Below are 47,018 nucleotides of genomic sequence, written 5' to 3' on the forward strand. Positions count from 1 at the left end.
CAGGAACACGAAGCCGGTGGCGATCCGCAGGACGGCCAGGGCACGGGCGGCGGTGGTGGTCAGCATCGGGCCCGGCGACGCGGCGTGTTCCAGCGCGGTGGTCGGGGTCTTGGCGGCGTGGGTGCTCATGGCTACCTCCGGGGACTTCTTCGTTGACATCCATACCCTCGCTGCTGGGGTGGGGTCGGCACCCGGGCCGGAACACCCCACTTCGACGGGACCAACGTCCCGTTCGTGCCACGGTCCTATGACCAACGGCCCTACCGGCCGGCCACCGGCTCGACGTTCCATGAGGGCATGGCCACGACCTCGGTGCGGTATCAGATCAAACGGTGGATGTACGACGGTGGGCGACCGAATTGGCTGGCCCGCGCGATGAACCACGTCTCGGCCCTGCAGTTCTCGACGGGCGTGCTGGCGCCGCGGACCTGGGTGACGCTCGAAGTGCCGGGGCGCCGCACGGGAAAGGTCGTCTCGGTTCCGATCGTGGTTGTCGAACTCGACGACGCGCGCTACCTGGTTTCGATGCTCGGCCGATCGGCCAACTGGGTGCGCAACGCGAGTGCCGCTGGGGGTTTCGTGGTGCTCCGTCGTCGCCGGCGCGAGCAGGTGCGGCTCGTGGAGGTCGACGTGGACCGTCGCGCGCCGATCCTGCGTCGCTATCTTCAGCTCGCCCCGGGAGCCAGGCCGCATTTCCCGATCGACCGCCACGCGCCCCTCGCAGAGTTCGAGGCTATCGCTGTCGACTTCCCGGTGTTCCGGATCGTCGACGCGGACCGGCCCTGAAGGGACTGAAGACCCATCGGCGACGGACGACCGGCACTTCTGCATCTTGCTGCGTCATCGCACGCTGGTGTCGGAGGTGACGAGATGTATCCATCGAGGAAAGGTTCTGGCCGCCGAGTCGAGATAGCTGCGGCCACCGCACTGACCGCGGCGATCGTCGCCGTCGGTGCGATCCTGCCGCTATACGGCGTCGCTGTCGCGGTGCTCCTGGACCGCCGGCGTCATCCGCACCGCGTATAGAACACGCGGGCGACCAATCAGGTTTCCGTGGGCAGGTCCAGGGCGGCTCCGCCGCTTCCCACGAGCTGCGCAGCAGCCGGGCGATGCTCACCTGTCCACGCGCTGCGCCAGTCACGCCGCGCCGTTCTCGAAATCGGCCCTCGGCGGCCATCGGACCGGTCAGCGTCCGAACGCCCATGCCACCATCAGCGGAAACTCTTGTTTCCAGAACGCGTCGCCGTGCGAGCCGACCCGTTCAGCCAGGACAACATCACCACCGGCATCACGCAGCGCGTTCGCCCACCGGGTCGCGTTGTTGCGGAAGAACGGTTCGTTGGTGCCGGCGACGAGGTAGGTGCGTGGGAGCCTGCCGGGTAGCACGGCGGGTGGCTGGTACCCCGCACCGGGCGAGGCGCAGAAGACCGCGCCGTAGACGTCGGGATGACGAAGCCCCATGGCCAGCGCGAGTTCTGCACCGGCGGAGACACCGAACGCCGCAGTTCGATCGGCCGGCAGTTTGGTGCGCAGGCGGGTCGCCGCCCATCGGCGTACGTCCTCGACGAAGAATTTCTCGTGTGCCGCGAACCGTTGCGGGTCGAAGGTGAACGCGTCCGTGTTACGGCCCGGTGAGTACTCGTGCAGCCGCAGCGTCTCATCCTCCGGCCGGTGCACGCCGACGATCATCGCGGGCGGTAGATCGGCGGCCTCCAGAGCTGATCCCCACGACGTGATCAACTCGCCGTCACCGGCAAAGACGATGGCCTCGGGCGCAGTCGCCGGGACGTAGGCGGTGACCTGACGTCCGCCGTCGTACTGCAACACCTCGGTAACGAGTTCGCCTGCTGTGGACGACATCAGCGTGGGCTCCTTGCTGACATGAGGTAGCCGCATGCATGTGCTCGCAGCCGTCGAACACTCTAGGCCGATCAGCAGGTAACCAGACCGCGTCCTGCGAACACCTCGTGCGCTCGAGCGATCTCGTCCGCTGCCGGGACCCGGGCGCCGGCCAGCGGGAACGTCAAACCCATCTGTTCGTACTTGTGCGCTCCGAGCTTGTGGAACGGAAGAATCTCCACCCGCTCCAGGGTGGACAGCGTTGCGAGGAAGTCGGCCAGCCCTTCCAGGTTCGCGGCGTTGTCGGTCAGACCCGGCACCAAGACGAACCGGATCCACATCGGCACGCCGTACGCGGCCAGTCTTCGCGCGAACCGCAGTGTGGGCATGACGTCTCCGGTCCCGGTGACCTTCCGGTAGGTAGCCGGGTCCCAGCTCTTCACATCGAGCAGGACCAGGTCGGTGACGTCCAGGAGCGAGTGGTCCGCGCGGTGGCCGAGGAAGCCACTGGTGTCCAGCGCCGTGTGCAGTTTCAGTGCGTGGCACCGGCGTAGCACCTCCCGGGTGAACCCGACCTGTTGAAGCGGCTCTCCGCCGCTGATGGTCACGCCGCCGCCGGCGACCTGGATGAACCGCCGATACCGCTCGATCTCCAGCATCAGGTCGTCGACCGACATCAGTGTGCCGCTGCGCCGGTACCAGGTGTCGGGGCTGTGGCAGTAGGCGCACCTCAGCGGGCAGCCGGCGAGAAAGGCAACAAACCGGCTACCGGGCCCGTCCACTCCCGTGGAGATGTCGAAGGAGTGGACGGAACCGGTGAACGGTGTCGGGCCGGATCGCACAGCGCCCTCCTCAGAGAGATCCGTGGAACGTCCGCGAGATCACGTCCCGCTGCTGTTCCCGGGTCAGGCGGACGAAGTTCACGGCGTAACCGGATACCCGGATGGTCAGCTGCGGGTAACGCTCGGGATGAGCCATCGCGTCCTCGAGCGTCGACCGGTCGAGCACGTTGACGTTCATGTGGAAGCCGCCGGCGTCGGTGTAGCCGTCGAGGACGCCCACCAGGTTGTCGACCTGGTCATGCGTCGTGTGTCCGAGGCCCGACGGTGTCACGGTGCAGGTCAGCGAGATGCCGTCGCGGGCGTCGGAATACGGCAGCTTGGCCACCGACAGTGCGGCGCTGACCAGGCCGCGACGGTCGCGGCCGTTCATCGGGTTGGCGCCCGGAGCGAACGGCTCGCCCGCGCGGCGGCCGTCGGGCGTGTTGCCGGTGTTCTTGCCGTACACGACGTTCGAGGTGATGGTCAGGACCGACAGCGAGGGCTCCGCGCCGCGGTAGGTCGGCTGCCGGCGGATCTTGGCCATGAAACGCTCGACGAGGTCGACGGCGATGTCGTCGGCCCGGACGTCGTTGTTGCCGAAATGCGGCGGGTCGCCGTCGACGACGTAGTCCACGGCGAGTCCCGTGCTGTCGCGCAGCACCTTCACGGTGCCGTATCTGATCGCTGCGAGGCTGTCGGCCGCCACGGACAGGCCGGCGATGCCGGTTGCCAGGAACCGGTGCACGGGATAGTCGTGTAGCGCCATCTCGATGCGTTCGTAGGCGTAGCGGTCGTGCATGTGATGGATGACGTTGAGCGCCTCGACGTACGTGCGGGCCAGCCAGTCCAATGTGGCGTCGAACGCGGCCATCACCTCGTCGTAGTCCAGGATGTCGCCGTGGACCGGTGCGGCCGGCGGGGCCACCTGTTCACCGGTCAACTCGTCACGGCCACCGTTGATCGCATAGAGGAGCGCCTTGGCCAGGTTGGCCCGCGCACCGAAGAACTGCATGTCCCGGCCGACCCGCATGGCCGAGACACAGCATGCGATAGCGGTGTCGTCGTCGTACGCCGGGCGGATGAGGTCGTCGTTCTCGTACTGGATCGCGCTCGTGTCGAGCGAAACCCGGGCGGCGAACCGCTTGAACGGCTCGGGTAGGTCCGCCGACCACAGGACGGTCAGGTTAGGTTCGGGGGCCGGACCGAGGTTGTAGAGGGTGCGCAGGTAGCGGTACGTGGTCCGGCTGACCATCGTGCGGCCGTCGGCTCCTTGCCCACCCAGCGCTTCGGTGACCCAGGTCGGGTCGCCGGAGAAGAGCTGATCGTACTCGGGCGTCCGTAGGAAGCGGATCATCCGAAGCTTGATCACGAAGTCGTCGACGAGCTCTTGCGCGTGTGTCTCGGTCAATCGGCCCTCGGCGATGTCCCGCTCGAGGTAGGCGTCGACGAACGTGGCTGTGCGTCCCAGCGACATCGCGGCGCCGTTCTGCTCCTTGGCCGCGGCGAGATAGCCGAAGTAGAGCCATTGGATGGCCTCGCGACCGGTTCGCGCCGGCCCGGAGATGTCGTGGCCGTAGCTGGCAGCCATCTTCTCGAGCTCGCCGAGTGCGCGGATCTGTTCGGCCAGTTCCTCGCGGTCGCGGATGACGTCGTCGCCCGCGCCGCGGCCGTCGAGGTCGCGCACGTGCAGTCGGCGTTCCTCGATGAGCCGGTCGACGCCGTAGAGGGCGACGCGCCGGTAGTCACCGATGATCCGGCCGCGGCCGTAGGCGTCCGGCAGGCCCGTGATGACGTGGGCGCGCCGGGCGGCGCGCACATCGCTGGGGTATGCGTCGAACACGGCGTCGTTGTGGGTCTTGCGGTAGGTCGTGAACACCTTCCGCACTGTCGGGTCGAGCTGGTAGCCGTACGCGTGGAGGCCGGCCTCGACCATGCGCAGACCGCCGTTGGGCATGATGGCGCGGCGCAGCGGCGCGTCGGTCTGCAGACCGACGATCAGTTCGCGGTCGCGGTCGACGTATCCCGGTGCGTGTGCGGTGATCGAGGCGGGTGTAGCGGCGTCGACGTCGTAGACGCCTCGGCGGCGTTCCTCGGCGAACAGGTCACGCACGGTTGCCCAGAGCGCGGTGGTGCGCTCCGTCGGCCCTTCGAGGAATGACTCGTCGCCGCTGTAGGGTCGGTGGTTGTGGCGGATGAAGTCCGCCACGTCGACTGTCTCGCGCCACGTCGTGCCGGTGAAGCCTCGCCAGGGGTCGAGGTGCGTCATGGTCGTCAGCTCTCCGCCACGGTGGCGCGGGGCTGCTCGGCGGGCGTCGGCTCGTCGGGTCGTAGCAGACCCACGAGGTTCCCCTCCGGGTCCCTGACGTGGGCGTAGGTGCCGACGCCCCGGTGGTAGGTGGGTGGCGTGACGCAGGTGCCGCCGAGTTCGGCGACCCGGTCGAGCGCCGCGACGATGCTGGCCACCCGCACGTAGATCGTCACGTGTGGCGGGGTGCGGACGACGGTCCCGTCGGGCGTGTCGCCGGGGTCCAGGTCGCGGCCCCACGAGGTTTCCGGACTGACCTTCCAGCCGAACAGGTCGGCGTAGAAATGCTCGAGGCGTTCTGTGTCGCGACCACCTATCTCGAAATGCACCACCGGATGCGTCACCGCGACCTCCTCTCTATGTCCATCCTGAGCGTGCGCTGCCGAGCGCCCTGCCGGACAGAGGCGATCGACCCCATCGCGGAGGGCCGTTCGCGAGGTCAGTGGGCGGAAGTGGTCGGGACCTTGCTCGCTGCCCGCCGGCACGCCCGGCGATGTGCCGCCGGCGCGGCTCCAGAGTTTCACTGACCGAGAGCGCGACTAGCGGGCGGAGTCACCGATACCGGCAGAGCGCCCCGATACCTCCGGCGATCGGGACCGTCTGGCGATTGGTCTGACATATTGCGGCATCAGTCAGCAGCGCCGCCCGCACGGCCACGTCAACCAACCCGCCTCGGCGAGGGCCGTCGCCGCCCGGGAGGGCAACCGGTCGTGCGGCACACAACAGTTCGGATCCGAACCACGCCGTGCCCGTGCTCGCCACCCGACGGTCGATGAACAGCGTCCGTACGCGACCGCCGGCCAGCGCGGTGAGGGTCCGGTCTGCGCCTTCGATGACTGTGCTGGTGGCGGCGTTCCGGAGCGCCGCGGTCATGGCCAGCCGTGTTTCTTCGGCGTAGGCGGCCCGGGCACGTGCGACGTCGATGGCGCGTCGGGCCGCGGAGCCATCCGGTCCGCGTCCTCCGCTGACCCTTCTGATCAGCAAGGGGCGCTGTGGCAGTCGGGCGAGCAACAGATGGATTGCCCGGATGTCGCCGGCGACCAGGAGCAGCCGTGCCCCGACCCGCGACAAGGCGTGGGCGGTCGCTGCCGCGACGGCGGCGGCGTTGTGGTGCCAGGCGTCCGTGGCCGGGCGTTGGAAGCTTGGTTGCGACCGGCCACCGGGCGCATTGCGCTCGATCTCGTCGTCCGGACCGGCGACGACGGTCGTGGAGCCGTGAACCGCACCGCCGGCGACCTCCGTGATGTCCGCCCCGGTGCGGTCAACCACGACCTCTACGTACGAAGGGCGGATGGCGATCCACGACAGCAAGGGCAGGATGTGCGCCGGCGCGCCCCAGCTCGCGCGGTCCGGGGATGCGACGCCGGGGAGCTCGAATGCGGTGAGGATGCGGTCGCCGGTGGCGAACGCCACCAACTGAGTCGGCCGGTCGAGCCGGTCCGCGACGGCGTGGCGGAGCGCCTCCACCGTCGTTGCCGGCGCTCCCGACCGGAGCAGCAGGTCGGTCATGGAGCGGAACCGGACCTCCACGTCCTGCGGCCCGCCGTGGACGTAGACCGAGGCAACTGGGTCGAGGGGACGGACGAGATCACGCAGCGTGCGCAGCTGTGGTACGACGGCGAACCGGTCGCCCGCGGTCGGTCACCGCGGGCGATCGGGGGGTGATCGTCAGGATGCGGAGAGGACGACTTTGAGCGCGCCGGTCTCGGCGGGCCGGGCGAAGACGTCGTACGCGCCCATGATCTCGTCGAGTGGGAACCGGTGGGTGACGATCTGGCCGGTGTCGAGCTGGCCCGATGCCACCATCTTGAGCAGCGTGGCGGTCGAGTAGGTGTCGACCAGCCCGGTCGTGATGGTCACGTTCCGGATCCACAGATCTTCAAGGTGCAGCGTTGCGGGCTTGCCGTGGACCCCGACATTCGCGACCCGGCCACCGGGCCGCACGAGCGTCGTGCACAGTTCGAAGGTGGCGGGGACGCCAACGGCTTCGATCACGACGTCGGCGCCGAGCCCGTCGGTGATGGCGCGCACGGCGTCCAGCGGGCTCTCATCCGGCCGGACCAGCACATCCGCGCCGAGCTGCTTGGCCGCCTGCAAGCGGCTCTCCGCCTTGTCCACCGCGATGATGTGGGCCGGCGAGAACAGCTTGGCCGTCAGGATCGCGGCGAGCCCGATCGGGCCCGTGCCGACCACGACCACGGTGTCGCCGGGCCGGACCGTGCCGTTGAGTACGCCAACTTCGTAGGAGGTGGGCAGGATGTCGGCCAGCAGTACGGCCGCCTCGTCTGAGACGGTCTGCGGGAGTCGATAGGTCGACAGGTCGGCGAACGGGATCCGCGCGTACTGGGCCTGGACACCGTCGATGAGGTGGCCGAGGATCCAACCGCCGCCGCCGATGCACTGGCCATAGCGCTGTTCCCGGCAGTACCGGCAACGCCCGCAGGCGGAGATGCACGATGCCAGCACGCGGTCGCCGGGCTTGACAGTGGTGACGGCGGAGCCGATCGCCTCGATGGTGCCGACGGCCTCGTGTCCGAGAATCCGTCCTTTCTGGACTGCCGGCACGTCACCGCCCAGGATGTGCAGATCCGTGCCGCAGATGGTGACCGTGTCGACGCGGATGATCGCGTCGGTCGGGTCGACCACCGTGGGGTCGGGCACGTCAGACCAGGCGCGCTGACCCGGGCCGCCGAACACGAGCGCTTTCATGGAGAACCTCCTCGGGTACGTGTCTTCTCCTCCATCGCACTCCGATTCGCGGCGCCGGAGCAGGGCCGAAGGTCCTGCGGGCCCGGTGCGGGCGACCCCGTCCGTCAGCGCCTCGCCCGATCTCGATCGCGGTGTTGACCACGGCGATCCCCGGGGCGGTCACGCTCAGGTGCGAACCGCCGGTTCGGCCGACGGCGCAGCCGGCACCGGGACCGGAATCACGACGACCGGGCAGGGCGCCATGCGGATGACCTCCGCGCTGACAGACCCGAGCACCGTGTGCCGCAACCGGTTGTGGCCATGGCTACCCAGCACTAGCAGGTCGGCGGAACGTGCCGCGTCCGCCAGCACCTGGGCCGGCCGTCCCTCGACGACCTCGGCGGCCACGGGGTGCCCGGAGCCGTGCCGGGCGGTCAGGGTTGCGAGCTCGCGCTCCAGGATCTGCTCGGCGTATCGACGTGTCTCGTCGGGCCGTATCGTGTGCGGGTCCAGCTCGACGCCGTCCCACCGCCAGGCGATCACCGCCTGCACCGCGCCGCCGCGCCTCGTGGCCTCGGTCGCGGCCCAGTCCAATGCGCGCCGGCCGCCTTCGGAGCCGTCGACGCCGACCACGATCAAATAGTTGTCCGTCATCTCGTCCTCCCCGGATCGGGCTTCTCTCTTGCAGTGTTCGCTGGCACCCGCCGCTCGCACAGTCGCGAAGGACCCTCGAACACGGGCCGATGGTCCCGCTAGACCTCCGTCGAGGGGACCTCTGCTGACGTTCGGCGGGCCGGTCGGCCCTGCCTGGCCGAGCCGGCATGGCGTTGTCTTCAAGAAGAAGACGACGACCGCTTCGAGGAGGACCCGGTGACCGACACCGTCAAGCCGCTGGCTACCAGCGCAACCGCGACCGGCGGCGTCGATGCCCTCATGGCCGACGGTGGGATCGTGCGTATCCGGGTGGTGCGTCCCGACGACCGGCCCGCGCTGCAGGCGATGTACGAGCGCGGTGACGCCGATGGCCTACGGATGCGGTTCTTCGCGCTGGCGACCGAGGCGACGATCGCGGCCGAGTTGGACCGGCTTTGCCGGCAACCCGACGACAGCGGCGGCGCGGTGCTGGCCGAACTCGCCGGCACCGTGGTCGGCGTGGCCTCGTTCGCCCTGTTGAACGGTCCGGGCCGGCACGCGGAGTTTGCGGTTTTCGTCGACGACGCACACCGCGGCCGCGGCATCGGCACCTTGCTGCTGGAGCACCTGACGGTCTTCGCGCGCTCGGCCGGCATCGACGAGCTGACCGGCATGGTCCTGGCGGACAACGGATCCATGATGCGGGTCGCTCGAGGTCTCAGCGGCCGGGTCGTCGCCCACGTCACCGAGGACGCCCTGGATGTCGGCTTGCCCACCGCCGATGACGTGGCGGCCATCGACGCCATGGACGAGCGGGAGAGGCACGCCGAGCAGGCCTCGCTGCGACCCCTGCTGCGCCCGCGGTCGGTCGCCGTCGTCGGTGCCGGACGTGCTGCCGGCGGGGTCGGTCACGAGGCATTGCGCGGGCTGCAGGAGTACGGGTACACCGGCACGCTGTACGCGGTGAACCCACAAGCGGTCGAGGTGGCCGGCATACCGGCGTACCCGTCACTGGGTGCCGTGCCTGGACCGGTTGACCTCGTGGTGGTGGCCGTACCCGCGCCCGGTGTCGCCGGCGTCATCGCCGACGCCGCCGCGATCGGCGCCCGAGCCGCGGTCATCCTGAGCGCCGGATTCAGCGAGACGGGGAGCGGCGGCAGGGTGCAGCAGGCCGCCCTGGTCGACGTCGGCCGCAAACACGGCATCCGCATCGTCGGTCCCAACTGCATCGGCATTCTCAACACCGACCCCGCGGTCCGGCTCAACGCCAGCTTCACCCCAGGCTTGCCGCTGGCCGGCGGCCTCGCGGTCGCCTCACAGTCCGGTGCCGTCGGCATCGCCCTGCTCGACCACGCCGCCCGTGCGGCCTGCGGCATCTCGACGTTCGTGTCGCTCGGCAACAAGGCCGACGTGAGCGGCAACGACCTCATCGCTTATTGGTTCGACGACCCACGAACCACCGCCGTGGCGCTGTATCTCGAGTCGTTCGGCAATCCACGCAAGTTCGCTCGCATCGCCCGGGCGCTGGCCCGGCGCAAGCCGGTGCTGGCGGTCAAGAGCGGGAGGTCCGCAGCCGGCCGCCGCGCGGGTGCCTCGCACACAGCCGCTGCCGCGGCGCCGGACGCCACGGTGGACGCGCTGTTCGCCCAGGCCGGCGTCATCCGCGTCGACGACCTCGGCGAGCTGCTCGACGCTGCTCGGGTGCTCACGGACCAGCCGCTGCCGGGCGGTCGTCGACTGGCGGTTCTCGGCAATGCCGGCGGTTTCAACGTCATGGCCGCGGATGCTGCCGCGGGTGGCTTTCTCGCGGTTTCGGCGCCGAGCGCCGACCTGCGCGACCGGATGCGTGACCTGATCCCAGACGCCGCCGCCGTCGACAACCCGTTGGACCTCGGAGCGGCGGCCACGCCTGCGGGGTTCGCCGCGGCGGCCCGTGCGCTCGCGGCCAGCGGCGAGGTGGACGCGTTGCTGTTCGTGGTCGCGGCCACCCGGTCCAACGACGTGCCGGCGATCCTCGCCGCGATCGCGCCGATCGTGGACGCCCAACCTGGGCTGGCCGCGGCGGCGGTGGTCGTCGGCGTCCCGGATCCGCCACCCGTTCTCGGCAGCCGCCGGATGCCGGTCTACGACCTGCCCGAACAGGCCGTCCGGGCGCTCGACCACGCCGCTCGGTATGCCGCCTGGCGGCGCGAGCCGCTGGGTCGCCGGCCGGAGCTGACCGGTATCGACACCGAGCGCGCCCGCGCGGCCGTCGGTCGAGGCCTGGCCGCCCATGACGGCTGGCAGCCGTATGCGATCACCGCGGAGATCCTGCGGGCGTACGGCGTACCGCTGCTGGGCTCGACCGTCGTCACGGATGAGGATTCGGCCGCCGTCGCGGCGCGGCTGGCCGGCTATCCCGTGGCGGTCAAGTCCGCAGACCCGGCGTTGGTGCACAAGACCGAGGTCGGCGGCGTGCACCTGAGCCTGGCCGACGACGCAGCCGTGCGCGCCGCCTACCGCGCGGTGACAGCGGCTGGCGATCCCGCGCGCGGAGCGCTCGTTCAACCGATGGTCGCCCGTGGCGTCGAACTCGTCGCCGGCATCGTCCACGATCCCCTGTTCGGGTCGCTGGTCATGGCCGGGCTCGGCGGAGTCCAGACCGACCTGTTCGACGACCGGGTGTTGCGGTTGGTGCCGATGACCGACCTGGACGCGGGCCGGATGTGGCGGGCGCTGCATGCGGCACCCTTGCTGACCGGCTTCCGTGGGAGCCGGCCGGCGAACACCGACGCCGTCGAGGACCTTCTGCTGCGCCTGGGCCGCCTCGCCGAAGATTTGCCCGAGGTTGCCGAGCTCGACCTCAACCCGGTCGTCGCGGGCCCAGACGGGGTGGTCGCGGTCGACGCCAAACTCCGATTGCTCGCCGTGGGCGTTGAGCCGGATCCGGTCCTGCGTGGACTCCGTCACCCCTGATCAGCCTCCGTGGAGGGAGCCATCATGAACAGGCCCGTTGTCGTCGGCGTCGACGGCTCGGCCGCGAGCATCGCCGCCGCGGACTACGCCGCCCTGCTCGCGACCCGCCGCGCCGCACCGCTGCTGCTACTGCACGGCTACGTGCATCCCCTGGGGTACGGGGCGGCCGGCGTCAGCCCATATACCCCGGCCTTGCCGGATCCGCGTGCCGACGCCGCCACCATGCTCGCGCGGGTCGCCGCGGCCGTGAGGCGCGCGCACCCGTACCTCGACGTCCTGACAGATCAACTCGCCGCCGGTGGCGGTCCCGCGCTGATCGAGCGGTCACCGACCGCGGAGGCCGTGGTGGTCGGGCACCGAGGGCTCGGCGGGTGTGCCGAGTTGGTGGTCGGCTCGGTCGGCGCCATGGTCGCGGCCCGGGCCAGCGGCCCGGTCGTGATCGTCCGACCCATTGCCAGCGGCCGTGCGGACGCGCCCGTGGTGGTCGGCGTCGACGGCTCCGCCGGATGTGTTCCGGCGATCGAGTTCGCGTTCGAGGAGGCCGCCCAGCGCGCACTGCCGCTGTTGGCCGTCTACGTCGTCGACGAGCGGGTGCAACCCGCCTGGATGGCCGAATCCATCCTGGATACCGGCGTCGCGCCGTGGACGGTGAAGTACCCGCAGGTCGACGTTCGCCGGCAGGTGCGTCCCGCGAGCGACGCCCAGCAGGCGATCGTCGACATGTCCGACCACGCCAGCCTGATCGTCGTGGGATCACGCGGACGCGGTGGCTTCGCCGGACTGCTCCTGGGTTCGGTCAGCCAGGCACTGGTTCACCACGCGCGATGCCCGATCGCAGTAGTCCACCCACGGGCGCGGGAAGCCGCCCACGGTTTGACCGAGAAGGAGGTCGACATGAAACAGATTTACGCCGCGACGGACCGAAAGGTCGCACCGGTGCTGTCCCGACCGGTGCGGCACCTCATGAGCGCGCCGGCTTCGTGCGTCGGCGAAGGAGTGAGCCTGGGCGAGGCGTTGGCTGACATGGTCCGTCAGCGCCTGCGGCACCTTGTCGTCGTCGACGGCCAGGGAATCTGCCGGGGTGTCGTATCCGACCGGATGATCGTGGCAGCCTGGGCCAACAGCCCACAGTCGCTGGACCGTGAGACGGTGGGCTCCGTGCTCGAACCCGGGTCGGCCATAGTGGACGAGGCCGCTCCGGTCGTCAGCGTGGCTCGGCTCATGCGCTCCGCGCATGTCGATGCCGTCGTTGTCGCCGGCGCGGACCTGCGTCCCATCGGCATCGTCACCGGCAGCGACCTGATCGCATTCCTCGCCGGCTGACCACGCCCTGGCGCGCGATCAACTCACGACGAGGCGGCGGGCCCGCAACACGCGGGCCCACCACGGCCGCGGGCCCGCCGACCGCAGCGGCGGCGCGGCGACACCCTTGAAGCTGACCCATCCGCCCGGACCCATCGTCACGGCGCCCACGCTCGGCGCCCGGCGCCGAGCTACGGCGTACGCCGTCCCGGCGACCGCCAAGGCCGCGACACCTGCAGCGGCGGACAGCACGTGCCCCAGGTCGACCACGGGCCGAAAACTGACCCTCCCGCCGGAGCAGACGTACGCGCCGATCACACGCCCGCCGCGGTATAGGGGCACGAGGGAGACCTCGGCCTCCTCGAAGGTGATCACGACCGGCTCGCTTCCGGATCTTGTTACAGGTGACCCTGTAGCGGCGGGATGCCTCAGAACGGTCATTGCGTGCTCCTCCGGTGGGTTCGTCCCCATGCTCCCCGCGACTCCCACCCGCGGGGCAGGGTCATCAGTCCCGATCCGGTAGGGCCTTCCCGGCCAGGACGGGACGTCCGGCCCTGAACGCCCGCGTCCTGGCCGACCGACGCTTGGGACGAGAACTCGTGGAAGGGAGGCCGCAGTGCGCGCCAACACCGTTGTTGTCGGGGCCGGAGGCGAAACCGGGTCGTACGCGATGTCCTGGGCCGGCGAGCACGCCGCCGCGACTGGCGCTGATCTTGTGCTCTGCTACGCCTGCTCGGCCGACTGGCCACTAACGTCCGGCGATAACCTGGCGAGGCTGCTGGAGCTCTACGATCCCACCGTCGGGCGCGCTGTCGCCGGGCTCCGGACCCGCCTGGGTGGTCACCGGGTGAGCGTTCGCTTGGCGCCCGGACGCCCGGCCGACCTCATCCTGGCGACCGCCCGCACCGCAGACCTGGTCACTGTGGGCCCACCCCGACCAGGGTCGGCTGGGCGCCGGGAAACCGCTCATCGGGTGGCTGCCAACGCAACGGTCCCGGTGGTTGTGGTCCGCCACGATGGCACCACCGGACCCGGACCGTTCGCGGGGCATGTCGTGATCGGCGTCGACGGGTCGGGGGCGAGCAGGGTGGCCCTGGAGTGCGGTTTCCAGGAGGCGGCCCTGCATCACCGGCCGGTCGCCGCTGTCCATGTCACTACGGCGCGGCGTGAGGACTACTGGTTCGACGACACCGTGCTGTCCGCGCAGTTCACCGCCGAGCCCGCCGGCCTGGACCTGCTGGCTGCCGAGACGGAGCCCTGGCACTACCGCCACCCCGACGTGCCGGTCAAACGCGCCGTGTTCGCCGGGCGGCCCGCCGAGGGACTCCTGCGGGCCGCAGCCGGGTCGGCGCTGCTGTGCGTCGGTGACCGCGGCCGGTCGTGGCCGGTGCGGACCCTGCTCGGCAGCGTCAGCGACCGGGCCGTCGACAGTGCCGACGCCCCGGTCGCGGTCGTCCGCAAGGCGTGATCACCGCCGGGCGGCGATCAGCGTGGTCAGGTCGACCAGGCGGTTGGTGTAGCCCCATTCGTTGTCGTACCAGCCGAACACCTTCACGAAAGTGCCCGCGGCCTGGGTCAGCCGTGCGTCGAAGACGCACGATGCCGGATCACCGACGATGTCTCTGGACACCAACGCGCTGTCGACATAGGACAGAACGCCGGCCAGGCCGCCGGCCGCGGCCGCGGCGAACGCGTCGTTGACCCGCTGGGCTGTCGCCGGCGTGGCGAGCTGGCAGGCCAGGTCGACCAGCGAACCGTCCTCGACCGGGACACGCAGCGCGACGCCGTCGAGACGTCCCGCGACCTCCGGGATGACCAGGCCGATCGCTTTGGCGGCACCGGTGCTGGTCGGAACGATGTTGACGGCCGCGGACCGCGCCCGCCGCAGGTCCTTGTGCGGTGTGTCGATCAGGGCTTGGTCGTTGGTGTACGCGTGGACCGTTGTCAGGAATCCGCGCTCAACGCCGAACGCCTCGTGCAAAACCTTGACCATCGGTGCCAGGCAGTTGGTCGTACAGGACGCCGCGGAGATGACCTCGTGGCGGACCGGGTCGTACTCGCCGTCGTTGACGCCCGGCACCAGGGTGGCGTCGACGCCTTTGCCGGGAGCCGAGATCAGCACCCGGCGGGCACCGGACTTGAGGTGCCGGCCGGCATCCTCGCGGGTGCGCAGCTTGCCCGTCGACTCGATCACCAGGTCGACGCCGAGATCCTGCCAGGGCAGGTCGGCGGGGTCGCGCTCGCGGAACGCGGGTATGCGGTGGTCGCCGATCGTGATCGCATCGGAGTCGTGCTGCACCTGGAACGGTGCCTTGCCGTACGTCGAGTCGTACCTGATCAGATGAGCGAGAGTGTCGGTGTCCCACAGGTCGTTGACGCCGACCACGCTTACTTCGGTGTCGAAGAGCTTGCGCTCGACGAGCGCGCGCAGGTAGGCCCGCCCGATCCGCCCCAGCCCATTGACGGCAACGTGCAGCATGATTTTCCTCCTTGGTCGTCCATCCCAGCCTCTGCCTGGGCCGATCCCGGCGGGCAGAGGCAAAGGTCCCAGTGCGCGGGTGACCGGGGTCCCGTGCAGGTGTGGTCCACCGGCACTGCTGTGGAGCCGGACATGGAGGTGGAATCGATGTGGGTCCAGACAGGGCCCCCAGACGATGCGAAAGGACGTGGCAGACCATGACCGCGATGGCAGAGCGGCACACCGCGCGGACGACCGCTCCGGCGGTCACGCACGAGGCGGCCGGGACGACCGCGCAGAAGGCGGCGCGCTACGTGTGGGCAGGCCTGCGCCTGGCCTTCGCGTTCACCTTCCTGTGGGCCTTCCTTGACAAGGTCTTCGGATTCGGCTTCGCCACCCCGAGCGAGCGCTCCTGGATCAACGGCGGCAACCCGACCAAGGGATTCCTCAGCGGATCGGAAGGCCCGTTCGCGAGCTTCTACCACAACCTGGCCGGCACCGGCTTCGCCAACTGGGCGTTCATGATTGCCCTGCTCGGCGTCGGCCTGGCCTTCGCCCTGGGCATCGGCATGCGCGTCGCCGCCGTCTCGGGCGCCGTGCTCTACGTGTTGATGTGGTCCGTCGCCCTCCCGCCGGAAACCAACCCCTTCCTCGACGAGCACCTGCTCGGTGCGGCCACCATGGTCGGCTTGGCGCTCGTCGGCGCGGGCCGGACCCTGGGGTTCGGCGGCTACTGGGAGAAGCTGCCCATCGTGCAGCGACTGCCCTGGCTCAAGTGAAGTAACGCACCACCTCGCAGACCCGGGGCACCGCCGTTGGGCGGTGCCCCGTCTCCGCTCCGGCCCATCTCACAGCGACGTGAGGAAGGTGTCCCATGGCCAGCATCCGACTCGACCACGTGACCAAGGTCTATCCGGGCGGTGCCGTGGCCCTCGACGGTGTCGACCTGACCGTCCGCGACGGCGAGCTGCTCGTCCTCGTCGGGCCCTCAGGCTGTGGCAAGTCGACGGTCCTGCGGATCATCGCCGGCATCGAGGACGCCAGCGGCGGATCGGTGGAGGTCGACGGGGCCGTCCTCGACGGCCTGCCGCCGAAGATGCGTGACGTGGCGATGGTCTTCCAGAACTACGCGCTCTACCCGCACATGACCGTCGGTGAGAACGTCGACTTCGCGCTGCGGCTGCGGCACGTGCCCGCGGCCGAGCGCAGCTCCCGGGTAGACGAGATCGCCGGCCTGCTCGAGATCGTCGAGCTGTTGCAGCGAAAGCCAAAGGCGCTGTCCGGCGGACAGCGTCAACGCGTTGCCATGGGCCGGGCTCTGGTGCGTAATCCCCGGATCCTGCTGATGGACGAGCCATTGTCCAATCTGGATGCCAAGCTGCGGGTTACGATGCGAGCCGAGCTGCGGCGACTGCACGAGCGGTTCCGCACGACCACCGTCTACGTGACCCACGACCAGGTCGAGGCGATGACGTTGGGCGACCGGATCGCCGTTCTCCACGAGGGTCGAATCCAGCAGATCGGGCCACCGCACGAGCTCTACCACCGTCCCGCCAACCTGTTCGTGGCGCGCTTCATCGGCTCGCCCGCGATGAACGTCGCGCCCGCCCGGCTGGTGGGCGAACCTGCTTCCCTGGTGCTCGGGGACGGCGCGCGATGGCCGGTCCCGGCCGACTGGTCCGTCGACCAGGCCGCCGGTCGCGACGTGTGCCTTGGCCTGCGACCCGACGCCCTTACCTGGCCGGCACCCGCGGGATGGCCGCGGTTGGCCGTCACCGTGGCGGCCAGCGAATTTCTCGGCAGCGTCCAACACGTTCTGTTCAGGGCGCCCGGGTCGGACCTGTCCGACGATCCCGCCGCGTTCTGGACCGCCAGGGTGTCCGCGGCTCGCGACGCCGCACCCGGCACTGAGCTGACGTTCGGCGTGGACGTCAGCCAGCTGCACCTGTTCGATGGCGCTTCCGGAACGGCGCTGCTCCCGGCGCGCGACTCGACCGCGACTGCGACTGCGACCGCGGAGAAGGTGGCGGCGTGACGTGGGTCAGACGACCGGGTCGGCGGGTCGGCGGAGCGGACCGTCGAACGTGACCGCCTGCCCGGCCCCCACCATGCATAGGCGTCCTCGGCAGCCGACCCTTCGCTCAGGGTTCGGAGGTGAACGTCCACACTCATCCGCTCGCCGGAATCACAGCGGGTCTTCGTCCAGCACCTCGGCCAGGTCGCGATGAGCGGCAGGCGGAGGCGGAACCGGCTGGCCCTGCGGTCCGGTCCGCAAGACGAGTTGGGGTTGCGCCCGGTCCGCCAGCAGAGAGGCGATCAACTGTCGGGTGGCGGGGACTTCTACGACGTCGCTGAGCACCGACATCGCCAGGCCCCGCGCCGTGGCCGTGAGCCATACGGCGCTGGTGCCTTCACCGGCGCGTAGCCGGTCACCGGCAGTGTCGCGTGGCGTCGCAAGCACCAGGTAGTCGGCGAAGCGGTCGTCGCCGAAACCTGGGAACAACCCTGTTTCGCCGCCGGCGGCGAAGTCGCGCACCGCGACCGGTCGCGGTGTCGGCGCCACGAGGCTTTCGAACGAGACGCCGCCGCCGTGCGGCCGCCGCACCGTCCAGGCGACCAGTTCGCGCCGGTAGGCGGGGTCGCCCTGTTCGGCATGTTGCGCCTCGTCGACGGCCGCGCCGAGATGTGGGCGTTCGGCGTCGCCGATCCGGAACAGCGCACATTCCTCCCGGACAGCCGCGGCTTCCAGGGCGGCGATCTCGTTGTCGCTTGCGCGGTTGTCCGCGACGATCGGCCGCCGGTCGCTGTGACGGTGGCGGATGGCCTGAGCCATCTCGACGTCCAGCGACGACACGGGCGCCGACCCGGTCACGGTCACAATGGCGAGCAGAGGGCCGGGTGCAGCTGCGGGCTGCCGGTCGACGGCTAGCGAGTAACCGCGGGCGGCCAGCGTCACCCCGGCGTGGTGCAGAGCGGCGCCACAGCTGATCAACGTCATCGCGCCGGTGCGATCGATGGCGTTCAGAGTGCGGTCGGGGTCGCGGCTCAGCTCCAGGCTCGCGCCGTGCAACCGCCATCGCCATGGCTGTGTGTTCAAGATGGACGGGGCGTACATTGACGCGGATGCCGCTGCCCGCAAGGCTTTGCGGACCTCGGACAGCTCCCCGAACGGCTCTCCATCGGCCATGACAACAGCCTACGGTGCGCGCTGCCGGCTGTTCTGCCGCGCGTTGATCCCATTGGCACCGGCAGAACCGGCTGCCCCATCGTCCCCTCCTCCGAGGGGGGGTCAGGCGCACGTGCCGGCGCAGTTCCGCTACCGCCGCGGCGCTGCCCGTCCCGAACCCGTGGCGGGTGATGCTCAGCTTGCCCGCCGATGCTCCCGTGCGCACGGCGGTGTGCACGTCGCCACCCTCGGCGAGCACCGTGGCGATCGCGGCGGTCATCGAGTCGGTGCGAAGACCGTCACGCTGCCGCTCACCTGTGTGATCCTTCGTGGGTCCACACCACCGGGCAGGTCGCGTGATGCAGGAGCTGCAGACCCACCGAGCCCAGCATCGCGCCGGTGACCGCGCCGTGGCCGCGACTGCCGATAACGACGAGCCGCGCATTGCTGGAGCGTTCGACGAGCGCGCCGGCCGCGCCACCGTGCGCAATGGCTGCTCTCACGTCGACGGCGGGATGCTTCTCCCGCCACGGCTCCAGTTCGCCGGCAAGCTCCGCCTGGGCGGTCTGATCCAGCACGTCGAGCGAGTATGTGAGCGCCTGATAGCCAAAGCCGAACGGTAGTGTCGGCGGATAGTAGGCGCGCACCGCGAGCAGGGGTGCGCGGCGTTCGGCAGCGAGTTGGAAGGCCACTTCCACCGCACCGCGCGCCTGGTCCGAGCCGTCGCTGCCGACGACGACCGGCCCGGTTTCGCGTGCGTCTCGGATAACGGCAACCGAGCATGGTGCACGGCAAGCGACCTCCTGGCTCACCGAGCCCAGCAGCAGGCTCGCGAAGCCGCCGTGGCCGCGGCTGCCCACGACGAGCATGCCGGCGCCCTCACCGGCGCTCAACAACGCCGGAAGAGCCAAGCCGACCACTCGTTGGGTGCGGATTTCAAGGTTCTCGTCCACCTGGCGGGCGGCGCGGACCGCTGATTCGAGGATCGCCTCGGCCTGGTCGTCAGCGAGCTTGTAGAGGCCGGGCTCGCCGCCGAAGCGCAGCCCAGGCCATTCGGTGTCGTGCGCGAGAAGAACCCGCAGTGGGGCGCCACGGAGTGCGGCTTCCTCGGCCGCCCACCTGACAGCGATCGTGGCGCACGCCGACCCCTCGGTGCCGACAACGATTTCGCGTGTGTCCACGGTGTTGCCTCTTCCCCAACGGCAGGGCCTCAACCCGCAGCGGACTGCGCCACCTCACGGACGATCGCGACCGGGCAGTGTGAGTGGTGGATGAGCTCCTGGCCGACCGATCCCAGGAAGGTTCCGCTGATGCTGCCGCGTCCGCGTGATCCCACCACGACCAGCCGGGCGTGGTCGCTGGCGGCGACCAGTTGTGCGGCGGCGCTGCCGGTGTGCACGTGCGTTGACGTCGGTACCTGTGGATATTTCTGTCGCCAGTCCGCGACCATGTCGTCGAGGTCGCCGTGAATGGTGCGAGCGATGTTTCGCGAGATGGTCAACAGGCTCAGACCCTGCGGCACGAAGCGGGTCGACGGCGGCGTCCAGGTTTGGATGACCCGCAATGTCGTCTGGTAGGTCGCGGCCCTCTCGAACGCGAACTCGAGCGCGACAAGGGAGCACGGTGAGCCGTCGACGCCGACGACGACATCTCCGGTGGCTTCGGCCGTCCCGGCCCGGACCACGACGACCGGGCAGTGTGCGTGGGCGGAAACGGACACCGCGGTCGAGCCAATCAGTAACTCGGCGAAACCACCGGTGCCGCGCCCGCCGACCACGATCAGGGCCGCGTCGGCGGAGAGGTCCCGCAGACAGACCTGGGCCGGCCCGTCCAGGATCCGAGCGGTGACGTCGACGCCCGGATGTGTCGTTTCGGCGTCCTCGACGGCACTGGCGAGCATCGCCGAGATGTCGGCTCGCGCCTCGGTGTCCGACCAGCCACCCGCGCCGGACGCGAGCCACATCGGGTCGACGTACCAGTCGAACGCGTGCGCCAGTAGGACCGGCGTCGACGTCCGGTCGCCTTCGTCGAGCGCCCAGCGCAGGGCGGCGCGGGCATCGGGTGAAGCGTCGTACCCGACGAGGATCGGTCGGATGTCCATGACGGCCTCCTCTGGCTCCTCGCTGTGCACTTCTAGCCAATCTCGACGCGGTCGGGCTGGACAGGGCCATCCGGCCCAGCGTTCGGGTGTCGCTCGGCCCTGCCGTGCTCACCCGTGGCGGCGTTGGATAGGTAACCGAGCTTGCTGAGGTCTCCCCGCCGAAAGGACGTGATCATGCTTCGCATCGGAAGTTCCATCGCTGTCGCGCTCGCGGAGGCGGCCAACGCGGCCGGCTACGCGCCGTCGATCCACAACACCCAACCGTGGCACTGGCGGGTGCTGCCGGACCGCTTGCAATTGTTCGCTGACCGGAGCCGGCAACTCGCCGCCACCGACCCGGACGGGAAGCTGTTGACCCTCAGCTGCGGTGGCGCGCTCCAGCACGCCCGGCTGGCGCTGCTGGCCGAGGGCTGGGCCGCGCAGGTCCGCTATCTGCCGGATCCGGCCGACCCGGATCTGCTCGCCGAGCTTGTCGAACTCGAGCGGGTCGAAGCCACCCCGGAAGCGATGCGGATGGTGCAGGCGATGCGCACGCGGCACACCGACCGCCGTCCGGTCTCCGATGAGCGAATCCCGGCAGCGGTCAGCGCCGCCATGGTCGGTGCCGCCGGCGACCTCGCGCGGATCCACCTGTTGACCGGCGACCAGGTCATCGAACTGGCCGCCGCGGCCCACCACGCCGGCGAGATCGAGGCCGACGATCCGATGATCCGCGCGGAGCTGGCGTACTGGACCAGCAAGTCCGCACCCGCCGGGACCGGCCTGCCCCAGGATGTGCTGCCGGCACGCCAACCGGAGACCATGGTTCCCGCTCGGGACTTCGGGACGCCGGGCACGCTTCCGATCGGCCCGGGACACGATGACCACGCCCGGTACGCGCTGTTGTACGGCGACGACGACGAGCCGACCGCCTGGCTGCGCGCGGGAGCCGCACTCACGCAGGTGTGGCTCACGGCGGTGCACGCGGGCGTTTCGCTCGTCCCGCTGAGCGGTGCCGTCGAGGTGACGACCACCCGGCAGACCCTGCGCGGCATCATCGCCGGGCTGGGCTATCCGTACCTGGTCATGCGGTGGGGGATCCTCGATCCGGCACATGCCGGCCCGCCGCACACGCCGCGGATGCGGACCAGCCAGACGGTGGATCTCGCCGCGGTCACTCGCGAAGGCTGAACCGCCGAAGACTCCGGCGACCGTGCCGCCTGAGTCGCTGCACACCGCCGTTGTCGCGCCGGCCGAAGGTCCCGCTGCGCGGCCCGTGCGCCGCAGGCATGACCGCGGATCCGTGGGAAAGGTGCGAAGGGAGGCAGCGACGCCGGAAGTCGAGGGGGGCGAACACGATGTCGGGGACTGATGAGGCCGTTGTGGTGGGTGTGGACGGTTCGGCGTCGGCGACCCGAGCGGTGCGGTTCGCCGCTCGGGAGGCGGCGTCGCGGCACCGACCGCTACTGGTGACACACGCGTTCACGTGGGCGCTGGTCCCGACGGTTCTCGGGCCGGGCCTGGCCAGTCCGGGTGACGTCGGCCTGCGCACCGCCGCGCAGCGGTTGGTCTCCGACGCCGTCGAGGTCGCGGAGAAGGCCGCGCCGGGTCTCGTGGTCAGCGGGGAAGTCCGCGACGGCGCGCCGGCGACGGTCCTGCTTCACCACGCCAGGCAGGCTCACATGATCGTGATCGGCGACCGAGGCCTCGGTGGCTTCACCGGGCTGATCCTCGGCTCCGTCGCTGTCCAGGTATCGGCTTACGCTCCCGAATGTCCGGTGCTGGTCGTCAAGGGCGATGCGGACCGGGCTGGTCCGGTCGTCGTCGGCGTCGACGGTTCCCCGATCTCCGAGCGGGCGATCGCGTTCGCGTTCGAGGAGGCCGCGATCCGCCGGGCAGCTCTGGTCGCGGTGCTGGCCTGGCGTTACCCGGAACCCATCGGACCCGCCGGTGACATGCTGCCGGAAATCTACGACCAGGACGACCTGCTCCGCGAAGAGGCGCGCGTCCTCGAATCCGCGGTGGCGCCGTGGTGCGCCCGCTATCCGGCGGTACGCGTGACCCGCCGTCTGTACCCGGGTCGTCCGTCCAAGGTCCTCGTCGAGGAGTCGCACGCGGCCCAGCTGACGGTGGTCGGAGGCCGCGGCCGTGGCGGATTCAAGGGGCTGCTGCTGGGTTCGGTCAGCCATGCCGTGCTCCACCACGCGCAGTCCCCGGTCGCAATCGTCCACAAGTGAGCTCTGGGGGTCGAAGGTCCCGATCGGCCCGGGCCCGGCGACCCTGACACGCCATCGCACACGAACAGAGGATGGATGGCATGAAGGTACTGGTGACCGCGGCATCGAAACACGGCTCGACGTTTGAGATCGCGATGGCTCTGGGCGACGAAATTCGATCGCGCGGCCACGACACGACCGTCCGCCAACTTCCCGGCGGTGACGTCGACGGATACGACGCGGTCGTCCTGGGCAGCGCAGTCTACGTCGGACGATGGATGAAAGAGGCCACCGACTTCGTCCGCAGGCACGCCCCGGCGCTGCGGCAGCGCCGGGTGTGGCTGTTCTCCAGCGGACCGGTCGGCGATCTGCCCCGTCCCGAGGAGCCCGCGGTCGACGTGTCCGAGGTTCTGCGGTCGACAGCCGCGGCGGGCCACGCGGTCTTCGCCGGCCGACTCGACCGCGACGTGCTCACGTTCGGCGAGAAGGCCATCGTCCTGGCGCTGCACGCGCCGCAGGGCGACTTCCGCGACTGGACGGCGATCCGCGAATGGGCCGCGTTCGTGGCCACCGACCTGCGCTCGTCGAGCGCTGTGCCCCACTAGTCCGCCCGCCAGCACGCCCGAAGGAGCATCATGGACACCGTCGCCGACCTGGAGAAGCCCCTGACCACCGACGAGGTCGCCCAGCTCGACGCCTATTGGCGCGCGGCCAACTACCTGACCGTCGGACAGATCTACCTGCTGGACAACCCGCTGCTACGGGAGCCGCTGCGAGCCGAGCACATCAAGCCGCGCCTGCTCGGCCACTGGGGCACCAGCCCGGGCCTCAACCTGGTCTACGCGCACCTGAACCGGGTGATCAACCAGCGTGACCGGAGCCTGATCTACGTGACCGGGCCGGGCCACGGCGGGCCGGCGATCGTCGCCAACACCTGGCTGGAAGGCACCTACAGCGAGCTGTACCCGTCGGTGAGCCGCGACGAGGTCGGCATGAAGCGGCTGTTCCGGCAGTTCTCGTTCCCGGGTGGTATCCCGAGCCACGTCGCGGCCGAGGTCCCCGGATCAATCCACGAGGGTGGTGAGCTCGGCTATTCGCTGATGCACGCGTACGGCGCGGCGTTCGACAACCCGGACCTCGTCGTCGCGTGCGTGGTCGGCGACGGTGAGGCGGAGACCGGGCCACTCGCCGCGAGCTGGCCCTCCAACGTTTTCCTCAACCCGGCGCGCGACGGGGCGGTGCTGCCGATCCTGCACCTCAACGGTTACAAGATCGCAAATCCGACGGTGCTCGCCCGGATCCCCGACGAGGACCTGCAGAACCTCATGCGGGGGTACGGCTACCAGCCTTACGAAGTGGCCGGCGACGATCCGGCCCAGGTCCACCACCTGCTGGCCGCGACCCTCGACAAGGCCTTCGACGACATCGCCCGGATCCAGCGCCAGGCCCGACAGGGCGATGCCGACCCGCGACCGCACTGGCCGATGATCATCCTTCGTACGCCGAAGGGTTGGACCGGCCCGAAAGTTGTCGACGGGTTGCCGGTCGAGGGAACGTTCCGGGCCCACCAGGTCCCGCTGTCCAACGTTCGCGAGAACCCGCAGCACCTGGCGATGCTCGAGACCTGGCTGCGGTCCTATCGGCCGGAGGAGCTGTTCGACGCCACCGGCGCTCCGGTGTCGGACGTGGCCGTCGTGTCGCCCCGCGGCGAACACCGGATGAGTGCGAGCCCGCGCACCAACGGCGGCGCGGTGCTGCGCGACCTGGTGCTGCCCGACTTCCGCGACTATGCCGTCGCGGTGACCCGGCCCGGGTCACCGGCCAGCGAGGCGACCCGGGTGCTGGGCTCCTTCGTCCGGGACGTCATCGCCGCGAACCCCGACCGGTTCCGGCTGTTCGGCCCCGATGAGGTCGCCTCCAACCGGCTCGGCGCCGCGTTCGAGGTGACCGACCGGGCCTTCGACTCGGAGATCGTCGATGGCGACGACCACCTTTCACCGGACGGGCGGGTCATGGAGGTCCTCTCCGAGCATCTGTGCCAGGGCTGGCTGGAGGGCTACCTGCTGACCGGCCGGCACGGCATCTTCACCAGCTACGAGGCGTTCATCCACGTGGTCGACTCGATGGTCAACCAGCACGCGAAATGGCTGAAGGTGACCCGCGGCATCCCGTGGCGGCGGCCGATCGCCTCGCTCAACTATCTGTTGTCCAGCCATGTCTGGCGCCAGGACCACAACGGCTTCAGCCACCAGGATCCCGGCTTCATCGACCACGTCGTCAACAAGAAGGCCGAGATCGTACGGGTCTACCTGCCGCCGGACGCCAACACGCTGCTGTCCACGATGGACCACTGCCTGCGCAGCCGGCACTACATCAACGTCGTGGTCGCGGCCAAGCAGCCCGCACCGACCTGGCTGTCGATGGACGAGGCCGTGCTGCACAGCCGGCGCGGGCTGGGCATCTGGGAGTGGGCGAGCTCGGGCGGGGACGCGGAACCCGACGTGGTGCTGGCCTGCGCCGGCGACGTGCCCACCCTGGAGACGCTCGCGGCGGCCGACCTGCTGCGCGCTCACCTGCCGGACCTGAAGGTCCGTGTGGTCAACGTCGTCGACCTCATGCGTCTGCAACCGGAAAATGAGCACCCGCACGGGTTGCCGGACGCCCAGTTCGACGCGATCTTCACCACCGACAAGCCGGTGATCTTCGCATTCCACGGCTACCCGACGCTGATCCACCGGCTGACCTACCGCCGCACGAACCACCACAACCTGCATGTCCGCGGCTACAAGGAAGAGGGGACCACCACCACGCCGTTCGACATGGTCATGCTCAACGACCTCGACCGCTTCCACCTGGTCATCGACGTCATCGACCGGGTGCCCGGCCTCAGTGCCCGGGCCGCCCAGCTCCGCCAGGACATGGTCGACGCGCGGCAACGGTGCCGCGACTACACCCGCGAGCATGGGGAGGACGACCCCGCCATCAGTGGCTGGCAGTGGAGTCCGGAGGCGCCCATCAATCCATGACGCTGCCGCCGCCCTCGCGGTGCCTTGGCCGACTGGCTAGGCTCCTTCATGAGTCGGTTGAAGGAGTGCCCGATGCCCGAACCATCCGGCGCGGAACCCGACAAAGCGGGCAGCCAGCGCACCAACGAGCAGAGTTCGCTGACATTTCCCGACATGCCCCGGCTCGAACTCGACCAACTGCTGGGGCAGTTGGTCGAGCGTGCGCAGGAAGTGATGGCGACCCAGGGCCGGTTGCGCGGGTTGCTGCACGCCAACCAACTGATCATCGGTGATCTGGCGCTGCCGGCGGTTCTGCGCCGGATCGTCGAGGCGGCACGCGAGTTGGTCGGCGCTCGCTACGCGGCGCTGGGTGTGGTGTCGCCGCGTGGCGGGCTGGCCGAGTTCATCCACAGCGGGATGCCCGAGGATGCGGTCGACGTCATCGGGCACCTGCCCGAGGGCAAGGGTCTACTCGGCGCGCTGATCGACGATCCGCGACCGATCCGTCTTCGGGACATCGCCGACGACCCCCGCTCGGTGGGCTTCCCGGCCGGGCACCCGCCGATGCATAGCTTCCTCGGTGTGCCGATCCGCATCCGCGACGAGGTCTTCGGCAACCTCTATTTCGCCGAGAGCCTCAAGGGTGCCTTCAATGCCGAAGACGAAGAGCTGGTCAAGTCGCTGGCCGCGACCGCCGCGGCTGCCATCGACAACGCCAACCTCTATGAGTCGGCGCGGCTGAAAGGGGAGTGGTTACAGGCCTCCGCCGCGATCACCCGCCAGGTGCTGGCGACCGAGGACTCACCTCTGCATCCGCTGCGCCGCATCGCCGAGCACACCAAACGGGTCGCCGACGCCGACCTGGTGACAGTCGTCCGCGCGGATCCCGACGACGACGACCTGCGCGTCGACGTCGCCGTCGGAGTTGCCGCGGACCGGCTGATCGGGACCCGGGTTCCAGCCAACGGCACCCTGTCCGGTCAGGTGCTCTCGACCGGCACCGCGCTGCGACTTGCCGACCCCGGCGGGGGCACGGCCAGCCTCTCGCCAATCGCGGACGTGGTGGACGTGGGTCCCGTTCTCGCAGTGCCCCTGCACGGCTCGGCCCGTATGCAAGGGGTGCTCTGGGCGGCCAGGCTGCCCGGGCGCCCGATGTTCACTGCGGACGACGTTGAGATGGCGTCAAGCTTCGCCAACCAGGCCGCGCTGGCGATCGAGTTGGCTGACGCCCGCGCCGAGCAGCGCCGCACGGAGATGCTCGAGGAACGCGAGCGCATCGCCGCTGACCTGCACGACCACGTCATCCAACGCCTGTTTGCCGCCGGTCTGTCGCTGCAGGGCGTGGCCGCGCAGCTGGGCGCCGGGCGGGCTGCCGAGCGCCTTGTCGGCATCATCGACGACCTGGACACCACCATCAGCCAGATCCGCACCACGATCTTCCAACTCCAGCGGCTACCGGGCTCGACGCCCACAGGTATTCGCGCGCGGCTCCTCGATGTCGTCACCCACGTCAGTCCCATGCTCGGATTCGAACCCGGCGTCCGCTTCACCGGCGTCATCGAAGGTCAGGTCACCGACGACCTTGTCGACGACCTGGAGGCGGTGCTCCGGGAGGCGCTGACCAACGTCGCCCGACACGCGCGAGCCCGTTCGGCCGACGTGGAATTCACGGTTACGGCCGATAGCGTCACGCTCGAGATCGGGGACGATGGCGTCGGTATCGGCGAAACGACTCGGGCGAGTGGTCTTGCCAACATCCGCGCCCGTGCTGAGCGGCGTGGCGGAACCTTCGAGGTGCTTCGGGCCGCGCCGACCGGCACCCGGCTGTGTTGGTCTGCCCCTTGCCCCTGAGGTGGGCCGATCGGCCCTAGCTGAGGACTTTCGGCCCTGACCAACGGTGGCGGGTGGCCGCGATCGTACGATGATGAATCCTTTACCCGCCGCGCCCGGCAGCGCCCAAGCAGTCGTCGAGCTGAGCCGGGCCGACTGTCTCCAGCTGCTGGCCGCCTGCACCTACGGCCGTGTCGTGTTCACCGAACGGGCGCTACCCGCCGCGCACCCGGTGAGCTATCTGTTGGACGCCGAGGAGGTGGTCTTCCGGACGGCCGGCGGAGGGAAACTTGCCGCCGCGACGCTGCGTAACATCGTGGCCTTCCAGGTCGACCACATCGACGCCGAAACGGAGACCGGTTGGAGTGTGCTGGGTGTGGGCCAGGCCTACGAGGTCACCGACCCGGCGCGGCTCATGGCGCTCATGCCGCGGCTGCCGCGACCCTGGGGCGCTCAGGCGGTCGCCGGACACGTCATCGCCATCCCGCTCGGCCGGCTGACCGGGCGCCGACTCGGGTGAGCTGACGGCACCCACGTGTCCCGATCCCGCGGGACCTTAGCCTCTGACGTGCCTTCTGTGAACGGCCGACGCTACAGACGACGACCGTGGCAGGAGAGGGGCACGACGATGACGAAGTACGTCTACGACTTCATCGAAGGGGACAAGGACAAGAAGGACCTGCTCGGCGGCAAGGGTGCCAACCTCGCGGAGATGGCGAGGCTAGGGCTCCCGGTACCGCCCGGCTTCACCATCGCCACCACGGCGTGCCGCGCCTACCTGGCCACCGGCGAGACGCCGCCCGGGCTTTTCGCCGAGATCGGCGACCATCTACGCGAACTCGAGATCCGGGTGGACAAACCGCTGGGCGACCCCACTGACCCGCTGCTGCTCTCGGTCCGTTCCGGCGGTAAGTTCTCTATGCCCGGGATGATGGAGACGATCCTCGACATCGGGCTCAACGACGACAGCGTCGAAGGACTCGCCAGGCGCACCGGCGATGCCCGGTTCGCGTGGGACTCCTACCGCCGGCTCATCCAGATGTTCGGCCGGACGGTGTTCGACATCCCGGCCGAGCGCTTCGACGCGCAGATGCAGACCGTAAAGTCCGCCGCAGGTGTCGTCGCGGATACCGATCTGACCGCCGACGACCTCCGCCGCCTCGTCGTGGCCTACAAGAAGGCGTTCCGTGCCGCGGCGGGCCGCGAGTTCCCGCAGGCGCCGCATGAGCAGCTCCAGCTCGCCGTGCAGGCCGTCTTCGCCTCGTGGCAGGCTCCCCGTGCGGCGCTCTATCGGCGTCGTGAGCAGATCCCCGACGACCTGGGGACGGCCGTCAACATCATGGCGATGGTCTTCGGAAACCTTGGGCCGGACTCCGGCACCGGTGTGGCGTTCACCCGGGATCCGGCGACCGGTGCCCGCGGCGTCTACGGCGACTACCTGGCCAACGCTCAGGGCGAGGATGTGGTCGCCGGAGTGCGCAACACCGTCCCGCTGGACAAGCTCGATGCCATTGACCCGGTCAGCTATCGTCAGCTTCTGTCCATTATGGACACGCTGGAGAAGCATTACCGGGATCTGTGCGACATCGAGTTCACCATCGAGCGGGGCAAGCTGTGGATGCTGCAGACCCGCGTCGGCAAACGGACACCGGCGGCGGCATTCACCATCGCCGGCCAACTGGTCGACGAGGGCCTGATCGACCTCGACGAGGCGGTAGCCCGAGTCACGGGCGAGCAGCTGACCCAACTGATGTTTCCGACGTTCGACGACGGGGCGCTACCGGCGCCGTTGACCAGCGGGGTGCCGGCGTCGCCGGGCGCGGCGGTCGGCCGGCTGGTCTTCGACTCCGCCGAAGCCGCCGCTGCCACCGGGGATGTCATCCTGGTCCGCCGCGAGACGAGCCCTGACGACCTGGCGGGCATGATCGCGGCGCAAGGAATCCTGACCAGCCGCGGTGGCAAGACATCGCATGCCGCCGTGGTGGCCCGCGGGATGGGCAAGACCTGTGTCTGTGGCGCGGCTGACGTGGTCATCGCATCCGACGCCCAGTCGTTCACGGTCGGCGACGTGACCGTCCACGCCGGCGACAGCATCTCCATCGACGGCTCGACCGGTGCGGTCTACCTCGGCGCCCTCCCGGTGCGTCAATCGCCGGTCGTCCGGTATTTCGACGGCGTGCTGGACGCCGGCAACGACCCGCTGGTGCGGGCGGTGGACCGCTTGGTCGATCACGCCGACCGGATACGCACCCTGGGCGTGCGGGCCAACGCTGACACACCCGACGACGCGGCGCGCGCCCGCCGCTTCGGCGCCGCCGGAATCGGGCTGTGCCGGACCGAGCACATGTTCCTCGGCAGCCGGCGCGAGCTTGTCGAACGCCTCATCCTCGCCACCGACGAGCCCGAGCGCGACGCGGCCCTCGCCGCGTTGCTGCCACTGCAGCGCGAGGACTTCACCGAGATCCTAGAAGCGATGGACGGCCTTCCGGTCACTGTCCGGCTGCTGGATCCGCCGCTGCACGAGTTCCTGCCGAGCCTCGAAGGGCTCTCCGTCCGTGTCGCTCGCGCCGACGCCCTCGGTCTCGATCCTGGGCGCGACCGGGATCTGCTCCGCGCGGTGCGCCGCATGCACGAGGAGAACCCGATGCTGGGAATGCGCGGAGTACGGCTGGGCCTGTTGGTGCCGGGTCTGTTCGCGATGCAGGTCCGGGCGTTGGCTGAGGCGGCCGCGCAGCGGATCGCCGGGGGCTTCGACCCGCAGCCGGAGATCATGGTGCCGCTGGTCGGTTCTGTCCGGGAGCTCGAATTGGTGCGCGCCGAGGCGCAAGCCGTCGTCGACGCCGTGCCCGGCGCCCCGTCCATCCGCATCGGCACGATGATCGAGGTGCCGCGCGCGGCGCTGACGGCGGCGGAGATCGCCACTGTCGCCGAGTTCTTCTCCCTCGGGACCAACGACCTCACCCAAATGGGCTGGGGCCTGTCCCGCGACGATGTCGAAGGCACCGTGATCAGCCGCTATCTTGCCCTCGGAATCTTCGACCGGTCGCCCTTCGAGAGCATCGACACCGCGGGCATCGGTCGGCTGGTCCGAATCGCGGTCGACGAAGGCCGCGCCGCCCGTCCGGAGCTGTCCATCGGCGTGTGCGGCGAGCACGGCGGCGACCCCGCCTCAGTGCGGTTCTTCGCGGGAGCGGGCATCGATTACGTGAGCTGCTCGACCTACCGCATTCCCGTCGCTCGGCTCGAAGCAGGGCGCGCGACTGTCGTCGGCACCACCTCAGACAGCCGCTGAGAAACTCTGCAGCCCCAGCCGCGAAAGCGGCTGGGGCTTCATCGCGATCTCACTCGGGCGTGTCGATGGCCGATGCCGCCGGGCGCCGCAGGCTTGGCTGCCCAAGATGCCCGTACCCGATGCGGAGCACCATCTGCGGCACACCACGGCGGCCGAGCGCGGAGCGCAGTCGTTCCCGAGCGGCCGGCACCTCGACGGGCTGCGAGAACATCGAGACGGCCAAGCCGACGTCCGTCGCGGTCAACAACACGCGTTCGAGGGCCTGTCCGGCGTTCACCTGGTCGATGTCTCGGTCCTCGGCGGAGCCGAGCACGGCGACGAGCGGCTCAGGTTCGTAGTCGCGGCCGGGCGGCCGGGTGCGAGCACCGAATGCGCGCAGTGGCAAAAGATCTTGCGGCTCCGGCGCGTAGCCCGCCGCGCGAACCGCCACGCCGTCGGGTGCGATCCCCTCGCGACCCCATCGGGCAAGCTCCTGCGCGTAGGCCGGGTCGCGCAGCAGGACCCGGTTCGCGGCGTTCACGACCTCCGCAAGCGCGTTGACGGCGCTGGTCCCGATGATCAGTTCAAGCCAACCGCCCTCGGCGGCTGCCGCCTCCCGTAACTGGAAACGCAGGTCCTTCGGCACCGTCTCGGTGCTGAACGGGGCGCGATTGCTTCGCCGGCGGGGGATAGCGGCATACAGCGTGCGCTCGGCGCCGGACGCCGGTCGCGGCGCGTCGGGCACGAGCAGGGCAACAACGCTGCGGTCGCGGTCCGGAGGCTGGAGGATCACCGTGGCGGGCTTACCGAGGACGGCCAGAGCGAGCCTCAGGTTGAAGACGGCGGCGCCGCAGCTGACCCGGCCGGCCCAGGCCCGCGCCGGGATGTCCGGCAGCCGGTCCATGTCGAGGCGCACTTCGATCGCTCCATTGCTGAGGCGGAAGCGCCACGGTTGGCTGTTGTGCATCGAGGGCGCCCGAACGGCCAGCTCGGCGGCGCCGGCCAGGTCGTCCGTCGTGTAACCAGTTGTCCGCTGCGCTGTATTCGTCGGTTGCATGGATAGCTCCCTCAAAGGCGACATCTCTCTCGCACCCCAATCGTGTTCCGCTGTTCGTACGCACAGCAGGGGCGGAGGTCCCGAGGTCGCGGGCCAGCCGGTCGGGCCCGCGATGGTGCGCGGGGGTGCCCGTGGGTACAGAATGAGCTGTGATCCGTGTGTACCTGCTCGACGACCACGAGGTGGTCCGCCGCGGCCTGGCCGACCTGCTGCAGAGCCAGGGCGACATCGAGGTGATCGGCGAGGCCGGCCTCGCCCGCGAAGCGACCGCGCGCATTCCGGCACTGCGGCCTGATGTCATGATCCTCGACGCCCGGTTACCGGACGGCAGCGGCATCGACGTCTGTCGCGACGTCCGCGCTGTTGACCCGACCATCCGGGGCCTGATCCTCACGTCGTACGAGGATGATGAGGCGCTGTTCGCCGCCATCATGGCTGGCGCCGCCGGCTACGTCCTCAAGCAGGTCCGCGGCACCGACCTCGTCGAGACGGTCCGCCGGGTGGCGGCCGGCCAATCCATGCTCGACCCCGCGGTCACCCAGCGGGTCCTAGATAGGATCCGAAGCGGCGTCGAACAGCCGCAGGAGCTCAAGGCCCTCACCGACCAGGAGCGGCGGATCCTCGAGCACATCGCCGAGGGCCGCACCAACCGGGAGATCGCAGCGGAAATGTTCCTGGCCGAGAAGACAGTCAAGAACTACGTCTCCAGCCTGCTCGCCAAGCTTGGCCTCGAACGGCGCACGCAGGCCGCGGTGCTGGCCACCCGGTTGCTCGGCAAGAAGCACTGACCGCACGACGGGACGGTCGCCCGCCGGGGCGCCGTCCTGTCGCGTTGGGTTCACAAGATCCCGGTCGGGTTGCCCAGTCCCCGGCTGTAGAGCACCGGGTCGACGTCGTCGAAATCGAACTCGACCTTGTCGATGATGTCTACGACGCCGCTGACCTGGAGAGTGAGCTGGGCCGCGATCTCCGCCGAGCTGCGGCGGTCGAGCCGCCCGGCGAGCGTGACGACCCCGCCAACCACCGTGACGGTCACGGCGTCGTCGCTGATGCCGAGGATTCGGCGGAGCACCTCGGTGACCACATCATGGCGGATGTCGTCGTCATGCCGCAGGTGCACCTTCAGCAGGTCGCCGCGGGACACGATCCCGATCAGCCGGCCAAGGTCGTCGGTCACCGGGAGGCGCTTGATCCCTTCGCGGTCCATGGTCTTGGCCGCCTCGACCAGCGTCGTGCTTTCCATCGCCGTCACCGCGGGAGCCGTCATCAGGTCCCGGGCGACATTCGCGTCGGCCTTGACCCGCGCGGCGTGCCGGCGCCGTCCTTCGAAGAACCGCCGTTCGTGCGGCTGACCGATCAGCTCGACCTTGTGCAGCAGGTCGGCCTCGGAGATGACGCCGAGCACCCGGCCGAAATCATCCACTACCGGCAGCGCACTGACGTGCCGGGTCGTCATCATGTCGACGACCTTTCGGTACGGCGTGGACTCGTCCACCGTCGCGACGTCCGTCGTCATGACGTCGCCGACCTGCCAAGTTCTCATGGCACATTCCCTTCATCGATTGACCTCGGTTTCACAGTAGGTCTGGCCGTCGTCGCCCGGTCAGAGTCGCCGGACCGTCGCTGCTCGGGACCTGCGCCATGTCCACAGTGGGTCTTAAGGCCCTGCCAGCAAGGCGACGTGGGCTGCACGCTGATCCCAGGATCGACATTGGAGAGGTGAAGCGATGAACATGACCCGGATCGTCGTCGGCGTGGACGGATCCGACCCGAGCATCGCCGCCGCGCGTTGGGCGGCCAGCGAGGCGCAGCAGACCGGCGCGACCCTCGTGTTGGTGCACGCGTTCGAGTGGGACTGGCCCGCCGCCCGTTTCGATGGCGGCACCGTGCTGCGCGAGTGGGCCGAGCAGAAGGCGAACACGACACTCGCCGACGCGGCCTCGGTAGTGGCCGCGGTCGCCCCTGGGGTCACGGTCGAGCGTAAGGCGGTGACCGGATCACCCGGCCCGGCTCTGATCGAGGCTGGCGCCGACAGTTCAATGATCGTCGTTGGGAACCGCGGCCGTGGCGGCTTCGGAAGCCTCCTGCTCGGCTCCGTCGGGCAACGCCTGGCCACGCACGCGCCGGCCCCGGTGGTCGTCGTCCGTGGTCGTCGTGACCTCGGCAACGGCGCCGTTGTGGTCGGCGTCGACGGTTCACCGTCGTCGCTGGACGCTCTAGCCGCCGGCTTCCGCGCTGCGGCTGCCCGCTCCGCGCGGCTGATCGCCGTGCGTGCTTACCTGCCGCCGACTCCGCCGTGGGGAGTGAACGTCGAACCGGTGGTCTACGACGTCGCGGAGCGCGATGCCGAGCTGAAGGCCGAACTTGACGAGTTGCTGGCTCCGTGGCGGGAGAAGTTCCCGGACGTCGCAACCGAGACGTTGGTGGCACACGGCGGCGCGGCAGGTGTCCTGGTCGGGTTGTCACACACGGCCCAGCTGCTCGTCGTCGGCACCTGCGGCCACGGCAGCGTCGCGGGCACCTTGACCGGGTCCGTCGCCTTGCAGCTGGTCCACCACGCCGACGCACCCGTTCTGATCGTCCGCTGACACATCTCCGCGATGCCGGTGCCGGAGGGCGCCGGCATCGCGGTGGCCATGTTCGACCCGCCTCCGCCGGAGGCATCGACGCCGTAGCCCGCTTTGCCCGCGCTGGTAATGGGCCGCGCACCCGCCGAGCTGGCCGGATGTCTATAACGGACGGTCCGGCTGTGCGCGCCAATGATGGTAGGCGTTGACGGCCATCGGCAGCGTCGGGAAAATGTGGTCCGCCCCGACCCGGGCGACCAGGCCGAACGCCTCCAGGTCATCGAGCAGGTCCTGCTTGACCGGGCCATGGCGAAGACGACGCCACGCGCCTCGAGCTCGACGCGGAGGCGGTCCACCGCGTCCAGCGCCGTGATGTCGACCTCGACGATGGCCTCGGTGTTGAGCACGAACCAGGCGACAGGCTCGGCCTGCTGGCCGACCGTCGCCAGCGCGCGGCGGTGGAAGTCTTCGGCATTGGCGAAGAACAGCGGTGAATCGTATCGGTAGACCACCAGACCGGGCACCGTGTGCGCCTGCTGATAGTCATCCACGTCGTGCATCCCGGCCAGCCCTGGCACCAGGCCCTGGATCGCGTCGTGCGGGCGGGCCACGCGGGCGAGCATCTCGGCGACCGAGAGCCCGACGGCGAGCAGAACGCCGTAGAGGATGTCGAAGGCCAACACGCCGGCGAGCGCGCCGAGCGCGAGCAGCAACTCGCTGCGGCGGAACCTGGCCAACCGGCGGAAGCCGGTGATGTCGATGAGCCGGACGGCAGCGTAGACCACGATGGCACCGAGGGCGGCGGACGGGAAGTGGGTCAGCAGCGGGCCTAGGAACAGCAGCGTGGCGACGACGAGGACGAGCGCCACGAGGGAGTAGAGCTGGGTCCGGGCGCCGGCGGCACTGGCCAGAGCGGTGCGGCTGCCGCTACTGCTGATCGGAAACCCCGGCGAACGACCGTGCGGTCAGGATGTTGTCCGTGTAGCCGACGAGCAGGACACTCGCCGCTGGCAGCAGCAGATCGGTCAGTTGTCCCGGATCCGGCAGCACCGGGCGGGGGAGGGCCTGCGGGATCGTCCCGATGACCTGGATGCCGTGGCGTTCGAGGTCGAAGATGGCTACTGCAGCCGTGGCCAGCAGGATCGCAAGCAGTGGAGCGGGCGCGAGTGGGATCAGACGCTGCGCACCGAACAGCAACACCAACACAGCTGCCGCGAACGCGATCGTGACGACACGTGCGTCGTCCAGGTGTGTCAGGAACGAGGACAGCTGAGCGGCGAACGACTCGCCGGACACCGGTACACCGGTCAGCTTTCCGAGATGCCCAACGATCATGATCAAGGCAACGCCGGCCAGATAGCCGACGAGGATCGGCCGGGATAGCAGGTCGGCCACGAACCCCAACCGGGCGAGCGGAGCGACCAGGCACAACCCGCCGACGACCAGGGCCAGGGAAGCGGCCAGACCCGCGTAGCGTCCCGGGTGCCAGCTGCGAGCGGCCCGATGAGCACCGCCGTCATCAGGGCTGTCGTCGACTCCGGCCCGATCGACAGGACTCTCGAGCTGCCGAAGATCGCGTACGCCGCGAGAGCCGGCAGGATCGCCCACAGCCCGGCGACCGGCTGCAGCCCGGCTACGGTGGCGTATGCCAGCACCTGCGGCACCAGATACGCGGCGACCCGTGAACCCGGCGAGCACGTCGCCGCGTAGCCAGTCCCGTTCGTATCCCGCCAGCGTGGCGATGCCCGGCACCAGCGATCGGAGGGCGGGGCGGCGGACCATGCCGCCATTGTGGCCGCCGCGATCGGTGGTGTCTCTGCGTCCGCGTGTGTCACAGCGGGAACGTCCGCCACATGCCGTCGGCCACTGGTCCCGCCGCAAGGTGACCAATGCCCGTACCGGCCGAGCGCCCGAGCGGGCGAGGCTCGGAGGAGAAGACCGAAATGTGAAGGAGCGAATGGATCGTCATGAACCGCGACACGATTCTGGTCGGGTACGACGGCTCGATCGCCGCCCAGACCGCAGCGGACTGGGCGCTGGACGAAGCGCGCCGGTGGAGCTGCCTGGTCCGGCTCGTCGAGGTCGTCGAGTGGCCGGTGCGCGTCGGACCCGCTACGACGCGGCCCGACACCTGGCCTAAGAGCCAGGCCTACCGCGATACGGAAGAAGCACTCGATCGCGCGATCGCCGCGTTGGCCGACTCGAACCCGGACGTCGAGGTCACCGGAATCCTCGTCGAAGGGCCGCCGGCCGCGATGTTGGCCGACCTTTCCACCGGTGTGCGCATGGTCGTCGTGGGCGACCACAGCCGGCGTGGATTGGCTGGCCCGCTTCTCGGCTCCGTCGCCACCGCCCTGGCCACCCACGCCGCGGCGCCCGTGGCCGTTGTCCGCGGCTCGACCGCGCGACAGCGATCCGGGCCGGTCGTCGTCGGCGTCGACGACTCGCCTGAGGGACGGGCCGCGGTGCCGGTGGCCTTCGCCGAAGCCAGCTCGCGCGACGCTGAGCTCGCGGCCGTGCACGCCTGGCAGCCTCCGCGGGCCTGGCAGAGCATGGGCCGGCCGCGCTACGACGACGCGGTCGCCGAGTTGGCGACCGCCGAGCGGACACTGCTGTCGACCCTCCTGAAGGATTGGCGGCGCGCCTACCCGGCCGTCACCGTCAGCACACATGTGGCGGAAGCCGGCCTCGCCCAGGCACTCGTCGAGGCGTCTCGCCTTGCCCAACTCGTCGTCGTCGGATCGAGTGACCGCGTCGGATCCCGCGGGGTCCGATCGGGCTCGGTGAGCCGGCGGGTGTTGCAGCACGCGCACTGCCCGGTGCTCGTCATCGGCGCGGCCGAGAACATTACTGCCATCGCACAGGGGACGAGGCGATGAAAGCGAAGGTTGGCGGCCGCCTGATCCTCGACCACCGCAGGCACGGCGTCGTGATCGCGTTGAAACACGACGACGGCAGTCCGCCGTACGTCGTGCGGTGGCTCGACAACCGCCGCGAGGCCCTTGTGTTCCCCGGCGCCGACTCCCGGATCGAAGAACCAACGACCATCTGACAGCCGCGTCCGGTGCCCGCCCGGGTGAGGCAGGTTCACGCCCGGCCGAAGGTCTCTCGATGCCGGGCGCGACGCCTCTGCCGGCCGACGCGCTGTGCGGGGCCGCTGAAGGCCGGCCGAGGGCGGCGGGCGGTTGGCCGGGCTCGCGGTGTCGCAGGCCCGGTCTGAGCACCACGCTTTGGCGGCGACCGCCGTCGTCGACGACGACGACCCGGTCGCCGTGCTGCTCGCCCAGTCAACCGGCGCCAGCCTGCTGGTCGTGGGTCACAATTGTCATTGCACCAACGGACGCGTGGGCCGCCATCGATCGCGCACCGGTTGATCGGTCCGGCGGCCGTGCCGGTGATCGTGCACCGACGGTTGGAGACGACCCAGACGGTGGAGCGGCCGATCCTCGTCGCGGTCGCAGGCGCACTCGGTGACGACGCGGTGCGGTTTGCCTTCGCCGAGGCGGCCCTGCGTGGCGTGCCGTTGCTTGCGTTGACCGTTTGGCCCGGCACCGCGGGGTGACAGCGACCTGTCACGGCTCGGGTTCGCTCAGCGCCGCGACGATGCCGACTTCGCTCTCGTCGACTCGCTTCGCCCGTGGTCGGAGAAATATCCGGAGGTGCCCGTACGCCGAGCGGTGCGTCATGGTCTCGACGTGCCGGTGGCCGTCGCTGCCGCCTCCCGCTCGGCCAGCTGGTCGTCGTCGGCACAGCGGCGCGGCCCGGCCGCACCTCGACGTTGTCGCTCCCGCAGATCCTGACGCACTGGGCTGGCTGCCCGATCGCCGTCGTTCCCGCGCCGTAGCGAACCGAGTCGGCCCAGCGGTCACGCTCCACGGTAGACCGTTGTAGGGTCCGACGACCCAGGCCATCTGGGCCGACCGGCACTACGCCAACGGCGCTGCGGCGACCAATCTGAACGTGGGATGTCAGATGGACAATCCATTGACGGAATCGAGGCCGGCATGAACTTTCCCGCTCTCCTCGCCGCCGTGATCGGCGGTCTGGCCGTGCTCCTGCTCCTGGCGGGCCTGCGCATGGTCCAGCAGTACCAACGGGGAATCGTCTTCCGCTTCGGCCGCGTCCAGAACCGCGTGCGTGACCCGGGCCTGCGGCTCCTTGTCCCGATAGCCGACCGCATGGTCAAGGTCAGCATGCAGACAGTGGTGATGAGCGTGCCGCCGCAGGGCGCGATCACCCGCGACAACGTCACCTTGACCGTGGACGCCGTCGTCTACTTCCGGGTGGTCGATCCCGTCAAGGCAATGGTCAACGTCCGCGACTACCCCCACGCGATTCTCCAGGTGGCACAGACCTCCATGCGCTCAGTCATCGGTCGCGCTGACCTGGACACCTTGCTGAGCGATCGCGAAAGCATCAACGCCGAGCTGAAGACGGTCATCGACGCACCGACCGAGAAGCCATGGGGCGTGCTGATCGAGCGCGTCGAGGTGAAGGACGTTGCCCTACCCGACTCGATGAAGCGTTCGATGTCGCGCCAGGCCGAGGCCGAGCGCGAACGCCGTGCCCGAGTGATCGCGGCAGAAGGGGAGTTCCAGGCCTCCCGACGGCTCGCCGACGCCGCCCGCGCGATGGTTGCGACTCCGGGCGCCTATCAGCTGCGGATGCTCCAAACCGTGGTCGATGTCGCGGCGGAGAAGAACAGCACTCTCGTGATGCCGTTCCCCGTCGAGCTGCTGCGCTTCTTCGACCACCTCACCCGGACGGCGCCTGCAGAGCCCGCGCCGGTAGCCGCGGCGCCGCACGACAACGGCTACCCGGTACCCGTGGGCTGATCGTGCGCCATCCAGATAGGGCAGTCCGGCGCGAGCTGTATGACCTTCTCCTCTGCATGAGAAGGGTCCCGCAGGTCTTTTCTGGCAGTGGAGCATCGACGAAAGGAGGGTCAGGATGAGCACCGCGACGCTGCGGAGCCACAGCCTGTTCCCGATTGAGTGGCCGCGGTTCACCTGGCTGTCACTGGGCGGGCAGTCCTTCCGCATCGAGGAATTCCTCGATGGCAAGGACTATGTGATCCGGGCCGAGCTGCCGGGCGTGGACCCGCAGAAGGACATCCACCTTGCCGTGCACAACGGCGCGCTGAACATCAAGGTGGAGCGCGCGGACGAACGGGGGACCGAGGAAGGCAAGCTGGTGCACTCCGAGTTCCACTACGGCTCGCTGTACCGCCAGATCCCGCTGCCGTCGGGGGCGCACCGGGACAAGGTCACGGCGACCTACGAGACCGGCATCCTCGAGGTGCGGATCGCGGTGGGGGACTCTGGATCCAGAACCCACGAGATCCAGATCACTGTGGGCAATGGTAAGTCGACGACCGTCAAGAAGAGCTGACGCGGTAGCGGTGTGCGGCGCCCGACCCGCATGGGCCGGGCGCCGCCAGTGATGAAGATGTTCCGCCAGAAGGAAGGATCGGACAATGAGACAGTGGACTGTCGAAGACGTCATGACCCGCGACGTCGTTTCGGTCGCGCCCGACGCCTCGTACCGTGAGGTGGTCAATGCCCTGATCGACCGCGCAGTGAGCGCGGCGCCCGTCGTCGACGCCGTGGGTCGCGTCGTCGGAGTGGTGTCGGAGGCCGACCTCCTGCACAAGGTGGAGGCGGTGGGCGATGAGCGGCATCGGCGGATTTTCGGGGCCCGTCGGCACGCCGACGCGCCGGCCGCTGTCGCCGCGGAGCTGATGACCTCACCTGCCGTCGTCATCGAGCCGGACACCTCGATCGTCGCGGCGGCCCGGCTGCTGGAATCCAAGCGCATCAAACGGATGCCCGTCGTCGACCGGCAACGACGTCTCGTCGGCATCGTGTCGCGTCGGGACCTGCTGCGCATACACACGCGGACAGACACTGACATCCGCGCCGAGATCGTCGACAACGTGCTGGTGCGTACGCTCTGGATCGATCCGGTGTCGGTAGAGGTGGACGTCGTCGACGGGGTTGTGGCGCTGGGCGGCCGCGTCGAAACCCGCAGCCTCGCCGGCCTGGCGGTCGAGATGGCCGCAGAAGTCGCTGGCGTCGTCGAGGTGATCGACCGGCTGACCTGGGAGCAGGACGACTCGCGTGCGGTTCACTCACGGGGCTACTCATTCGGGACCCCCGAGCACCTGATGCGTCCATCCACGAATTGAGCCCCACCGACGAGGCGCGACGGTCGATCGGCCGTCGCGCCTCGTCGACTCGGTCTCAGGCCGCCCGTGGCGCGTCGACCGGTGTCGGCCCGCGCCGATGCTCCGGCCGCGGCTCGCGGTAGGGCGAGCGCATGCCCGCGGTGCGCACTATTTTGGCGACCTCCCGGTCGGTGACGCTAGGGAAGTCGCGGTACCAGCCAGAGATTCCCGTCATCCACGGGCAGCGTTCCACACAGACGGTCTCTTCGATCTCGTCTGCCAGGCCGACCAATACGTCGGCGGCCGCGACCGGGACCGCGAGGACCACGCGCCCCGCGCCCCGCGCCCGCACCGCCCGGGCCGCAGCCCGAGCCGAAGCGGCCGTGGCGACACCGTCGTCGACGATGACTGCCGTGCGGCCGGCGAGGGACAATGGCGCCCGCCCGGCCCGCATGGCCCGCGCCCGTCGGTCGACCCCGGCGCCGAGCTCCTTCGTGAGCGCGTCCAGGTTGTCAGGCGCGATCCCTGCGCGGCGCAACGCCGAGGCATCGAACACGCGAACGCCACCCTCGGCCAACGCGCCGATCGTCTGGCCGGACAGGAACGGATCCGCGACGCGTTCCGTGACCACGACGTCCAGCGGAGTGTCGAGGGCGCCGGCCACCTCGAATGCCACCGGGACGCCACCGCGGGCCACACCGAGCACGACCGCGTCGCAACCCCGCAGGTGGCTGAGCCGACGGGCGAGGCGGCGACCCGCGTCGACGCGGTCCTGGAAGGTCATATCCCCACCTCCTGCACGCCGGTGATCCCGGCGGCTCCGTGTCCGCCGTTGTGCGGGCTGCGGAGCCTGCTTCGATCCAACGCCTGACCACCGTGGCGTCGACAGGGACTTTGGTCCCGGAACCGCGGTCCCACGGCCCTGACCCGCGCACGCGGGCGGAAATACCGTAAGGAGGGACAAGCCCAAGGAGGTCGTGATGAAGGCATGGAAGGTTCGCGACGTCATGACGACGAACGTCGCCACGGTCGCGGAAGGGACCCCCTACCGGGAGGTCGTCGACCTGATGACCAGCCGGCACGTCAGCGGTGTGCCCGTCGTGGACGATGCCGGCCTCGTGCTGGGCGTTATCTCCGAGGCTGATCTTCTCTACAAGGTGGAGATGATTGGCGAGCCGCACGAACGCCGCATCTTCGAGGGCCGCCGCCGGCACGCCGCCAGGGTCAAGGCGGATGCCCTGATCGCTCGCGAGCTGATGGCGGCGCCCGCGGTGACCGCCAGCGCGTCGACATCGCTCGTCGAAGCGGCCAAGCGGATGGAGCGCGAGCACGTCAAGCGCCTCCCGGTCACCGACAGCCACGGTCGGCTCCTCGGCATCGTGTCCCGTGCCGATCTGCTCAAGGTGCATCTGCGGCCTGACGAGGACATCAGGCGCGACGTCCTCGATGGGGGCCTCAAGCGCGTTCTCGCCAGCGAAGAAGCGACGATCGACGTCACCGTCGCCGATGGCGTTGTGACCCTCTCCGGCCGGCTGGTGCGGCACAGCGCGGTCCAGATCGCCGCCAACCTGGCCAGTCAGGTCAGCGGCGTCGTGCAGGTCGTGGACGGACTGACCTACGAGTTCGACGACCTCAACCCGGCTTACCTCAAGCCTGGGTTGGGCAACCCCGCCGGTCTGCTCTGAGCCCGCCGATGCCGTCTTCGCGCATCCATATCGAGGACCGGGTGTTGCCAGACCGGTACGTGTTGCGGGCCGCGCTGCCGGGCATCGACCCGACCGTCGACCTTCGCGTGACGTGCAGCGGCAACGAGCTCCGTCTCGACGCCGTACGCGCGTTCCCGCCGGACGCCAGAGGCGGCCACTCGGAGTTCTCGTACGGACGTCTATTCCGGGTCGTCCCACTGCCGGTCGGGACTCGTGCGCGCACGATCTCCGCCCGCTACGTCGACGGGATCCTCGAGGTTTCGGCGCGCCTCGGCGTGGCGGAACCCGGAACTAGGCAGTTCACCGTGCCCGTCGGCGACCACCTGTCTTCTGACCCGCAGTCGGGGGACCTCGGACCCTGATCAGTCGATACCCGACGGGCGTTACATCGAATTGCGCTCCCTGAATCGGCAGGGTGGGAAGTCGAAGGAGGTGGACGCGATGCGGCTCACCTGGCGCGCCGCCGCCGTGACCAGCCCGGCGGCCGTGAGCGTCGCGCTATACGTGACATCGGTGCGTGGCAACGGTTTCTGACACCGATCGGAACACGCGGCGTTACCGTGCTAGTTGTCATCGCCGGCATCGCCGCGTGCATGATCGGGGGCAACCTCGTCCAGACCTACGGGCCTACGCCAATCGACCGCGGCTTTGTCGTCGCCACCATTCTCGGCACTGTCGGCATCCTCGCGGCCACCGGCGCTCTGCTCGTCGGAAGTACGGTCCTGCTGCTCCTGCTCGTCTCAGACATCGTGCTGCGCTGGCTCGTGACCACGATCCGGCACCTCGTGCTGGGCTCGGAAACGCGCCGGCCCGCGGCTCGGCTGGCAGCGCCCAGAACGGCTGCGCGGACACTCGCCAGGCGATGAGCGGCGTGCTCGGATGATAAGTAGGGGCCGGGCGAGGAGTCGAACCTCGCATGTAGCCGCGGGGAGCTCCCTCGGACCGCCCCACCCTGTTCGGGTAGTTGCCGTATGTCTACCAGCCCATGTTCGCCTTCAGGATGGCGTGGACCGCCCCTCCTCGACAGAGTCGGATGGCCCCAGTCCGTAGGACCGATAGGGGCCGAAAGCCGTTCGCGTGACTCAAGTCCCATGGCGGTCCACATAGGTTCGTGACTATGACAGCTGAGCTGAAGCCATGAAATGGCTGCGCGCCGGCAGTGTCCTATGTCTGGCCGTCAAAGCATGCGGGCGGGACACGTCTCCGTGCCGTTAATACCCTGCAGCCGCACACGACGACGCCGGAATGTCTACGGCGCTTCGCCCGTAGACGCTGGGCTACCCCCGATGCTGAAGCCCTCCGCGGTGACCGGCGCCGGGCTACCAGAAGCGGAGCACTAGTGGACCCCGCCTCCCGGGATGTGCTCGACCGTGATGCGCCGCCGGAAGACCCAGTAGGTCCAGCCCTGGTAAAGCAGAACCAGCGGTGTGAAGGCAACCGCCACCCACGTCATGACCTTCAGCGTGTATGGCGTTGACGAGGCGTTCGACACGGTGAGGCTGAAGGCTGGATTCATCGTGGATGGCAGAACGTTCGGATAGAGGGCGAGGAAGAGAGTTGCGGTCGCCGCGACGATCGTCACGGCGGTGGCGGCGAAAGCCCAGCCTTCGCGACCCGCGCGGTTGGCGACCAGCGCACCGACGAGCGCCAACGCCGCGATCACGGCCACGGCCGCCGTCCCGGCGTCCCCGCGGGTCACCTGCGTCCACATCAGAAATGCCGCCGCGCTCGCCACCGCGCCGAGCCCGAACAGGCCTGCGGCCCGTCTTGCGTCGGCTCGGATGGGCCCGTCGGTCTTCAGGGCGACGAATACCGCGCCGTGGGTCAGGAACAGCGTCAGCGTCGTGAGACCGCCGAGTAGGGCGTAGGGGTTGAGGAGGTCGAAGAACGATCCGACGTAATGGTGGTCGGCGGAGAGCTGGACGCCGCGGATGATGTTGCCGAACGCGACGCCCCACAGCACTGCTGGCAGGAGGCTGCCCAGCACGATCGCGGCGTCCCAGCCACGTCGCCAGCGCGCCTCGTCTCGCTTGCCACGGAACTCGAAGGCGACGCCGCGCACGATGAGGGAGACGAGCACGAGCAGCAGGGGAAGGTAGAAGCCGGAGAACAGGCTGGCGTACCACTCCGGGAAGGCGGCGAAGGTGGCCCCGCCGGCGACCAGCAGCCACACCTCGTTGCCGTCCCATACCGGACCGATCGTGTTGATGAGGACCCTGCGGCGGAGCTCGTCACGGCCGAGGACAGGCAGCAGGATGCCGACACCGAAGTCGAAACCTTCGAGCAGGAAGTAGCCGGCCCAGAGCACGGCGATCAACAAGAACCACAGATCGTGCAGCGCCATCTCGGCTCCCTCAGTAGGCGAAAGTGAGGACGGTGTCGTCCTCGTCGGACGGGGGGCGGTCGACGGCCGGATCCGGCGGTCCTGCCTTGACGGCCCGCACAAGCAGGCCGACCTCGACGATGGCGAGCACGGTGTAGACCGCGCTGAGCGTGACCAACGACGCGGCAACGCTCCCGGCGCCGACCGTCGGCGACACACCGTCGGCAGTGTGGAGCAGACCGAACACGACCCAGGGCTGGCGGCCCAACTCGGTGAAAATCCAGCCGAACGAATTCGCCAGCAAGGGAAACGCGACGGCCAGCATGGTGCAGCGCCAGAACCACTGGACACCTCGGCCGTCCGGCAGCCGGCCGCGCCGGCTGCGCCACAGGCCGAGCAACGCCCAGGCGACCGGCAACATACCGAGCCCGATCATGAGCCGGAAAGACCAGTAAGCCAGTGGGATGTACGGTCGGTAGTCGCCCGGGCCGTACCGCGCCTGATATGCCGCCTGGAGGTCGTCGACGCCCTCGACCGTCCCGGACGGCGACCCGGTGGCCATGAACGACAGCACGCCGGGCACCCGGAGGCTCCACACCTCGCTGGTGCCGTCGAGGCTGCCGATGGTGAACAGCGAGAACGACGCAGGGGAGGAGGTGTCGTAGAGCGCTTCGGCCGCGGCCATCTTCATCGGCTGTTGCCGAGTCATCACCCGCGCCTGCAGGTCGCCGGTCACAGCGACGAGCAGCCCGGCAACGAGCACGACCCACAGGCCGAGCCGGAAGCTCGGACGCAGCACGTCAACGTGCCGGCGCCGGGCCAGATGCCACGCCGAGACGGTCAACATCAGCGCACCAGCGGTGACGAACGCGGCAGTGATGGTATGCGCGAAGGTCACCAGCGTGGTGGTCTGAGTGAGGACCTTGCCGATGTCGGTCAGTTCCGCACGGTTGGTCACGGGGTTAATCCGGTAGCCGACTGGGTGCTGCATCCAGGAGTTGGCGGCGAGAATGAAGTACGCCGACAGCATGGTGCCGATCGACGCGAGCCAGATGCAGGCGAGATGGATGCGGTTTGGCAGGCGCTCCCAGCCGAAGATCCACAGGCCGAGGAAGGTCGACTCGAGGAAGAAGGCCAACAGGCCCTCGATCGCGAGTGGAGCGCCGAAGACATCGCCGACGTACCGCGAGTAGTCGCTCCAGTTCATCCCGAACTGGAACTCCTGGACGATGCCTGTCACGACGCCCATCGCGAAGTTGATCAGGAAAAGCTTGCCCCAGAACTTGGTGGCCCGCAGGTACGTGTCCTTGCGAGTGCGGAACCACGCTGTCTGCAGTCCGGCGACGAGGGCCGAGAGGCCGATGGTGATAGGAACGAACAGGAAGTGGTAGACGGTGACGATGCCGAACTGCCACCGCGCGAGGTCGAGAGCGTCCACAGCCGCGAGCCTCTCGGCCGGGCGCCGTGACGAGTCAGTGCCGCTGGCCCTCAGCCGCCGGGCCGAAGGTCCCGAACGCGTCGAGCACCACGATCGGCGTGCCGGTCGGAACAGCCGTGCCCCTGGCTATCCGGTAGGCCAGCAGAGCCTCCTGGTGGCCCGCTGAGGAGGGAACGAGAACCCGGCCGACACCGTAGCGAACCCGCCCCCGCAGGCGGATCGAGACCGGCGTGGGTCGGCGGAACGCCCGCCACCAGCGCTTACTGTCGGCCTGAGCAACGGCGACCAGGATCCGGCCTCTGTTCATCACGTACTGCACGGGAAGGGTCACGACCTTGCCCGAGCGGGGGAGCACGTAGGTGAGCTCGCAGATGCGAGTGTCGAGTAGACCGTGGGCTGGGGAGCGAAGCACGGCCAGCACCAGAAGGTTGACCCAGCGCGGCGGACCTACGCTCATCATGCCTCCCCTCTACTACACCATCGTGCGCGCACCGCCGTCGTTATGGGTCCACCGTTGCGACGTCCGGGACCTTCGCGGTCAAGAAAGCGTCGCCCGGACCGCATAACGGTGACCTTCGACCCTGACGGCGGAACCGACCCTGGCGTCAAATGAAGGCAGCCGCGATAGAGGCAGACGGAACAGGCGGACCGGCGAGACCGTGTGATGGCCGGACCGTTCCGATCGCCCACTCGCGGGGCCGCGGCCATGACGCCCGCGACCCGAGCGGCCACGGTGGCCCTGGTTCCCCCGTCCGGGGCCACCGGCCGCTCGCTGACATTGGCCGGTTCGTGGTGACCGACGGTAGCCGCGGTTCGCGCTTAGTTCCGGGACGCCGCGATGCTCGCCGCGACCGTGGCCGCCCGGGCGCACGCGCTCGCCGCCGCGCTATGCCCAATCCCGTATGGGCCGCAGCTGGAGCGCCTGATGTCGTCGCCGTGGATCCAGCGTGACCTGACAGCGCGGGACGTTGGTCCTGTCGATGTGGGGTGTTCCGGCCCGGGCGCAACCCCCACCCCAACAGCGAGGGTATGGATGTCAACGAAAAAGCCCCCGGAGGTAACCATGACCACCCACGCCGCCAAGACCCCGACCACCGCCCTGGAACACGCCGCGTCGCCGGGCCCGATGCTGACCACCACCGCCGCCCGTGCCCTGGCCGTCCTACGCATCACCACCGGCTTCGTGTTCCTA

42 protein-coding genes and 2 pseudogenes are annotated in these 47,018 nt (G+C 69.5%); 25 read left to right on the top strand and 19 right to left on the bottom strand.

The window, feature by feature from the left end; genetic code table 11:
* Positions 1-234: 234 nt before the first annotated feature.
* On the top strand, positions 235-786 hold the full coding sequence (locus tag AB0J74_RS36495) for a nitroreductase/quinone reductase family protein (RefSeq protein WP_363457070.1): 552 nt from the start codon (positions 235-237) through the stop codon (positions 784-786).
* 399 nt (positions 787-1,185) lie between these two features.
* On the opposite strand, the gene AB0J74_RS36500 is transcribed toward AB0J74_RS36495, so the two are convergent.
* The 7 genes from AB0J74_RS36500 to AB0J74_RS36530 form a co-directional block, all read right to left on the bottom strand.
* A complete protein-coding gene (locus AB0J74_RS36500; protein ID WP_363457180.1) occupies positions 1,186-1,827 on the bottom strand; it encodes an alpha/beta hydrolase-fold protein in 642 nt (213 codons plus the stop codon).
* A gap of 104 nt (positions 1,828-1,931) precedes the next feature.
* Positions 1,932-2,681, bottom strand: coding sequence for a pyruvate formate-lyase-activating protein (gene pflA / locus AB0J74_RS36505; RefSeq protein WP_363457073.1), 750 nt, complete (start codon positions 2,679-2,681; stop codon positions 1,932-1,934).
* 10 nt (positions 2,682-2,691) lie between these two features.
* On the bottom strand, positions 2,692-4,926 hold the full coding sequence (gene pflB / locus AB0J74_RS36510; RefSeq protein WP_363457076.1) for a formate C-acetyltransferase: 2,235 nt from the start codon (positions 4,924-4,926) through the stop codon (positions 2,692-2,694).
* Between the two features lie 5 nt (positions 4,927-4,931).
* Positions 4,932-5,309 carry a VOC family protein gene (locus tag AB0J74_RS36515; RefSeq protein WP_363457079.1) on the bottom strand — a complete coding sequence of 126 codons (378 nt, stop codon included), beginning with the start codon at positions 5,307-5,309 and terminating at the stop codon, positions 4,932-4,934.
* A gap of 208 nt (positions 5,310-5,517) precedes the next feature.
* Positions 5,518-6,474: a Vms1/Ankzf1 family peptidyl-tRNA hydrolase gene (locus AB0J74_RS36520; protein WP_363457082.1), complete on the bottom strand. Its 957-nt coding sequence runs from the start codon at positions 6,472-6,474 to the stop codon at positions 5,518-5,520.
* Positions 6,475-6,633: 159 nt separating this feature from the next.
* A complete protein-coding gene (locus tag AB0J74_RS36525) occupies positions 6,634-7,674 on the bottom strand; it encodes a zinc-dependent alcohol dehydrogenase family protein (protein ID WP_363457085.1) in 1,041 nt (346 codons plus the stop codon).
* Positions 7,675-7,839: 165 nt separating this feature from the next.
* The gene (locus AB0J74_RS36530; RefSeq protein WP_363457088.1) at positions 7,840-8,307 is read right to left on the bottom strand and encodes a universal stress protein; all 468 of its coding nucleotides are present in this window, start codon (positions 8,305-8,307) and stop codon (positions 7,840-7,842) included.
* Between the two features lie 216 nt (positions 8,308-8,523).
* Here AB0J74_RS36530 and AB0J74_RS36535 point away from each other — a divergent pair, with 216 nt between their 5' ends.
* Complete coding sequence (locus tag AB0J74_RS36535; RefSeq protein ID WP_363457091.1) at positions 8,524-11,241, top strand: GNAT family N-acetyltransferase; 2,718 nt, start codon at positions 8,524-8,526, stop codon at positions 11,239-11,241.
* Positions 11,242-11,265: 24 nt separating this feature from the next.
* Positions 11,266-12,564 (top strand): universal stress protein, encoded by a 1,299-nt coding sequence (locus AB0J74_RS36540; RefSeq protein ID WP_363457094.1) that lies wholly within the window; start codon positions 11,266-11,268, stop codon positions 12,562-12,564.
* 18 nt (positions 12,565-12,582) lie between these two features.
* On the opposite strand, the gene AB0J74_RS36545 is transcribed toward AB0J74_RS36540, so the two are convergent.
* On the bottom strand, positions 12,583-12,918 hold the full coding sequence (locus AB0J74_RS36545) for a hypothetical protein (RefSeq protein ID WP_363457097.1): 336 nt from the start codon (positions 12,916-12,918) through the stop codon (positions 12,583-12,585).
* A gap of 241 nt (positions 12,919-13,159) precedes the next feature.
* On the opposite strand from AB0J74_RS36545, the pseudogene AB0J74_RS36550 reads away from it, so the two are divergent.
* Together AB0J74_RS36550 and AB0J74_RS36555 are read left to right on the top strand one after the other, a co-directional pair.
* Positions 13,160-13,543, top strand: a pseudogene (locus AB0J74_RS36550) (universal stress protein); the annotation flags it as partial.
* A 54-nt stretch (positions 13,544-13,597) separates the two neighbouring features.
* Positions 13,598-14,011, top strand: coding sequence for a universal stress protein (locus tag AB0J74_RS36555; RefSeq protein WP_363457183.1), 414 nt, complete (start codon positions 13,598-13,600; stop codon positions 14,009-14,011).
* Here AB0J74_RS36555 and gap read toward each other — a convergent pair whose 3' ends face one another.
* A complete protein-coding gene (gap, locus tag AB0J74_RS36560) occupies positions 14,012-15,025 on the bottom strand; it encodes a type I glyceraldehyde-3-phosphate dehydrogenase (protein ID WP_363457186.1) in 1,014 nt (337 codons plus the stop codon). It lies immediately after the preceding gene.
* Between the two features lie 194 nt (positions 15,026-15,219).
* On the opposite strand from gap, the gene AB0J74_RS36565 reads away from it, so the two are divergent.
* On the top strand, positions 15,220-15,780 hold the full coding sequence (locus AB0J74_RS36565; RefSeq protein WP_363457100.1) for a hypothetical protein: 561 nt from the start codon (positions 15,220-15,222) through the stop codon (positions 15,778-15,780).
* 95 nt (positions 15,781-15,875) lie between these two features.
* Positions 15,876-17,036, top strand: a complete 1,161-nt coding sequence (gene ugpC / locus AB0J74_RS36570) for a sn-glycerol-3-phosphate ABC transporter ATP-binding protein UgpC (RefSeq protein WP_363457103.1) — start codon at positions 15,876-15,878, stop codon at positions 17,034-17,036.
* Positions 17,037-17,186: 150 nt separating this feature from the next.
* On the opposite strand, the gene AB0J74_RS36575 is transcribed toward ugpC, so the two are convergent.
* From AB0J74_RS36575 to AB0J74_RS36585, 3 genes are all read right to left on the bottom strand, one after another.
* The gene (locus tag AB0J74_RS36575) at positions 17,187-18,188 is read right to left on the bottom strand and encodes a nitroreductase (RefSeq protein WP_363457106.1); all 1,002 of its coding nucleotides are present in this window, start codon (positions 18,186-18,188) and stop codon (positions 17,187-17,189) included.
* Positions 18,189-18,478: 290 nt separating this feature from the next.
* Positions 18,479-19,348, bottom strand: coding sequence for a universal stress protein (locus AB0J74_RS36580; protein ID WP_363457108.1), 870 nt, complete (start codon positions 19,346-19,348; stop codon positions 18,479-18,481).
* A gap of 29 nt (positions 19,349-19,377) precedes the next feature.
* Positions 19,378-20,268: a universal stress protein gene (locus tag AB0J74_RS36585; RefSeq protein ID WP_363457110.1), complete on the bottom strand. Its 891-nt coding sequence runs from the start codon at positions 20,266-20,268 to the stop codon at positions 19,378-19,380.
* A 174-nt stretch (positions 20,269-20,442) separates the two neighbouring features.
* Between AB0J74_RS36585 and AB0J74_RS36590 the strand changes: the two genes are divergently transcribed.
* The 7 genes from AB0J74_RS36590 to ppdK all read left to right on the top strand — a co-directional run bounded on the left by AB0J74_RS36590 (position 20,443) and on the right by ppdK (position 30,590).
* Positions 20,443-21,438: a nitroreductase gene (locus tag AB0J74_RS36590; protein WP_363457113.1), complete on the top strand. Its 996-nt coding sequence runs from the start codon at positions 20,443-20,445 to the stop codon at positions 21,436-21,438.
* A gap of 167 nt (positions 21,439-21,605) precedes the next feature.
* Positions 21,606-22,484, top strand: a complete 879-nt coding sequence (locus AB0J74_RS36595) for a universal stress protein (protein ID WP_363457116.1) — start codon at positions 21,606-21,608, stop codon at positions 22,482-22,484.
* A gap of 80 nt (positions 22,485-22,564) precedes the next feature.
* Positions 22,565-23,068 carry a flavodoxin domain-containing protein gene (locus AB0J74_RS36600; protein WP_363457119.1) on the top strand — a complete coding sequence of 168 codons (504 nt, stop codon included), beginning with the start codon at positions 22,565-22,567 and terminating at the stop codon, positions 23,066-23,068.
* 30 nt (positions 23,069-23,098) lie between these two features.
* Positions 23,099-25,489, top strand: coding sequence for a phosphoketolase family protein (locus AB0J74_RS36605; protein WP_363457122.1), 2,391 nt, complete (start codon positions 23,099-23,101; stop codon positions 25,487-25,489).
* 189 nt (positions 25,490-25,678) lie between these two features.
* A complete protein-coding gene (locus AB0J74_RS36610; RefSeq protein ID WP_363457125.1) occupies positions 25,679-27,319 on the top strand; it encodes a GAF domain-containing protein in 1,641 nt (546 codons plus the stop codon).
* 73 nt (positions 27,320-27,392) lie between these two features.
* Positions 27,393-27,818 (top strand): pyridoxamine 5'-phosphate oxidase family protein, encoded by a 426-nt coding sequence (locus AB0J74_RS36615; protein WP_363457128.1) that lies wholly within the window; start codon positions 27,393-27,395, stop codon positions 27,816-27,818.
* Between the two features lie 108 nt (positions 27,819-27,926).
* Positions 27,927-30,590, top strand: coding sequence for a pyruvate, phosphate dikinase (gene ppdK, locus AB0J74_RS36620; RefSeq protein WP_363457189.1), 2,664 nt, complete (start codon positions 27,927-27,929; stop codon positions 30,588-30,590).
* Between the two features lie 49 nt (positions 30,591-30,639).
* Here the strand turns inward: ppdK and AB0J74_RS36625 are convergent, their stop codons facing one another.
* Positions 30,640-31,626, bottom strand: coding sequence for a nitroreductase (locus tag AB0J74_RS36625; protein ID WP_363457131.1), 987 nt, complete (start codon positions 31,624-31,626; stop codon positions 30,640-30,642).
* A 149-nt stretch (positions 31,627-31,775) separates the two neighbouring features.
* Between AB0J74_RS36625 and AB0J74_RS36630 the strand changes: the two genes are divergently transcribed.
* Positions 31,776-32,414 (top strand): response regulator transcription factor, encoded by a 639-nt coding sequence (locus AB0J74_RS36630; RefSeq protein WP_363457134.1) that lies wholly within the window; start codon positions 31,776-31,778, stop codon positions 32,412-32,414.
* A 50-nt stretch (positions 32,415-32,464) separates the two neighbouring features.
* Here the strand turns inward: AB0J74_RS36630 and AB0J74_RS36635 are convergent, their stop codons facing one another.
* Positions 32,465-33,169 (bottom strand): CBS domain-containing protein, encoded by a 705-nt coding sequence (locus AB0J74_RS36635; RefSeq protein ID WP_363457137.1) that lies wholly within the window; start codon positions 33,167-33,169, stop codon positions 32,465-32,467.
* 190 nt (positions 33,170-33,359) lie between these two features.
* Here AB0J74_RS36635 and AB0J74_RS36640 point away from each other — a divergent pair, with 190 nt between their 5' ends.
* Positions 33,360-34,214, top strand: coding sequence for a universal stress protein (locus AB0J74_RS36640; protein ID WP_363457192.1), 855 nt, complete (start codon positions 33,360-33,362; stop codon positions 34,212-34,214).
* 257 nt (positions 34,215-34,471) lie between these two features.
* Here AB0J74_RS36640 and AB0J74_RS36645 read toward each other — a convergent pair.
* Positions 34,472-35,983 (bottom strand): annotated as a pseudogene (locus tag AB0J74_RS36645) (SulP family inorganic anion transporter); the annotation flags it as partial.
* Positions 35,984-36,160: 177 nt separating this feature from the next.
* Here AB0J74_RS36645 and AB0J74_RS36650 point away from each other — a divergent pair.
* The 6 genes from AB0J74_RS36650 to AB0J74_RS36675 all read left to right on the top strand — a co-directional run bounded on the left by AB0J74_RS36650 (position 36,161) and on the right by AB0J74_RS36675 (position 40,380).
* A complete protein-coding gene (locus tag AB0J74_RS36650) occupies positions 36,161-37,072 on the top strand; it encodes a universal stress protein (protein ID WP_363457140.1) in 912 nt (303 codons plus the stop codon).
* Positions 37,069-37,245: a DUF1918 domain-containing protein gene (locus AB0J74_RS36655; protein ID WP_363457143.1), complete on the top strand. Its 177-nt coding sequence runs from the start codon at positions 37,069-37,071 to the stop codon at positions 37,243-37,245. The genes AB0J74_RS36650 and AB0J74_RS36655 overlap by 4 nt, the downstream gene beginning before the upstream one ends.
* Before the next feature lie 336 nt (positions 37,246-37,581).
* The gene (locus AB0J74_RS36660; protein WP_363457146.1) at positions 37,582-37,755 is read left to right on the top strand and encodes a hypothetical protein; all 174 of its coding nucleotides are present in this window, start codon (positions 37,582-37,584) and stop codon (positions 37,753-37,755) included.
* Between the two features lie 442 nt (positions 37,756-38,197).
* Positions 38,198-39,028 carry an SPFH domain-containing protein gene (locus AB0J74_RS36665; RefSeq protein WP_363457149.1) on the top strand — a complete coding sequence of 277 codons (831 nt, stop codon included), beginning with the start codon at positions 38,198-38,200 and terminating at the stop codon, positions 39,026-39,028.
* Between the two features lie 115 nt (positions 39,029-39,143).
* Entirely contained in the window at positions 39,144-39,584 is a 441-nt protein-coding gene (locus tag AB0J74_RS36670; RefSeq protein ID WP_363457152.1) for an Hsp20/alpha crystallin family protein, read from the top strand.
* Between the two features lie 85 nt (positions 39,585-39,669).
* On the top strand, positions 39,670-40,380 hold the full coding sequence (locus tag AB0J74_RS36675) for a CBS domain-containing protein (protein ID WP_363457155.1): 711 nt from the start codon (positions 39,670-39,672) through the stop codon (positions 40,378-40,380).
* 55 nt (positions 40,381-40,435) lie between these two features.
* Here the strand turns inward: AB0J74_RS36675 and AB0J74_RS36680 are convergent, their stop codons facing one another.
* Positions 40,436-41,143: a phosphoribosyltransferase family protein gene (locus tag AB0J74_RS36680; protein WP_363457159.1), complete on the bottom strand. Its 708-nt coding sequence runs from the start codon at positions 41,141-41,143 to the stop codon at positions 40,436-40,438.
* Positions 41,144-41,339: 196 nt separating this feature from the next.
* Between AB0J74_RS36680 and AB0J74_RS36685 the strand changes: the two genes are divergently transcribed.
* From AB0J74_RS36685 to AB0J74_RS36695, 3 genes are all read left to right on the top strand, one after another.
* Positions 41,340-42,044 carry a CBS domain-containing protein gene (locus AB0J74_RS36685; RefSeq protein WP_363457162.1) on the top strand — a complete coding sequence of 235 codons (705 nt, stop codon included), beginning with the start codon at positions 41,340-41,342 and terminating at the stop codon, positions 42,042-42,044.
* A 41-nt stretch (positions 42,045-42,085) separates the two neighbouring features.
* Positions 42,086-42,427, top strand: a complete 342-nt coding sequence (locus AB0J74_RS36690; protein ID WP_363457165.1) for an Hsp20/alpha crystallin family protein — start codon at positions 42,086-42,088, stop codon at positions 42,425-42,427.
* A 231-nt stretch (positions 42,428-42,658) separates the two neighbouring features.
* Positions 42,659-42,931 (top strand): hypothetical protein, encoded by a 273-nt coding sequence (locus tag AB0J74_RS36695; protein WP_363457168.1) that lies wholly within the window; start codon positions 42,659-42,661, stop codon positions 42,929-42,931.
* Between the two features lie 470 nt (positions 42,932-43,401).
* Here AB0J74_RS36695 and cydB read toward each other — a convergent pair whose 3' ends face one another.
* Genes cydB through AB0J74_RS36710 form a run of 3 tightly spaced genes read right to left on the bottom strand, consistent with a single transcriptional unit; the run spans position 43,402 to position 46,283 of the window.
* Positions 43,402-44,409, bottom strand: a complete 1,008-nt coding sequence (gene cydB, locus AB0J74_RS36700) for a cytochrome d ubiquinol oxidase subunit II (protein ID WP_363457171.1) — start codon at positions 44,407-44,409, stop codon at positions 43,402-43,404.
* 10 nt (positions 44,410-44,419) lie between these two features.
* Positions 44,420-45,826 carry a cytochrome ubiquinol oxidase subunit I gene (locus AB0J74_RS36705; RefSeq protein WP_363457174.1) on the bottom strand — a complete coding sequence of 469 codons (1,407 nt, stop codon included), beginning with the start codon at positions 45,824-45,826 and terminating at the stop codon, positions 44,420-44,422.
* A gap of 34 nt (positions 45,827-45,860) precedes the next feature.
* A complete protein-coding gene (locus tag AB0J74_RS36710; protein WP_363457177.1) occupies positions 45,861-46,283 on the bottom strand; it encodes a hypothetical protein in 423 nt (140 codons plus the stop codon).
* Positions 46,284-47,018: the final 735 nt, after the last annotated feature.

The organism is Asanoa sp. NPDC049573, from assembly GCF_040676615.1.
Taxonomy (GTDB): Bacteria; Actinomycetota; Actinomycetes; order Mycobacteriales; family Micromonosporaceae; genus Asanoa.

What these genes read in the sequence shown, in the direction of transcription:
- pflB (WP_363457076.1), bottom strand. Translation starts at nt 4,926, where the DNA reads ATGACGCACCTCGACCCCTGGCGAGGCTTCACCGGCACGACGTGGCGC.
- AB0J74_RS36520 (WP_363457082.1), bottom strand. Translation starts at nt 6,474, where the DNA reads ATGACCGACCTGCTGCTCCGGTCGGGAGCGCCGGCAACGACGGTGGAG.
- AB0J74_RS36525 (WP_363457085.1), bottom strand. Translation starts at nt 7,674, where the DNA reads ATGAAAGCGCTCGTGTTCGGCGGCCCGGGTCAGCGCGCCTGGTCTGAC.
- AB0J74_RS36530 (WP_363457088.1), bottom strand. Translation starts at nt 8,307, where the DNA reads ATGACGGACAACTATTTGATCGTGGTCGGCGTCGACGGCTCCGAAGGC.
- AB0J74_RS36540 (WP_363457094.1), top strand. Translation starts at nt 11,266, where the DNA reads ATGAACAGGCCCGTTGTCGTCGGCGTCGACGGCTCGGCCGCGAGCATC.
- AB0J74_RS36565 (WP_363457100.1), top strand. Translation starts at nt 15,220, where the DNA reads ATGACCGCGATGGCAGAGCGGCACACCGCGCGGACGACCGCTCCGGCG.
- ugpC (WP_363457103.1), top strand. Translation starts at nt 15,876, where the DNA reads ATGGCCAGCATCCGACTCGACCACGTGACCAAGGTCTATCCGGGCGGT.
- AB0J74_RS36575 (WP_363457106.1), bottom strand. Translation starts at nt 18,188, where the DNA reads ATGGCCGATGGAGAGCCGTTCGGGGAGCTGTCCGAGGTCCGCAAAGCC.
- AB0J74_RS36585 (WP_363457110.1), bottom strand. Translation starts at nt 20,268, where the DNA reads ATGGACATCCGACCGATCCTCGTCGGGTACGACGCTTCACCCGATGCC.
- AB0J74_RS36590 (WP_363457113.1), top strand. Translation starts at nt 20,443, where the DNA reads ATGCTTCGCATCGGAAGTTCCATCGCTGTCGCGCTCGCGGAGGCGGCC.
- AB0J74_RS36595 (WP_363457116.1), top strand. Translation starts at nt 21,606, where the DNA reads ATGTCGGGGACTGATGAGGCCGTTGTGGTGGGTGTGGACGGTTCGGCG.
- AB0J74_RS36600 (WP_363457119.1), top strand. Translation starts at nt 22,565, where the DNA reads ATGAAGGTACTGGTGACCGCGGCATCGAAACACGGCTCGACGTTTGAG.
- AB0J74_RS36605 (WP_363457122.1), top strand. Translation starts at nt 23,099, where the DNA reads ATGGACACCGTCGCCGACCTGGAGAAGCCCCTGACCACCGACGAGGTC.
- AB0J74_RS36615 (WP_363457128.1), top strand. Translation starts at nt 27,393, where the DNA reads ATGAATCCTTTACCCGCCGCGCCCGGCAGCGCCCAAGCAGTCGTCGAG.
- ppdK (WP_363457189.1), top strand. Translation starts at nt 27,927, where the DNA reads ATGACGAAGTACGTCTACGACTTCATCGAAGGGGACAAGGACAAGAAG.
- AB0J74_RS36625 (WP_363457131.1), bottom strand. Translation starts at nt 31,626, where the DNA reads ATGCAACCGACGAATACAGCGCAGCGGACAACTGGTTACACGACGGAC.
- AB0J74_RS36635 (WP_363457137.1), bottom strand. Translation starts at nt 33,169, where the DNA reads ATGAGAACTTGGCAGGTCGGCGACGTCATGACGACGGACGTCGCGACG.
- AB0J74_RS36640 (WP_363457192.1), top strand. Translation starts at nt 33,360, where the DNA reads ATGACCCGGATCGTCGTCGGCGTGGACGGATCCGACCCGAGCATCGCC.
- AB0J74_RS36650 (WP_363457140.1), top strand. Translation starts at nt 36,161, where the DNA reads ATGAACCGCGACACGATTCTGGTCGGGTACGACGGCTCGATCGCCGCC.
- AB0J74_RS36655 (WP_363457143.1), top strand. Translation starts at nt 37,069, where the DNA reads ATGAAAGCGAAGGTTGGCGGCCGCCTGATCCTCGACCACCGCAGGCAC.
- AB0J74_RS36665 (WP_363457149.1), top strand. Translation starts at nt 38,198, where the DNA reads ATGAACTTTCCCGCTCTCCTCGCCGCCGTGATCGGCGGTCTGGCCGTG.
- AB0J74_RS36670 (WP_363457152.1), top strand. Translation starts at nt 39,144, where the DNA reads ATGAGCACCGCGACGCTGCGGAGCCACAGCCTGTTCCCGATTGAGTGG.
- AB0J74_RS36675 (WP_363457155.1), top strand. Translation starts at nt 39,670, where the DNA reads ATGAGACAGTGGACTGTCGAAGACGTCATGACCCGCGACGTCGTTTCG.
- AB0J74_RS36680 (WP_363457159.1), bottom strand. Translation starts at nt 41,143, where the DNA reads ATGACCTTCCAGGACCGCGTCGACGCGGGTCGCCGCCTCGCCCGTCGG.
- AB0J74_RS36685 (WP_363457162.1), top strand. Translation starts at nt 41,340, where the DNA reads ATGAAGGCATGGAAGGTTCGCGACGTCATGACGACGAACGTCGCCACG.
- AB0J74_RS36695 (WP_363457168.1), top strand. Translation starts at nt 42,659, where the DNA reads ATGATCGGGGGCAACCTCGTCCAGACCTACGGGCCTACGCCAATCGAC.
- cydB (WP_363457171.1), bottom strand. Translation starts at nt 44,409, where the DNA reads ATGGCGCTGCACGATCTGTGGTTCTTGTTGATCGCCGTGCTCTGGGCC.
- AB0J74_RS36710 (WP_363457177.1), bottom strand. Translation starts at nt 46,283, where the DNA reads ATGAGCGTAGGTCCGCCGCGCTGGGTCAACCTTCTGGTGCTGGCCGTG.